Origin of the sequence: Alteromonas sp. KUL42, assembly GCF_006538325.1 — a bacterium.
In the GTDB taxonomy this organism is placed as follows: Bacteria; Pseudomonadota; Gammaproteobacteria; order Enterobacterales; family Alteromonadaceae; genus Alteromonas.
Genome location: NZ_BJKK01000027.1, coordinates 1 through 42234, shown reverse-complemented (window position 1 = coordinate 42234; position 42234 = coordinate 1). Strand labels below are relative to the sequence as shown.

At 40.7% G+C, this 42234-nt stretch carries 34 protein-coding genes and 4 tRNA genes; 19 read left to right on the top strand and 19 right to left on the bottom strand.

Features of this window, described 5'->3' with window-relative positions; translation table 11 throughout:
• Positions 1–325: 325 nt before the first annotated feature.
• From EYR97_RS21055 to EYR97_RS21040, 4 genes are all read left to right on the top strand, one after another.
• Positions 326–1888 carry a methyl-accepting chemotaxis protein gene (locus EYR97_RS21055; protein ID WP_131095721.1) on the top strand — a complete coding sequence of 521 codons (1563 nt, stop codon included), beginning with the start codon at positions 326–328 and terminating at the stop codon, positions 1886–1888.
• Between the two features lie 219 nt (positions 1889–2107).
• On the top strand, positions 2108–2959 hold the full coding sequence (locus EYR97_RS21050) for a hypothetical protein (RefSeq protein WP_131095720.1): 852 nt from the start codon (positions 2108–2110) through the stop codon (positions 2957–2959).
• Positions 2960–3007: 48 nt separating this feature from the next.
• On the top strand, positions 3008–4081 hold the full coding sequence (locus EYR97_RS21045; RefSeq protein WP_131095719.1) for a glycosyltransferase family 2 protein: 1074 nt from the start codon (positions 3008–3010) through the stop codon (positions 4079–4081).
• An 86-nt stretch (positions 4082–4167) separates the two neighbouring features.
• Positions 4168–5784, top strand: coding sequence for a hypothetical protein (locus tag EYR97_RS21040; RefSeq protein ID WP_131095718.1), 1617 nt, complete (start codon positions 4168–4170; stop codon positions 5782–5784).
• A gap of 6 nt (positions 5785–5790) precedes the next feature.
• Here the strand turns inward: EYR97_RS21040 and EYR97_RS21035 are convergent, their stop codons facing one another.
• Positions 5791–6708, bottom strand: coding sequence for a glycosyltransferase (locus tag EYR97_RS21035; protein ID WP_131095717.1), 918 nt, complete (start codon positions 6706–6708; stop codon positions 5791–5793).
• Here EYR97_RS21035 and EYR97_RS21030 point away from each other — a divergent pair.
• Positions 6700–7566 carry a sulfotransferase gene (locus EYR97_RS21030; protein WP_131095716.1) on the top strand — a complete coding sequence of 289 codons (867 nt, stop codon included), beginning with the start codon at positions 6700–6702 and terminating at the stop codon, positions 7564–7566. The two genes, EYR97_RS21035 and EYR97_RS21030, sit on opposite strands and share 9 nt — an antisense overlap.
• 50 nt (positions 7567–7616) lie before the next feature.
• Here EYR97_RS21030 and EYR97_RS21025 read toward each other — a convergent pair whose 3' ends face one another.
• From EYR97_RS21025 to EYR97_RS20940, 18 genes are all read right to left on the bottom strand, one after another.
• Positions 7617–10325, bottom strand: coding sequence for a VCBS repeat-containing protein (locus tag EYR97_RS21025; RefSeq protein WP_131095715.1), 2709 nt, complete (start codon positions 10323–10325; stop codon positions 7617–7619).
• Positions 10326–10889: 564 nt separating this feature from the next.
• Complete coding sequence (locus tag EYR97_RS21020) at positions 10890–13553, bottom strand: VCBS repeat-containing protein (protein ID WP_131095714.1); 2664 nt, start codon at positions 13551–13553, stop codon at positions 10890–10892.
• Positions 13554–13723: 170 nt separating this feature from the next.
• The gene (locus EYR97_RS21015) at positions 13724–14698 is read right to left on the bottom strand and encodes a glycosyltransferase 61 family protein (RefSeq protein ID WP_131095713.1); all 975 of its coding nucleotides are present in this window, start codon (positions 14696–14698) and stop codon (positions 13724–13726) included.
• A gap of 33 nt (positions 14699–14731) precedes the next feature.
• Positions 14732–15082, bottom strand: a complete 351-nt coding sequence (locus EYR97_RS21010) for a rhamnan synthesis F family protein (protein WP_165478126.1) — start codon at positions 15080–15082, stop codon at positions 14732–14734.
• Complete coding sequence (locus tag EYR97_RS21005) at positions 15057–17120, bottom strand: rhamnan synthesis F family protein (RefSeq protein ID WP_131095711.1); 2064 nt, start codon at positions 17118–17120, stop codon at positions 15057–15059. Before EYR97_RS21005 ends, EYR97_RS21010 begins: the two co-directional genes overlap by 26 nt.
• 6 nt (positions 17121–17126) lie before the next feature.
• Positions 17127–18281, bottom strand: coding sequence for a polysaccharide pyruvyl transferase family protein (locus EYR97_RS21000; protein WP_131095710.1), 1155 nt, complete (start codon positions 18279–18281; stop codon positions 17127–17129).
• Positions 18282–19451: a hypothetical protein gene (locus EYR97_RS20995; protein ID WP_131095709.1), complete on the bottom strand. Its 1170-nt coding sequence runs from the start codon at positions 19449–19451 to the stop codon at positions 18282–18284. It abuts the gene before it with no gap.
• 29 nt (positions 19452–19480) lie between these two features.
• Complete coding sequence (locus EYR97_RS20990) at positions 19481–20701, bottom strand: glycosyltransferase family 4 protein (RefSeq protein ID WP_131095708.1); 1221 nt, start codon at positions 20699–20701, stop codon at positions 19481–19483.
• A 4-nt stretch (positions 20702–20705) separates the two neighbouring features.
• Positions 20706–22388, bottom strand: a complete 1683-nt coding sequence (locus tag EYR97_RS20985; protein WP_131095707.1) for a glycosyltransferase family 2 protein — start codon at positions 22386–22388, stop codon at positions 20706–20708.
• Positions 22389–22466: 78 nt separating this feature from the next.
• Positions 22467–23291, bottom strand: a complete 825-nt coding sequence (locus EYR97_RS20980; RefSeq protein ID WP_131095706.1) for a sulfotransferase domain-containing protein — start codon at positions 23289–23291, stop codon at positions 22467–22469.
• 67 nt (positions 23292–23358) lie between these two features.
• Entirely contained in the window at positions 23359–25158 is a 1800-nt protein-coding gene (locus EYR97_RS20975; protein ID WP_131095705.1) for a hypothetical protein, read from the bottom strand.
• Between the two features lie 367 nt (positions 25159–25525).
• Entirely contained in the window at positions 25526–26518 is a 993-nt protein-coding gene (locus tag EYR97_RS20970) for a type II secretion system protein GspK (RefSeq protein ID WP_131095704.1), read from the bottom strand.
• Complete coding sequence (locus tag EYR97_RS20965) at positions 26499–27098, bottom strand: type II secretion system protein (RefSeq protein WP_131095703.1); 600 nt, start codon at positions 27096–27098, stop codon at positions 26499–26501. Before EYR97_RS20965 ends, EYR97_RS20970 begins: the two co-directional genes overlap by 20 nt.
• The gene (locus tag EYR97_RS20960) at positions 27067–27492 is read right to left on the bottom strand and encodes a type II secretion system protein (protein WP_131095702.1); all 426 of its coding nucleotides are present in this window, start codon (positions 27490–27492) and stop codon (positions 27067–27069) included. The genes EYR97_RS20965 and EYR97_RS20960 overlap by 32 nt, the downstream gene beginning before the upstream one ends.
• Positions 27492–27869, bottom strand: coding sequence for a prepilin-type N-terminal cleavage/methylation domain-containing protein (locus EYR97_RS20955; protein WP_131095701.1), 378 nt, complete (start codon positions 27867–27869; stop codon positions 27492–27494). The genes EYR97_RS20960 and EYR97_RS20955 overlap by 1 nt, the downstream gene beginning before the upstream one ends.
• Entirely contained in the window at positions 27859–28266 is a 408-nt protein-coding gene (gene gspG, locus EYR97_RS20950) for a type II secretion system major pseudopilin GspG (RefSeq protein ID WP_131095700.1), read from the bottom strand. The genes EYR97_RS20955 and gspG overlap by 11 nt, the downstream gene beginning before the upstream one ends.
• A gap of 20 nt (positions 28267–28286) precedes the next feature.
• Positions 28287–29477, bottom strand: coding sequence for a type II secretion system F family protein (locus EYR97_RS20945; RefSeq protein WP_131095699.1), 1191 nt, complete (start codon positions 29475–29477; stop codon positions 28287–28289).
• Positions 29474–31201 (bottom strand): GspE/PulE family protein, encoded by a 1728-nt coding sequence (locus EYR97_RS20940; RefSeq protein ID WP_242635151.1) that lies wholly within the window; start codon positions 31199–31201, stop codon positions 29474–29476. Before EYR97_RS20940 ends, EYR97_RS20945 begins: the two co-directional genes overlap by 4 nt.
• Before the next feature lie 104 nt (positions 31202–31305).
• Here EYR97_RS20940 and EYR97_RS20935 point away from each other — a divergent pair, with 104 nt between their 5' ends.
• The 14 genes from EYR97_RS20935 to EYR97_RS20870 all read left to right on the top strand — a co-directional run.
• On the top strand, positions 31306–32250 hold the full coding sequence (locus tag EYR97_RS20935; RefSeq protein ID WP_131095698.1) for a hypothetical protein: 945 nt from the start codon (positions 31306–31308) through the stop codon (positions 32248–32250).
• On the top strand, positions 32243–32815 hold the full coding sequence (locus EYR97_RS20930) for a hypothetical protein (protein WP_131095697.1): 573 nt from the start codon (positions 32243–32245) through the stop codon (positions 32813–32815). Before EYR97_RS20935 ends, EYR97_RS20930 begins: the two co-directional genes overlap by 8 nt.
• Complete coding sequence (locus tag EYR97_RS20925; protein WP_131095696.1) at positions 32816–33277, top strand: hypothetical protein; 462 nt, start codon at positions 32816–32818, stop codon at positions 33275–33277.
• A 44-nt stretch (positions 33278–33321) separates the two neighbouring features.
• On the top strand, positions 33322–35370 hold the full coding sequence (locus EYR97_RS20920) for a type II secretion system protein GspD (RefSeq protein WP_165478124.1): 2049 nt from the start codon (positions 33322–33324) through the stop codon (positions 35368–35370).
• Between the two features lie 169 nt (positions 35371–35539).
• Positions 35540–37249, top strand: coding sequence for a lipopolysaccharide assembly protein LapB (locus EYR97_RS20915; RefSeq protein WP_165478123.1), 1710 nt, complete (start codon positions 35540–35542; stop codon positions 37247–37249).
• A gap of 52 nt (positions 37250–37301) precedes the next feature.
• A complete protein-coding gene (locus EYR97_RS20910; protein ID WP_131095693.1) occupies positions 37302–38579 on the top strand; it encodes a hypothetical protein in 1278 nt (425 codons plus the stop codon).
• Between the two features lie 152 nt (positions 38580–38731).
• Positions 38732–39757 carry a UDP-N-acetylmuramate dehydrogenase gene (gene murB / locus EYR97_RS20905; RefSeq protein WP_131095692.1) on the top strand — a complete coding sequence of 342 codons (1026 nt, stop codon included), beginning with the start codon at positions 38732–38734 and terminating at the stop codon, positions 39755–39757.
• Positions 39754–40740: a bifunctional biotin--[acetyl-CoA-carboxylase] ligase/biotin operon repressor BirA gene (birA, locus tag EYR97_RS20900; protein ID WP_131095691.1), complete on the top strand. Its 987-nt coding sequence runs from the start codon at positions 39754–39756 to the stop codon at positions 40738–40740. Before murB ends, birA begins: the two co-directional genes overlap by 4 nt.
• 79 nt (positions 40741–40819) lie before the next feature.
• Positions 40820–41566: a type III pantothenate kinase gene (locus EYR97_RS20895; RefSeq protein ID WP_131095690.1), complete on the top strand. Its 747-nt coding sequence runs from the start codon at positions 40820–40822 to the stop codon at positions 41564–41566.
• A gap of 121 nt (positions 41567–41687) precedes the next feature.
• Positions 41688–41763, top strand: a tRNA-Thr gene (locus EYR97_RS20890).
• A gap of 7 nt (positions 41764–41770) precedes the next feature.
• Positions 41771–41855 (top strand) — tRNA-Tyr (locus EYR97_RS20885).
• A 33-nt stretch (positions 41856–41888) separates the two neighbouring features.
• Positions 41889–41963, top strand: a tRNA-Gly gene (locus EYR97_RS20880).
• A 7-nt stretch (positions 41964–41970) separates the two neighbouring features.
• Positions 41971–42046 (top strand) — tRNA-Thr (locus tag EYR97_RS20875).
• Positions 42047–42114: 68 nt separating this feature from the next.
• Positions 42115–42234 (top strand): GTP-binding protein (locus EYR97_RS20870; RefSeq protein ID WP_242635065.1); only part of this gene is annotated, 120 nt, incomplete at its 3' end.

Here is a 42234-nt window from a genome sequence, read left to right as displayed (position 1 = left end):
GCCCCTGTCTGACGACAGGGGCTTTTTTACTGTGTTTAAAGAAAATAAAGCAGCAAAGCATACAAATCAAACTAATAAATAAATCACAGACGGTAATAGCAAAACTCATCCGTAGTTGCCTATTTTTTTTGGCGACTGATTTTCGTTAAGATTAGAGCGTGTTGACCTTTGCCGCAAAAACGTACCGCAAAGGTCAACAGGCTCTACACATAAATTTATTAAGATACAAAAAATTTTCCCACTAAGATTACTACTATTCGCGTATAGCAAAATTGCGAAAATCACACTACAGTTTTAAATGTGTAAAAATAATGTGAATTATAAAATGATAAAGTGTCTTTTTCTCGGATTGTTTGCTGGTGTTTTTGCTGGCTTTTTAGCTTTTTTTTCAATAAACCCATTGGTAATTGGTTCTGTATCTTTCATTTTGATTAGTTCAGTAAGTTATTTCGTTTTCAGTCGTGAAACGACACCAATAATCGCAGCTAATAATGAAGTACCTCAAAAACTTAACTCACCCACATCAGCGAATAATATAAGTAAAGCTTCAAGTCATATTGCAATTGGTGGCGCATCTATTTCATTTTTTCTCGAACAGCTTTCAAAAGCATTTAACGAACAAGTATCAAACATCGGTGAGATGTCGAGTCGCCTACAGCAATTGGAAGGGAATAGCACTCAATTAGATAGCCTAGCAAAGAGCGCTACTGTTACTATGAATGAGTCTGATGAAAAAACGCAACTGGGAAGTAAGTCTGTAAAAGAAGTGCTCAAACAACAGCAGCAGTTAGTAAAGAATATCGGTGCTTCTTCAGAGGCTTTGAGTGTGCTTAAAGCACGTGCTGAAGGAATAAGTAATATAACCAACACCATTAATCAGTTGGCTGACCAAACCAACATGTTGGCATTGAACGCTGCAATAGAAGCAGCTCGTGCGGGTGATCAAGGACGTGGCTTTGCGGTGGTTGCTGATGAAGTACGCGAACTTGCTAAGAAAACGACTGATGCTACATCGGGTATTGAGAATCTACTGCAGGAAATGAACAACAGTAGCGCAAAAGCTGTATCAACGATGGAAGCCGTACTCACTTCAAGTGAGGGGATGAATACATTATTGATTGAAAGTGAAGATGCTATTAATCAATCAAGCACTTTGTCTACTCACGCTAGAGAAGCAATGAACGAAATGCATTCTATGGTTGAGCACTATACCGAACACAGCACGGGTATGAGCTCAAACGTACTACAGTTACATACAACCACATCAAAACTTGAAGCTGATCTCTCTGATGTTTCTAAGCAAGCCTTTGCTTTAAGTGAACAGGCCGAAGATATATTTCGTCTTCTACAAGATTTTAATGTTCAAGATAGAAATAGCCATGTGAGAGATATTGCTATAACGACAGCAAATCGAATAGGCGAGCTTTTTTCCAAAGCGATCGAAAAAGGTGATATTAAAGAGTCGGCTCTGTTTAACTTCACATATAAGCCAATCTCAAATACGAACCCTCAAAAACATTCTAGTGAATTTGATACCTTTACTGATAAGCACTTACCTGCGATACAAGAACCAATTTTGGATAATAACGATTTTATAATTTATGCGGGAGCGGTAGATAGAAATGGGTACTTCCCTACACATAATAAGAAGTTTAGCCAGCCTTTAACCGGAAACTACGAAACGGACTTAGCAAATAACCGCACGAAGCGTATTTTCAGTGATCATACAGGGGCAAGGTGCGGAAAAAGCACTCAGTCATTCTTGTTGCAAACATATAAGAGAGATACTGGAGAGATAATGCATGACCTTTCTGCGCCGATCTATGTGAACGGAAAGCATTGGGGTGGGTTTCGCATTGGTTATAAAGCTGATATCAATAAAGTGTAATTTCAACTTAACTAGAGCATGTTAAGCTTTTTTCATGCTCCCCAGCAGAGTTGGGGACAAAAACGAACAAAGGTAAACAGGCCCTAGAGTAGTGAATTATATATGGTGTGAACCCCCGCACGGCTTTTTATGTACATGTTTACTCAAGGGTTAAGACGGTGCTATTTTTAAATGTTACAATCTGTCACTTTGTAGGTAATTAAAAAAGCAAAGGTATTCGTGTCTAAAAGGGTTATTTTTCACATTGGTCATGGTAAGACCGGAACTTCTGCGATACAGAAGTTTATGGTTAATGCCTGTAAAGATAACCGCAACTTTGCGTATGCGAAAACTGCTAGGGCCCCAGATGGTGGTCATCATACTCTCTATAGTGCTAATCACGACACGTACGATTTACTGCTTCAAGAAATCACCCAATGTAACGTAAGTAATTTTGTTATCAGTTCAGAAACTGGCCTACCGAATATGCGCCATTTTTCGCAACAAAATGATTATAAATTTCAGTTTTTTAGCGAACTTGCACAGACGTTCAATGTATACGTCATTTACTACGTGAGAAATCATTTCGACATACTTGAATCGGCATTTCTTCAGTACATAGAGGATAGTGATAAATCGTTTTATCGAGATCTCTGTTCGGGTGATAACGAGATAATTGAGTTGGCAAGGCATCGCTTTACTGAGCGTTACTTCAACCCTGGTATTGATGCAAAAGATTGGATAAACAACGCTCCTACTAGACAGTTTGATTATTTCTCAAACATCAATGATTTTTGGGAGCCGCTGTTGGGTCGTGATAACATAATTACCAAGGTTTATAATAAAGATTCATTGCTTTCTCGAGATATTGTTACTGACTTTTTGTCTTTGCTTTCCTTTGAATTAGATTTGGGAGCGAGAGAAAAAATAGAGAACAACATCACCCCTGCCTTTCTTAAACTACCTAGGCATTTCATTTATGACGCCAGCACAATAGAAAAAGTAAAATATACTTTTGCCGAAAGTGCAGTGAAATATGCTAAGAGATACCTCAATACTCATGATGCGAAACTCCTTACAAAAGGATTTTAGTAATTACTCTGTGACCAGTAGTAGAGAGTATTATTTAGTGATAAATACATGACCAAATTTTCTCCACTAATGATGAGTCGTAGTCTTCGGCTTTTAAAACATCTATATCGTGATTTCGTATATACAACAAAGCGAAAAAGGAACATCGAAAAAATAAAGTTAGTTGCAGTCGCACGCAACGAAGCTGCATATTTACCGGAATGGATCTTTCATCATTTGTATTTTGGTTTCTGTGAGATAGACATCTATTTTAATCAGTGCTCAGATAACACGGAAGAGCTTATTCCTTTGCTGAAAGGGTTGCCTGTCAATTTTTACAACGCTGATGAAGCATTTGAGAGGCCGTCAAACTCACCGCAAATTGAAATATATAAGAAGTCGTTAGCTAGTTCTGGAAAAGATTGTGATGCTGTAATGTTTCTAGATATTGACGAGTTTTGGGTTCCTGTAGATTTAGACGATTCGATTATCAAAGTCTGCAACAGTTTGCCTAAGTTTGATACTTTGTCATTTCAGTGGAAGAACAAAGTGGAGAAACAAACAGAGTTCTCTCGAGCGTTAGAATCGACAATATGTGTTGAATTGAAAGAGCAAGTGAAAACCCTAGTCAGATCTCATTTGAAAATAGCTAAGATGAATCCTCACAACTGCTTAGATGACGATTTATTACAACGCTTTGCAGACGGTTCATTGTTTGAAAGTAAAGGCAGCGAGCGCTCACGTACATGTATACGTGAAAGCAATGAGCGCGCTTTTATATTACATCGAATGAATCGCTCAGAACGAGAGTATATCGCTATGTTAATAAGGGGGCGACCAATAGGTGATAAAGCCACCTCAGTTTTTAAAAATAACCGAACTGGGTTTTTACCTCCTGATAAAACTCAGCGTGTAGCACAGAACAAAGTAAAGTATCAAAAATACGATTACTATATGCGAAAGCGTCTTGAAAGTGTTAGCATGCAGCAGTTTTTGTCTGTAGCGCGGGAGCATGTGCTTTTGCGTTATACAGCGTGCTTAAAGGCTATTTCTCACGCGAACAGCAAAGATAAAGTGCTCTTAAAACGCCTCCTCAAAGGTGTTACGTTAAGTGAAGTTCAACAAATTTTATCTGAAGACTGAATAACAACCTTTGCTCACTGTAAAATTAGCTCGACATATCAGCATAGAAATCCTTTTTCAGCTGATTGATGGAAATAGCGGAATTAATGAAAGAAATGAATGCTAAGTGCTTGATAGCACTTCCGAACTCGGGGGCTTCCAAGCTCGCAAGTTTGTATTCAAACTATAATCGTCAAAGTAATGAATTAACTATTCTGACGCACTCGTCAGCGTTCTTATCTAAGTTCGAAGAGTTTGATACTGAGAATGTCGGTCTCATGTTATCCCACCCCATTACTCGTTTAATAGATTCATATCGTGCATTTAAGGCAACCCCTGATTTTAATCAAACATTTGAGGCGTTCTATGCGGAACCACAGCGTGTCAATTTTTATTCACGTGTCTTGGCAGGGGTAGAGCTCTCATCTCTTGGCTACGTAGCAATAACAGAGGCCTTTTTCAAAGCTGTCTTACTTTTAGAAGGTTGGTGTGGTGGAGAGTATTATAGAATCCCGTATGGCGCATTAATCGACAAGAAAGATACTTTCGAGCTTGATGAGAAAACATTAAACGAGATAAATAGTCTATATCGAGACGATATATTGCTTTATGAACGGGCCAAGCTAATTTTTGAAGAAAAGTGGCATACATACTTGCAAAAAGTTAAATTAGACATTGCCGCATCGAAACAGCTTTATGTTCATCTAGGTCCGCCTAAAACGGGTACATCAGCGCTACAGTTATGGTTGAATCAATCTGTTACAGAATTGAGTGAAAAAGGTATCGACTACCCTAAACATGGTACTGATATTAATGATGTTAGCTCAGGAAATTTTGATCAAATTATCTCTGCTGATACAGATAGAAACCAGTACTTTGATGATCAAAAAGCAAAAAGTATGGTAAGTAGTTTTAACTGTAGTAGTTACAACTTGCTGTTACTATCTTCTGAGCATTTTTTCTATTATTTACCTTGGTTTTTCACTCGCCTTCCTAGCGCTAACTATATTTTTTATGTTCGACACCCGATACCGAGTGTCGAATCAAATTACCACCAAGAAGTAAAGCGGCATGGCCACACTAGCGCTTTTAAGCTACCTCAAAAAATAGATTTCAATCACCTAAAAATAGTTTCGGAAATGGCGATGGAATTTGGGGTTACAATTACTTATCGCTATTTCAGCGAAGCGACATTTGAAGGAGGCACTCTTTATACAGATTTTAGAGCATGTATCCCTCAGTTTATTGATGTGCCTGCGGTCTCTCGCAAATTAAACACACAATTTTCTGCTGGTGCATTAGAGCTTATGAGAAAAGCAAACAGAATCGCTGATCAAGATGCTCTAAAACAATTAGATTTCTTTCTACAAAAGGTTAGTGAAGATAAACCTAATTTTTCGTTGATATCGCCCAATGAGATAGAACGCTTGAAAAGGGAGCTTGAGAGCTCGGTTGAATCAATTGTGTTGAGTAATCCTCAACTCGACATTAATAAGCTGAAGAAGTTACTTGAGAGTTTTAAACCATCTCCATTCTGTAAAGAAGACGATATCTTAATAGATTTTAATAAAGTTCTTAGCTTGTTAAAAAGAGAAAAGCCTCTACTGGCATTAACTTTATACAAGCAAGCTCAAGGTCATGAAAAAAATGATTGGGCAGAAAAACTTAAGCCGTCGAAATTAAGTTTACTGTGGGCAAGGAGTAAGGGCTTCTTTCGCGGGTAAGGATGTTTAGCCGAATTTTGCAGTGTAGTTTCTGACAATGCCGGAGAGAATACGCCTTTCACTCTCAAGAGAATATTGTTTGGCGATGCGTCTACCAACCCACTTCTTTATTAGTAAAGATGGTGAATTCATATTTAGTGCCTGAATTATACTCTCCTTTATCGCTTCTTCAGTATATGTGGGAATAATAAGGTTAGCGCGAGGAGAGTAGTATTCTTTATTGGCAACGCAGTATGGAACGACGGCCATGTCGCTATAAAACATCGATTCTATACCTGGCAGGTAGAATCCCTCTGATTTATTCGGCAGCGACAAGGTAACATGTGATGAAGCCATTCCTTTCAGTGTCTCAATTCTTTCTTCTTTCGTTGTCTGAAGTTTCGTAGAAATACCTTTCTTTATTGCCCATTCATAAATGTCTTGCCCTAAATCTGGTTGCTTATTAGCGAGAATATATAAAGAATGTTGCTTCTTTACTTTTAAGGTGGGAAGTGAAGTTCCAATTTTAACTACATGACAAGGACCATTAGAAAATGGCTCGATAGCTTGTTTAACTGAATTGGACACGCATAGTCGCACGGCTGGTTGAGCTAAAAACTCAAATAGCTGTTCATTTTTATCTCCATGTCTTACATGTTGAATTAAGTTGAAAATAAGAGAGTGCTTAGCGCTACTTGCTAAATAAGGCTGCCAGTCCATTCCTGCTAGAAACGCAATACTTGCTTTTTCTGGTTGGTAATGGGTTTGATACTCCACATTACTGATACCTGAAAATAGATCCTTTTTTGTGCTGGCCTGCCCTTCAAGATAAAGCATGGGAGAAAAGTTCATACTGCAAAAATGATCTAAATAGTCTCTAACTTTTTGATGCCCCCCAGTATATCCGAGGTATTGGCGGTGAAATGATATTGATTTATGGGGCATTTAAATAAAGCTCTTCTTAGAATTGAAATTTGGCGCGATCAAAAACAAAGCTCAATGGCTGTTGAGTACATTTTGAAATCTAGTTGTTATACTAGCAAAAAAAATTGTCATAATTATATGTCCAAGTCTCACTCTCTACTGCCAAATTTGTTTATTTCCGGTGTACAAAAAGCGGGTACGACCGCGTTAGCGTCATTTTTGGAACAACACCCTGATATTTGCTTGGTTAAAAATAAAGAGGCGCATGTCTTTGATGATCCTGCATTACAAAAAGCACAAGACAAGTCTCAATTTGTTCATGAGAAGTATGCAGAAAAATTACAACATTATAGCGGCGAAAAATACATCCTTGATGCAACGCCCATTACAATACTCCATCCTTTATTTGTAGAACAGTGTGCTGACTTTTGTCCTGACGCTTTACATATTGTAATGCTAAGAGATCCTGTAGAAAGAGCACTTTCTCATTACACAATGTCAAAATTGAAGGGTAGAGAAGATTTTTCTCCCATTAAGGCATTCCTTAGCGAGGCCAAGAGGCTCGAAGGCTTTTATGAGGAGTTGCCAAAAAGTGAGTTTAAAAGTAAGTACAGGGATCAGTCTTATTTAATTCGAGGGTTATACAAACGACAGTTGAGAAGTTTGCGTTGTCGTTTTAATGACAGTGCAATTAAGGTACTTGATCAAAGTGAGTTATTGAAGTGTCATCACCAGACATTAAATAACGTTTTTTCATTTTTAGATCTTCCCAAAATTGATGTGCCTGAAAAACGAGTATTTACTTCGCAAGACGATATCCATCTCCCTTTCTGGGTGAAGGTTGCTTTGAAAGTGTACTTTCAAATAGCTGATAGGTAAAAGTAAGGGCATAACTTTAATAATTATGCCCTTACGTGATTTAAGCTCTTTTAATCTATCGATTTAACTTCATCGATTGACCAATTAGCTTTAGGTGCAATTGTCTCTTTAATTAATTGAACACCTGAGTCTATTTCAAACACACCAAATGTGTCGGCTTTACTATTGGTCGCTGACGCAGAAGGGGTCATGTTTAACACAGTTTCTAGAGGTCCAGATACGGGAATATCTGTACTTAAACTTCCAAAGTAAAAACGTGCATAGCTATTGTCACTTGAAAGCTTCGCAATCCAGCCTCCAGAAGTAGGGCGACGAATAGCGATGTCTGCTTTTCCATCACCATCATAATCTGCCACGACTGGAATATCGCCAGCCTCTGAACCAAAGTAAATACGTTCTATAACGTCGTCGCTAGAGTGCTTGATATACCAAAAGCCATTTTCTGGACGACGAATAGCAAAATCGGCCTTCCCATCGCCATCATAATCAGCAGGTACTGCAATATCGGTTGCTTGTGAGCCAAAGAATACGCGATCTATTGTATCTGTAGATGAGTATCTAACGATAAACTGCCCTGCGTCTTTACGGCGTACCGCGATATCTGCTTTGCCATCTCCGTCATAGTCAGCGACAACTGGCACGTCTGAGTCATTAGTGCCAAACGTTTCACGTACAATTTCGCCAGTTGTTGTATATTGAATGAACCATTGCCCAGTAGAAGGACGACGAATAGCAATGTCATCAATACCGTCACCGTCATAATCGGCAATTACTGGAATATCTTCATCTTTTGAGCCAAAGAATATACGACCTATCTGATCATCAGAAGAAGTACGAGATATAAACTGTTTTGCACTTTGGCGGCGAATAGTAAGGTCTGTAGTACCATCACCATCGAAATCACCTGCTAACGGAATATCAGATGCCTGAGAGCCAAAGAACGCACGCATGATAGTGTTGTCTGATGAACGAGCAACAATAAATTGGCCAATGTCAGGGCGTCGAATGACGAGGTCAGAAATGCCATCGCCATCGTAATCGTAGGTGGTACGACTTTGTTTGTTAGCATCTAGTGGAGTCGGATCATCGGCATCCAAAATTCCGTCGTTATCAGAATCGCTATCGTTGGGGTAAGTACCTAAGGTAAATTCTTCAAAGTTCGTTAAGCCGTCACTATCTAAATCTTCGTCTCTGTCAGCACTATTCAAATGATTCAACGAGAAAGACTCTTCATAAAAATCAGGCATGCCATCATTGTCGTCGTCGGTATCGGCGCCATCTTCGATATTGTCGCCATCAATGTCACCTCCAAAGCCGCCATTGGCATATTCTGCTGTGTACTGACTGAGGTCCGTCAACTTAACGTAATTTAACCGCGGAGCGATAAAGTAGCCTCGTTGTCCAAAGCCTTCCTGTTCAACAATACTTCGCTCCAGTACCACACCAATACCATTTTCTGTAAAAGTGATAGGGTCCCAATAGCGCTCTCTGAAGACATAACCCAAGCCCGCATTTAAGCTCATAGTAAGTTTAGCGTTGTTCATATTCCAAGACCAGTTATCTGCACTTGGCAATCTGATACTGTCGTTATCTCTGCCGTCGCCTTCACCTTCAGCACAATTAATACCGCGGTTTATCGAAAAATCATCGCGATTAAATACATAGCCGAAGATACCAAAACAGTCCAGTTGTCCATTATCGTAATAGTTGTAAGCGAATCGGCCGTTGATATACGCAACTTGGGTAAATGGGAAGTGGGAAGCGAGGCCGCGAGCAAACTGTTCAAACGACGGTGTTGCTTTTACAGCAGTGTCGAGAAATACGAAGTTACTATTTGGTGAGTTTACCGTTACTTTTACTGTAAGTAGTTCAGACTTTTCTTCTACAGGCTCGTAAGTTAAAACTGTATTACCGTATACCAACTGAACCTGTGAATCAGTGTAGTGGTACTCTGGCACTAAACCAAATTCAACAGAAGGGGTTGAAGTTCCAAATTCAAAAATATCGTGAGCGACTTCAGGGTAACTCTCAAATTCTTGCGATTGGTTGTAGTACGTAACCCCTGTATAAATAGGAAGTGCCCACTTTCCAGTAAAAAGTTCTCTTACATTAAATTCTGCTGTCGAGAAACCTTTTACATAAATTTCAAAAGCTGGATCGGCGCCCAGAACAGATGTATCTGTATCTACCGTTGGCGTTGTTGAGCCTTGCCATCCGCCTTCGAGGTTATCAATTATGTTTTGATCAATAACTAGTTGTTCTTGATTTTGTAGGGTAATTGAAGTGAGCAAGTTAGTGTTTTGCCCTCGACTTGCAATTTCTGCACTTTTGACGATATAGCGAAGCTCTATCTGTCCCGAAGGAATAAGCCCCTGTTCTGATGCTGCGATAAGTTGGTCAGCTACTAAATCGCCCCACTTTTCTCTGAAACTATCACTCTGAAAGCTAAAGTTCATAAAGGCTATGTTGGTGACATTTTCATTCTCTGGAAAAGTGATGGTTGCGACATCAGCACTCCATACCATATTGCCATTGAGACTCCAGGGACCTCGCGGGTCAACTGACGCAAATGTCCAAGTGTCACCTTCTGCGAATTCGAGTATATAACTTGGGTTTGCATTAAAGCCTTCAGCTTCTTCATAAGTGAAGTAAGCTTGGTCATGTTCTGATAAATAATCTTCAAGGGGGCCGGCAAAAACTGAACTAACTATGGCAGAGGATGCCAATACGCCTGAGAAAAGGCGTTTTATTGTTATCATATGAAAGTCCTTATACATCTCTCATTTTGTATGAGGGATTTGCATCAAGTAATTGAGCAACAACAATCCCTGTTTTTATCTGAGCTAAGAGTAGCAAGTGCCTGAATAATGTTCAATTAGAAAAGATTAATATAGTCCTTACACTTCCTATCGCATAGAAGCTTTTTAAAAATCTGTAGGTAAACTTTTACGTTATTTAGGTGACAACAGCATTGAGATAAGTGACATGTTTGCGCCGTCCATTGCAATGATTAATGAGTTACGAAAGTCTATTATTGTTATGAAGTGCTAGAGCCTGTTTATGTTTGTTCATAACTTGTGTATGAGTCATTTCTTAGTCAGGCAATCGCAAATGTACGCGGTTTGGTGGGCCCAATTAAGTGCATTTGTGGGCAGCATGACTAATAATGGCCATGCCCCAGTGGGGGCCAAAATTGCCCCTCACACAGGTGCTTCAGCCGTTTAAATGGTTAGGTTAAGCTAAAAAAGTCGGAGTTGTCTCAAATCAAAAAATAAGCCGCTTTATCAAGCGGCTTATTAATCTAATACTTATTTAATTAAACTTCATAAATCGGCTTCTGAACTTTCTACTTCCTGCGTTAACCATTGAGCGTTACCGGGAATATGTTCCTTAATTAAAACTTCTTGAACGTCAATATTGAACCCAGAAAGCTGCTCATTTCGGCTAGCGTTTTCACCCGTAGTTGTCATATTCAGCACTACACTAAGTGGCGCTGCCAGTGGGATGTCAGTGCTTTTACTACCGAAAAAGAAACGCATATAGGTATTATCTGCGGAGAGCTTAGCAAACCAATTACCAGAGCTAGGACGACGAATTGCTATATCAGCTTTGCCATCACCATCGTAATCAGCAACCACTGGAATATCATCTTCATTTGAACCAAAGAATGTACGCTCAATTACATCATCACTTGAACGTTTGATAAACCAATATCCGTTGCTAGGGCGGCGAATAGCAATATCGGCTTTACCGTCGCCATCATAGTCGGCCGGAACAGCAATATCGGTTTGTTGAGAGCCGAAGAAAATTCGGTCGATTGTATCTGTTGAGGAGTACTTTATAATGAATTGCCCTGCACGTTGTCGACGTACAGCAATATCGGCTTTACCATCACCATCATAGTCTGCGATTGCTGGTGTATCAGAACTGTCTGTTCCAAACGTTTCACGCACAATCTCACCAGTAGTGCTGTACTTAATAAACCATTGCCCAGTAGAGGGGCGACGAATTGCAACATCATCCAGACCGTCGCCATCGTAATCAGCAACCACTGGAATATCTTCATCTTGAGCGCCAAAGAAGATTCGGTCAATTCTGTCGTCAGACGAAGTTCGAGAGATAAATTGTTTAACAGATGGCCGACGAATAGCGAGGTCAGTAGTACCATCACCGTCGAAATCACCTGCAAGAGGAATGTCAGAGCCTTGTGAACCAAAGAATGAGCGCATTATTGCACCATCAGACGAACGAGCGACAATAAATTGGCCAATTTCAGGTCGACGGATAACAATATCGGAAATGCCATCACCATCATAGTCGTAGGGGGAACGAACTAGTTCATCTCCGTCCAATATACCGTCATTGTCAGAATCATTGTCGTTGGGGTAAGTACCTCTGCTAAATTCATCGAAGTTTGTTAAGCCATCGCCATCTAAGTCTTCGTCTCGGTCAGCACTGTTCAAATGATTAAGTGAGAAAGACTCTTCATAATAGTCAGGCATACCGTCGTTATCATCATCGGTATCTGTGCTATCTTCAATGTTGTCGCCATCATTGTCTCCACCAAAGCCTCCATTGGCGTATGCTTCAGTATATTGGCTGACATCGACCAACTTTATCACGTTAGCCCTTGGTGCTTGCATGTAGCCATTGGGTGGAGCACCTTCAAAGTTTGTAGCATATTCCCAATACTCAAGAATAATAGTGTAGCCTTCTTCATTGGTTTGAATAGGTACCCATGTTTGTTTGTTTACCTCTACATACGGTGTAATATTTTCAAACTCAATGACGCCATCGCTAATAGCCCAATTCCATCCTTCGGTGCCACTAACATAAGGACTATTGTCTATTACATTGGCTTCACCTGAAAGACGGTCATAGCAGGTGGTTTGTGTCATTGTGTTGTCTGCTACAAATTCATACCCACTCATCCATTCACAGGCAATTCTGTCACCGTCAAATCTTTCCTCAATGCCCATACCTACGTGAGGGACCTGCACAAAAGGGAAGCGACTTGACAATCCTCTTACGAACTTTTCTGTGTTATCTGTCATCTTATATGCAGCAGATACAAATTTAAATTTTTCCTCAGGAGTTTCAACTTCAATAAAGAAAACGTACTCATCTTCTTCAATTGTAATTGGTGAGTAGCGCACAGAGGTGTCATTGTATGTAAGCAATATACTGTCTGCAGTACTTTGTATATTTATAGATGTGTTAAAGAGGGGAGAGCTATAATCAGTGTGTGAAAAATCGATAAGTTCATGACTTAGTTCACGATATGCACCTAACCCATACTTTTCGGCTTTGATATATAGCGGCATCAGCCACTTATCAGTAAGGGGGTGTGCGTTCTTGAATGGTTGTATTTCTATTGCATCAACTAATGTTTCGGATTCTTCGTCGGAAAAGTAGGTTGGCTTTGAAACTCGTTCGGGGCCTGGCCAACCACCTTCAAAACCGTCAATAACACTTTGAGGAATGATGAGCTCTGTCTCATAAACCCCCGAGCCTATTAGCTTGCCATCTTTCTCGAATATTTTTGATGAGATATAAAGGGCATTTTCAGTAAGTGAGGTACTTTCTAAAAGCCCTTGCTGATGGCCCTGTTGTAGAAGTTCTGAAATATCTTCTCCCCACTCATCTTCAAACTGTTGAGAGTAAATATCAGGTGATAAGTACGTACTAACAATATTTTGCGAACTATCTACTGTGAGCAAAATTTCATTATTATTCTTACTGACTGCCACTGGGAATTGCTTTTGGAATGTTTCATCAGCGTCATATGCAACATAAATTGTTGCATTATTATCTGAATTAGGAACCAGTACAGATGATGTTTCTTGAGGAAGCCCTGTTACAGGAACTGCGCTTAGTGATACAGGCTTTTCCCCATTGAGTATCTCAAACGCCTCGTCTACCAGCGGACCAGCAAGTGAGTAAGTGGGGGAAATTAAAAGGAGTATAGGAAATAATTTTCTTAGCATAAACATTCCTTGTGTTAGTTTTTTATTGAGCTGTGCTTATACGATTAATTGTTTCTTCTAAAAGGTTCATATCAACATGAAAATTATTAAAACGGTGAGAGCCACTACTTATAGCTCCTACTTCACCACATCTAATCTCATACCAATTGAGGTTTGTTGCATATGCCAAATTATAAAAAAACTCTATCGCCAAACCAATCAGGTGATAGGGAAAGAATAGCTGAGCCCTCTTTGAGAAAAATTAAGTTGCTCATATCACTTCCTAAAGTAGCAACAACAGTTCCAGCGGAACTCCAGCATAATATCTGTTCATCAAGATTTTGGTGATTCTGTGTAAGAGAAAAGTAACCTTTATCTAACAAACACTTTTCAATCACAGCTTGATTTTCAATCGCTCGTTTTCCAACACGCTTTACGAAAAGTTTACTGTTTTCTGTTACTGCAGACTTTAAAACTATACTTCTGAGAGTGTTAAGTGCCCAAGGATGAATAAACGAATTTATCGCATCATATAAAAAGTCGAGAATATAAACAGATTTAAATGAATACGTTACGCTTGGATCTATGGGGACAATCTTATCTCTATTAACGCCGTAAATATCTAAAAGTTTTCCCCTACTAGAGTTGGGACTGCAAAACGCCTGCGGAAGTAGTATTTTCATATCTGGAAAATACTTTTGTGCGAAAAGGATTTTGGGGAAATTTTGAATCAAATGGTGTCCCCATGTACCTCCTCCTTCATTGTGTACGATCAATACAGCTTCCTTGGAGTGTTCAAAAGAAACGTTATCAGCAGACGATTGTAGCTTTTGTCTAGCCCAAGTGAGTATTGATTCGTCAGAAGCCCCTGCCAATCCACCCCTCATTGATGAGTCAGAATAAATATGATTTTTATCAAATGTTAGGAAAGCATCATAAACGTAAACATCGTTTATCTCTCTTAAGTTTATAGCAGGGAATAGAATCTCTGTTGGTAGCGGTGGGCGAGAAAAACTAGGTTTAGCAAATTTATCAACAGTAAAGTCTTGTTTTGACTTATTTGTATACTTATGGTGTACCTCTGCCATGACCTCTATCGGGTTTCCATAACTAGGTTTGTTGTGTTTATTGATTACGGTTAAACAGTTTGTATTTATGTTTTCCAAAAGAATTCCCTTTATTTTCGAGATTGAGTCAGTTTATTTGATAAGAACTTTCAGAGAAGTCATATTGTTGTCAGTGTCGCCTAACAGTCGCTCGATGGCATGCATAATGGTGCCGTCTAATTGTCCCTCTTCTAGGGGGAAAGTATCATAATGCCATCCATAATTTAGAATTTTAGATAGCTTACATGGCCTATACCAAAACATACTGCCCGCCGGGAAGTCGTCTATCTCTTTTGGAAGAGTAATCCCTAACTCGTTTGCTAGTTTTTGTGCAATTTCTTTGTTTTCACCCCAGTTTATATCATGTTTTAGTGCAGGGTGATAAGGAGGGTGAACAATAGTAAGTTCTGGCTTAGTCCTAAACTCCTCTAATAGTTTTTTCAACAGTAGCTTTTGTGCCAGCTAAGCACCACAGTAGTTGCAGCCTCCAACCATATAATGCACTAGCATGGTCAGAGGACTTTGTATGTAACTTTAAGACAACGTCACAATCATCAAGTAACTTGGCCGCATGTATTAACCAAGGTGCAATATCTCTTCCCTTGTTTTCACAAACCTTCACGATGGAACCGTGAGGCAACATTTGCTCTATAACTTTTCTATTTTCTTGTATACAGGTACAAACTAACTTTATTGGTTGAGGAATGTTGGCAACGAAACTCAGAATTTCTGGTACAAGAGCGGGGTAGAAAGCGTGTATATGGACACCAATCCTCGCATTATCCTCACACTGTATCTTACGGTCTTCAATGATTGGCTTGTTATTCGGTGTCTTATTGGGTAGAAACTCTGTGCGTAAAACCGTCTCTGTCCAGTACTCGCTCAAATGATTAAGTATATAATCTAATAAGCATGAACGTGGTTTTTCCCCTAACTGTGTTAAGCCCTCGTATAACCATGTATAAATATTTTTAGCTACGAATGCACTTTTAACAAGGTATTCATCCAGTGCCAAGCCATCTTCTTTATTTGAAGTCATCTTATCAACTACCTGCTGATAATCATTGATAATTGGCAAAAAACCGTCTTTAGCACTGTTTACCTTTTTTGCTTTAATCAATGTTTCACTAAGGCGCTTCTGAGCTGATTTTATCGCAGGTTTTGTATCATCAAGTGCAATTGCTTGGTCAATAAGTCGTTGTGCAGCTTCAAAGTTCCCTTCTAGTGTTTCTACATCAGCTAATCTTGCCAAAAAAGAAGCGTTATTAGGGGCTAACTTTCTTGCTTCCGAATAACAATTTTGGGCAAGGTTAAATAGCTTTTTATGAAGGTATGTATCACCTAAATTCATCCAACGCCAAGGTGCCGGGTGATTGCTAATGGCACGCTGCATGGCGATTTCTGCCACATCAAATTTTTTATGACGTATTGCTAGTTCGAAAAGTGCTTGTAAGTTATTGTTACTCAAATCGTCTCTATTTAAGAGCTGAAACCAATCAAAACTCTCAAACGGCAAGTTATCTGTAGTCTTCAATAACTCAATAGCATCATCAAAGCTATAACGTTTTAAATCGATCTGTACATTGGGGGTTAACTTAGGGGATTCTTTTTCACTAGCAAGTTTAGCCAATATTTCTTTGGATAATTCGCTAGTCGGCAATAGTGATACGCTTTGTTTGTTTTTATCACTACCAAATGCTTTGTATAACTCATCTTCTAGCTGATCACACTCTTTTATAATCTCTGGGCACAGCATTTGAATAGCAGATGCGGGTATTTGCTTTTGCAACAAGCTCGGAGAGAATGATTTGTTTATATCGAATATGGATAGAGGCAAGCTTTTACTGAGTACCGCCTGCTGGAAGGTATTACTGTTTGCCAGTAAGTCCTCCAGTGGAAACAGGAGTGTCTTTTCCGGCATTTTGCTATATTGAGCCAAGATTAGCTTTGCTGACGCTAACCACATTTTCGCAGCTAGGTTTGGCTGCAGCCAGAATATTATATCCTTAGGCAGGCTCGCCATTTTACCTGTAGTGTTTAATAGGAATCTGCTGTGTCGCTTGAGAAGCGAAGATACGCTATATCGCCAACCGCGAAAAACACATAGAAAGAGTATATCGCCACGAAATGCTTCATTCCATGAATCGAAAAAGTAAAGGGCTCTAGGATCTTTGGCTCCAATAAAAGAGTTTTGCTGCTTTACTCTTTGTTCTGCATATTCTTGCTGTTTTGTTTTGAGTAGTGGTGGTGGTTCAATAGTGCTGCTATAAGTGGTTTGCCAATCTAGGCCATGCAGATTTAATAGCTCGTCATGTAGTTCTACAATTGATAAGTCCTCAAAGTGCCCATTTGGGTTTCCAAAGCTGGCCCCCATTAAATTTTCGCCCAAATTCACTCCATTTGAATGGAGGGTTTGAGCTACTAACGAGGTACCGCTTCGATGAAAACCACTAACTAGAAGAAATGGTGACTTTTGTGGCATCAGAGACTACTTGATAAGCGCCTTGAAGTGACGAGACGGTGTTAAGCCATTTTGTAGCACAAAATCGTGGGTTTGATTAGCCAATGCTATTCTATTTTTATCATAAGCATCCCAGTCCCAGTTTTTTACAACCTCTAGCAGTTGGTCTAAAGATGGAGACTTTTGGAATTCGCGAGCGGATATTGTAGGAATATGCATTGTTTCACATAATTCTTTGGTTCTAGAGTCGATATGTAAAACAACAGCAGGAACACCTGCTTGAATGCCTAATTGGCAACCGTGTATTCGGGTGCCCACAACAAAATCTACCTTGCTTATGTCACTGAACCACTGTGGAATAGACACATATGTAGTTGCAAAAAGTTTGAGCCATGTTTTCATTCCATCAGTCTTTAATGATGGGAAAAAACGGCTACGCACCACTTCTATTTCTTCGTCAGTAAGGTCATCATACCATCCTTCCGATAAGCAAATTAAATTCTTAGGGTGCTGGACAATGTATTTTCCCTTGTAGCTATCAAGCAGTGATATTAAAAACTGTTCAGTCTTCACTAAGTTTGCAATAGCGGGGTTACCTGCCGTTACAGCTATGCCATTTACAATAGTTTTGGGAGTAAGTGAACATGCTTTTTCTTTAAGTGTTTGCCCGAGAGTTCTATTTGCACTGAGAAAATGTGATGGGCACCCCAAAGGTATTGCTTTGTCTCCAACGCCCAGCTTTTCAAAAACTTTGTGCGTCAACTTGCCTCTAACTGACACATTGGGAATATCTGAGCTGTTACACAAGTCCATTAACCACTCTTTTGACATTTCTGGAATGGCTTCAAAAGCGGATTCAAAATCTTCATTTAACTGAAATTGTGCACCGAGCCCCATAACGGTTTTGTGTACACTCACACCGTCAAGCTTAGGGCCTGACTTTTTCAAATCTGTATGCCTACCTATGTTGTTTGCCATCGGTATTAATAGGTCGTGTCCGTCAGCGTTAATTTTCTCAGCGGGTGTAGACCATCGCACATCAGTTCCAGCTAACTCTATTAGCGACTCTAAAGCAAAGTTAAACAGTAAGTTTCCTGTATTACTTGATGCAGCCTCATAAAGGGTTTTATATGAGTTTACTAACTTGTTATTTCCTGAGCCTAAGCCCATTAACTTTGCCACTTAATTTGTCCCCTTCGAATTAGCTAGCTGTGCAATTGCATTACTTACAGGCAGATTGTTGTTACTTAAAAAAGTCTGGTAGTTCACTGCATTATTGCATCGAACCATATCGTAGTTATCAGCGTCATTCTGAGTCCACCTACAAGATTTAATAAGATCTTTAGCAGAGAGTGATTCTACTTCAGTATATTTTACGGTTGGTATCCCTGTCGTTACTGACAGTTCTTCGGTACGAGAATCGATACTAATTACTTTACCTGGTACACCCGCTTGAATAGGTAGTGCGACGCCGTGGTAGCGGGGCCCCATAGCTAATGTGAAATGTTTAGAGTAATGCATCCAGTTTTGCGCATCAGCAAAAAGAACGGAATAGCTTTCGAACCATGCTTGAATGTGCTCCCAATCTCCAATTCGGGAATAAACGCTTTCTAATCTTTTAATCTGATCAGGAGTTAGGTCTGTTGTTTCACCCAATGCAAGTTGTACGAGAGCTTTAGGGTGCTGCAAAATGTAATCGCCGTGATAGTCTTCTACAATTTGCGTTAGTGTATTTTCTAGTGAAGCCGAAGGATGCCAAGGGTTACCGGCGGCTGTCATTATTCTGTCGAACTTTGCTCTTTTTTGATGGGCAAGGCAGGCTTGGCCTAGGTTGAGCGCGGTCGAAATAAACTGCGATGGACAACCGAATGGCGAAGAGTCAACACCATAATGTGATAAAACTTCAGATGAAAATAGTCCGCGTGTAATGATATTACTTTCATTTTCATTTGGGCGTAGAGACTTTGTTAGTGCTAAAAATGCTTTGCTACCATCCGGAATTTGAGGAATATTACCGATTTCATCACTTTGCGCCCCTAAACCAATGAATACGGTAGGGAGGTCAAAATGTCTAAGGCGGTCTGCCCATCCAGACAAGTCTACGTGTGCACCAATTTGGTTAGCACAACAAATAACAAGCATATCATAGTACTTATTTACAGCTTGGGGATTGTCACCCCAATACACTATGCCAAACTCGCCGCCAAGTATATTTTTAATTCCTTGAACAAAGGCTACATTTCCTGTGTTGCCACCTGTCGCTTCCATCCACTCTTCAGTGTTAGCCGTAGCCATTTTATTTGCTACAAACTCGTCTATCTTGATTAAGTTGGTAATAACACCAATTTTCATTCTACTTCCTTTATAAAAAGCTGACGGCACTAGTTGCTGTTTAGCTTTTCAATAAACTGTAAGTGTTGCTCTATTGCAGATTGCTGATTGCTTAATTTAGCGTACCAGTAATCGAATACTTCTGGTTCAATAGCGTGCACAATCGCTGCTGCGAGAGATGCGGCGCTGCGCGCTTCAAAGGTCAACCCTGCGATACCTTCGATTTTCTCTTTCATGCCACCAATATTGGAGCCTATTAATGGACGCCCCAAGTGAATAGCTTCTTGGATAACAACTGGAGAGTTCTCCCACCATACAGAGGGAATTACTACCCAATCACATTCAGCCATACGGCTAGGTAGTTGTTCTGATTCGTAGGGACCGCGTAAATCAACACAGTCTTCTACTTCTCCTAACAGCGCTTCAACTTTTTCTTTGAATTCACTGGTCTGGATATCTAAATTGGCACCGTGAACATCTAAGTGAATTTGCTCACGAACATCTTCTGGCAGTAAAGAGAGTGCCTTTAGCAAAATATCCAAGCCTTTGTAAGGATTAACTTGTCCGAAAAAGGCTAGTTTAGTGCGTTTACCTTCACTTGGAAGGGATCTTGGATTCGCCGGTGTTAATGTCGGTAACACATTTTCTATCACGTGCACTTTATCTTCAGGTAGACCCCAATCTATATAGCGCTGAGCGAGAAACTCGCTTGGTGATATGAACTCATCTACATAGGAGAATTGATCGAGTATATAGCTCTTCCTCAGAAAAAAATCCCCAGGTGAATGACTAGGGAAGCATTGATGGCAATCAGAAGGAACCGCTTTAGTACACAGTTTGAGGGTTTCTCTCTTAACCATTTGACCGTTATGCATACACATCGCCATAAACTCATGAAGAGTAAACACAATTTTAGCGTTGGGCAGCGCTTTCCTAACGGCTGGAAAAATCTCAATCCCCATATGGGCATAGTGATGAATATGCACAATGTCAGGTGAGAATTGCTTTAGCAGGTCGTATAAATCTGTAAAAAGAGGCTTCAAATGGCTAGTACTTAGGTTAAACCAATCGGTCATTCCAGTATGAAATAGTACTTCTTCACCACGGCTAGAAAAAGTAGACCCGCCATGTGAAGAGCCATCTGTTCGAGCGACGTAAAGGCAGTGATGCCCTTGCTGTTTTAGCAGTTGATACAGATTCCATGACGCAACTTCTGCTCCGCCTTTGCTGAGTTCAGGGTGTCCATGAGATATAAATGCAATTTTCTTCATGATGTTACAGCTTCCCTTCCAAGTCGCCTAATTTACTTTTCCACTTGTCATTGTACTTTATGGCATTTAGTACAGTTATGTTATGCTTCCAGCGTCCTGGCTTAACCAAGTTCTGCGATTGTCTTTCTAGGTGATACAACTCTACATCTCTGCGAATCATGTTGCGTTTACCCAATTCTTCAATTTTTAAACAAAGATCAGAGTCTTCAAAATCACCTAGAATATACATAGGGTCAAAACCACCAACAGCAATAAAGTCTGACTTTTTAACCATCCAGCAGGCTGCGGTAAGTAAAGTACAGTGTTCTTCGTTCTCAGTGTAAGGGGCAAGTTGGATTGGCCAGCCCTTTTTAGGGTGGTCATTAAATAGCAAACCAGGGTATTCGTTGACGGTCATTGGTGCCATACCATCGTGCTGTATAGTGTTGTCTTCAAACAGTAAACGAGCACCTACTATACCTACTTCAGGCTTGTTACTTGTTTCAAGGAGCTTTTCAACCCATTGCATAGATTTAGGTAATATATCGGAATTGAGAAGTAACAAGTTATCTGCTCTCGCGTACTCAACACCAATATTGTTAGCTTTACCGAAACCAACGTTTTTTCCAAGAATAAGTAAAGAGAATGGGAATGACACTATTTGTGCCATTTCTCTTGCTAATTTCGTTGCTTCGTTCGCTAGTTTTGGGTCGTCTAGAACGTAAATTACTTCAACAGTTTCGGCATTGATGAAGCGCTGGAAGTTAGACAACTGGTAGCGCATAAAGTCAATGCGACCGTAGAGAGGCACAATCATAGATACACTAGGTGAAGCAGCAGCATTACCAAAGTCAAGCCTGCGTACGCTTGGTTTCACATCGCCAGGATACATTTTATCCAGCATTGGGATAAACATATCCGCTTTCGCTAAATGGGATGGACTGTGAGCTTGCCATGCATTAAGCATGCGCTGGGCATTGGTCATTTGATCTGACTTGCCATTGTAAATTTGTGTAGTAGATAGCTTTTCTAATTTGTCTGCATACTCGAACTCAATAGAAAGTTGCTTTACGCTCGGCACTAGCTCAGCGCTGTCTAAAGTAAAAACTAAAATGAAGCCTGCATTGACACTTTCTGCACTGTCGGCGAATGCATTAACAACATCAGACCTGGTATAACGAATAAGGTTAGTGTCTTTAGTAATTGCTTTTTTTATATTTAAATCGAAGGATTTAGTTTTTCCAGCATCTAACAACCACCCTGTTACATAAACATATTCATCAACGTAAATGGCATATTCTAAGGTTCCCTTAACACTGCTCGACGACATTTTGGAAACATCAATTGATGGAACATCGATAGGTTGTATATCACCTTGAAGTGTTAGTGAGGCTTTTAGCTGGTTTCCATCTGTGCAAAGTACAATAAATTGAAATTCACTAATGTCGAGCTCTGTGTCGCATACAAGTTGGAAACCTGTGGCCGGTTTTCCCGTTGCAGACACAACATCACTGCGCTCAATAAAAGTAACATCAGAGGCAAGAGGTTTATTTTCGTTGCTAATTAGGCCTACACGCTGGACTGTACTTGTGGCGTACCAGCCTACAACACAATATCCTGTTGATGTTTTAGCTACACTGTCAATGACATATGGTTTAGGTGCTTCTTTACCCAGAAGTCTTCTTGCGACATTTTTTATTTTGTTCACGCTTATCCCTTTGCTAGCGGCTTAGTGGGTATCGACTTGAACTAGAAATATATCACATACATTAAATTGCAGCTATGTTTAGGCTTCGCAAACTTCTTGTAACCTTTGTTTTATTGAAGCTTCATCGTAGTATTGATTGGATAAAATTTGTATATGGGAAATGACTGAAGTTCTGAGATTATCTAAGGTTTGCTGGTTGTAAACACGTGCAACCTTCTCGATGCTCATAGTTGATTGCCCATCAAATCCAAATGCATTTATAAGTGCGTTTCCGTTACTTTCTACTATATCTTCGTATTTTATTAGTGAGTTGGCATAATTTGAAAATTGTTTTATAAACCAACCATAGATATAAATTTGTCGTTTAAGAACATCTGGCTCTGAATCTAAAGCTACTTTTAATTTATTACAGAACTTTTCTCCGCCAGGAATACGCCCCTTATTTACAGGTAAATCCACATTCATCCATGATAAAAGTACATCTACAGGGTTTCGTATAACAGAAACCACATGAAAGTAATTTACAGCTTCATGTATTAAAGAAGCAAAGAGTGCATTTTGTTTAATCACTAAATTCATGGTGGCTGGTTGTGGGGGAAGGGTAAGTAAACCGCGTTTGGCTTTTAACCGTCGAAGGTTTCCATTCCCACTTTCTTCAATTGGGTTATCTAGTAATAGTGATTGATCACTACCGTGCTCAAAGGCCTCGCCATTAATCAGTTTATTCTCAATAGCATCAATACACTTAATAACTTCTAAGATTGCATTATTGCTTGTTGCACTCAGAAAACTTCCTGGGTTAAGTGGTTCGTGCAGTGCAATAGTGTCTTCAAGTGAATTTAAAATTTTACACGACAGTGTTGTACCAGAGCGAGGAATACCTGTTAGTAAGAATTTTTTCATAAACAATTTTCATTAAAAAAAACCTCGCCGAAGCGAGGTTTTAGACTAGCAATTAAAGCAAGTAACCTTATGGAGTTACGTTATTTGCTTCTGGTAGGAAGTTAGACTTACGAGCCTTAATGCTGTTAGCGTTAAGGTCTTGAATGTCGATAGTACCTTTTTCTGGGTTAACAACAACCGCAGATACACCGATATCTTCGTCTTCACCACCGATGTGTAGCTGAGCAGCAGTACGTGAACGACCAGTGAAGCTAGCGATGATGTCAGCAGTTTGAACTACGATTGACTCACCCGCTGGGATAACACCAGTTGCCATAGCACCCGCAGTTACTACAGTACCGTTCTCTGGAGTGAACTCAAACATGTACTTAGCTGGAGTAGGACCAGTATTAGTTAGGTGGAAACGCTGTTTGTAGTCAGTGAATGTTGACATGAACGGAACGTCTACAGTGATAGAGTCATAGATGATTTCACCCATGGTATCATCGATAGAGTTCGGCATTGCACCCATTGCTTCTTCCCAACCATCATTTGTAGAGATAGCATCAGCAGCATAGTTGTCTGTTAGTGCATCCCATGAAATGTTAGCTGAGTAAGTAGACTCACCGATACGGTTCATCTTGTTACCAGTCATCCAAGGATTCTCAGAACCTACTAGTAGGTTATCAGTTACGTCTGAATCCATACCTGCAACGTCAACACACAGAACGTAATCGTTCGCTTCAAGATCTGCTTGAGAGATAGTGCTGAATACTAGCTGAGACATAGTAGAAGCTGGGTCTGGAAGGATATCCGTACCAACGCTACATGAATCACCCGCAGGACCTGCAGGAGTTGTAGTTACTTCACGCATAGTCCACTCACCGAACGAGAAGTCACCATTGAACTTAACTACTGGGTCTGTACCGATTACGTCAACATTGTTGAACGCACCGCCGTCAAGGTCAGTGAAACCGTTACCAGCAGGAGCTAGAAGGTCAGTATCTACTTCACCTAGGCTAGCAGTTGTAGCAGAAACTGCCGCACCTGCCCAAGTGCCAACACCGTCGAACATACCGTCGTTGTTAGTGTCGTTGCCGCTTTGCTGTTCGTCGTAGTAGTTAGTTTCATCGTGATCAGCAAATTGTGAATTAGCGTGGATGAATACAGTGTACTCAGAATCAACAGATGCGTAAGCATTGTTTGGAATAGTGAAGTCGTTTACAACACCGTTAGTGAAACACATAGCATCGTCTGCACCAGTGTCTTTAAGTGTTTGTGAATCGTCTTCTTTTTGTGCGTCAACAGCATCTTCGAATAAACGGTAACGAGCAGTTGTACAACCGTCAGTCGAAAGGTTGTATTGATCAACTTCAACGTAGAAGCTCAACCAACGTGGAATATCTTCACGACCTGCTGGGTTGTTTTCGAAAGCGTTAACTTCGAATACCACGTAGTTTGCACCTTGACCACCTTCTGAGATTGAAGACTGTGGGTTAGGGATATCGGTAACAGGGTAGTTTTGAACGTCAGTATTGCCTGCGTTTACTGGACGAGCTTGCTCAGCTGCAACAGTATCCCATACTAGGCGAGGTGCAGTTTGGAAAGTTGCGCCGTTACCTAGGTCGATACGGATGTACTTGTTCGTACCTTCCGCAATTGAGAAACCGATGTTCGCTGTAAAGTGAGATGCAGTACCGTTGTCGTTTTCAACGATAGCACGCTCAGAATCCCAAGTAAGCTCAGTTGGGTACTGAACAGCTGTGCTGTCAGGGAAATCACCAGTAGCACCATCAAGGTCAAAAGCGACCTGATTAGGGTTTGCGAATGCGATTCCCTGTGTCATTGCGGCTGTAACTGCTACCGCTAATAGTTTTTTGTTTAACATGTATAACTCCTGCAAGAGTAACTATAGTTTTTGTTTCTTTCGATAACCTTTGATCCCGTAGGTCAGCTCCAGAAACGCCTCCATCATTTAAGTACAGCCCGTGTTAAGCGCGCTGCATTCAAATTTTTTATTTAAAGTTTTATGTTAGCTCATTCCGTCCAGCTAGACCTAACCTAGCAGGTTAAGGTTCAAGCTAGTGTACAACCAATTGCTCATATGTCAATTAACATACTCGCTAATTAACTAAAACAAAACTTTTTTTCAAAGCCTAACACAGCTTTATTATAATTATATTTCACCTAACATTTCGACTTTGAAAGGGACTTGAATGAGTTTAAACAACCGACTGTTTATAGCAGCAGAACTGCTAATTAGCAAAAACAGAAGCTACTTTTAGTGTAAAAGGTTTTTCTAACCCTACACCAAAGTCAACGCTTCGAGTTTCAGTATACCCATCAAACCTAACGGTAATGATCAACGAACTGTTAGCTGCAAAACGATAGAGTAATTCGTTATTTAGATCAAGATCATTCACGATCAAACTCAGATCTTCAATCGAATTAAGCCAGTCCCCCGCAGATCGCTTAATCAAAATTTGCCCAGCTTTATCTGGCCATAACCTTTTTAACAAGGCTGGGGGAACGGCATTGATGTTCAGTGAAGACAGGTACTCAGTGGAACATTCTTGTAATAAAGACGGATATTCAACGGCTAGTTCGCGCCAATGAGGCATTAATGCTAGCTCAGCACAATCTTGGATAAAGTAATTTGTTGGCAAGTCCATCATTGTTACGTGTTGGTAGCTATCACGCTCAGCTCCAGCCGCGCGAGGCGTCGAATCTGCGTCAATATAGTCGTGAAGTGTATCAATATATTTCTGTCGCTGGGATTGTGCAATATTATATCCGTCCAGCCATTGTGTTAACCAGAAATCACTCGCGGTATTTAGAGGAATCAGTCCATTCTCAGACTGTAAAACAAACGATAATTTTGATCTCTCTTTTCCATCTACTGCTTCTGAATATTCGAAACCATCAATGCGTAATTCATCGCCGGTGGTTCGAAAACGCCATTGCCCGTCTGACTGTACTAACTTGTCCGTGTTTTGACCGGTACTTAACCCTGCTGTGGTAAAACGCTGAGTAGCTGCCAAGTAAGTGAGCTCATTAATTTTACTCTGCACTAAAGCTTTTTTAGAGAGCTGTTCTTTTGCTTCATACGCCAATGATATTCGATTACTCATAATAGAACTGGCAGTAGCAATCAGCACTATCATCATGGTCATAACAATAAGCACGGTAAGAAGTATCGCACCACTTTGCCGAGCTAGGGAAGGGGTATTAAATTTCATGGGTACCATTTACTGCGATGCCCGTTGGCATAATAGCTTCTACATCTCTACCAGGTATTCCCAGTAACCACTGTTCATCACCATTGAGTATTTTTATTGCATTTGGCAGTAGTGCTTTATTGGGAGAAAAACTGTCTTCCCAACGCTGTCCGTTTAGATAACTAAATGAAAATTGCCCATTTAGATTAGCTACTTTTACTTTGTCGCCATTATCAATGGAGTAATATAAGCCCTGTATGGCACTATTTTGGCTTTCTATACTCCACTCTACTTTTGTTGGTGTCGCTTTAATGGTGCCCGGTGGATTAATAGTAATAAACGAAACGCGTTGTGACGAACCTGAAAACACTGACTTAAACGGGTGGTAAAGCTGTGCGCCTTTAAAGCTGTCGATGAACCACTTTTTCGGCAGTAAACCTCTATTTACAATAAGCTGTTGGCTATTGAGTTTATCAAAATTACGCCACGTGGTACCTAACCCTTCTACCAGTAGTGTTGTAGTGAGGGACAAAATTACCAATACCACCAACATCTCAACGAGTGTAAAACCATTTATTTTATTGAAGCGTGCCAATGGAATAACCATCATCTCTCCATTGCTTAACAAGTTTTGTATCTACACTCGTTATAAGTCTATCTTCAATCTTAAATTCCATCGCGACATCAAAAAGCGCGACAATCCAAGCTGGAGATTTTCGATGAGCTTCGGAGAGGTTTGAACGAAGCTCTTTCGCTTCCCAATTTACGGTGTACCGTCCAACTTTAAAACTGCCTTCTCTGTTTATCTCAAAATCCATTAACTCAAGTTGATCGTGAGCTTGTTCATAAATTAAAGGAAGCTCAACGGCTGACTCAATCTTCTCGCTTGTTATAACAGCAGTACCAAACCATTCCCATACAAATGCGAATGCCGTTGATAAAATGACTAGAGCAACAAGTGATTCAATTAGCGTAAAGCCAGAATTTCTGCGTTTGGTGTGCATTACATTCTCGTGATTGTACAAAAGGGCGCGTCAACATTATACGAATACACGGTATCTCCTATAGTCGCTGTTATTTGTCCCCCCACACAATATCCGTTTTTGGTTACGGTTATTGGCTTTTCAATCTTAATTTGTGTGTCAGATTCAATCTTAATATCACGTGAGTCAGTAACAATTTGGTTGGTGTTAGCAAAAAGCGCTTTAAGTGGTAACGCAGAAACTGCATTTTGCAACTCAGTGCGCTTTGCATCTGCCTCGCGAGACTCCATCCATTTGAAAATAGCTGGCGACACCACAGAGGAAATTAGCCCAAGTAATACAAGGGTTACTAAAAGCTCAATAAGGGTAAAACCCTTAGGGAACGAATTATGGTACATAACCTACGTCTGCGTTTATGTCATCGCCGCCTGGTTGACCGTCAGCGCCGTAACTATACAGATAGAAACCATGATCAGCTTTTCCATTAATTTCATAGATGTAGTCATTATTCCAAGGGTCTAATGGCACACCTTCTTCTAGATAAGGACCATCCCAATATTGCTTTGCTTCATTAGGTGCAGTGCGCAACCCTTCTAATGATGGTGGATATTGCCCCACATCCAAGCGATAGGTTTGTAGCGCCATTTTAAGCATTTTCACTTGGGTTTCCGCAGTTCTTACTTTTGAGCTATCAACTTTGCCAAAGAATTGTGGGCCTACAAGACCAGCCAAAAGGCCAAGGATAACTAGCACAACAAGTAGTTCTATCATGGTAAAACCACGACTGTGTTTCATATTTCGCACTCTCGCACTCCTTAAATAGCGATATCTGTACTGGCGGTAATGGCTAAAACAATACCTAAAATCATTATTCCTATCATCACACCTACGATGAGAATGGCCACCGGTTCGACCAATGTGAGGACTTGCTTCATTCTACGTTTACAGGCTTCATCATGCAATTTAGCGACAGCACCTAACATAGTTGCTAACTGTCCCGTTTTGTCTCCAACAGCAATTAAATTAAGTGAACTCGGTGGTAACAACGCAGAACGCTCCAAGCTTTCTGTCAGCGTCATACCGGATTGTACATCGTTGACCAAGCCTTTTGCTTTTATTTGCCTAGCTTCGAACATGCTGGATTCAGCGGCCAATGTAAGGGTATTTATAAGACCGACGCGAGCACCTAACATGGCGCTGGATAATGAAGCCCATTTAGCCGCATCTTGCTCGGACAACCATGGCCCAATAACCGGAATACGCAAACTGAAATTGGCGACGAATTTTTTTACTCTGCTGTTTGAAAAGAACATAACAAGCAAAAGTATACATGCCCCGAAACTACCGAATATAACATATGGGTAGTCGTTGGCGTATTTACCCGCGCTTAAAACTAGCCATGCTAATGTAGGGAGTTCTTTGCCACCATCAAGCATGTGAGAGAACTTGGGAACCACTGCGAAAAAGATAATCAACATGGCAATAACGCCTGAAGCAATCAATACCATTGGATAGGTAAGCGCACTTCTAATTTCATTTCTTACCGCTTGGTCGTAGTTCATTTGCTCAGACGCATTACGTAGCGCTACAGCCAATTCACCACTGAGCTCACCAGCACTTACTAAATGTGAGACATATTCAGGAAAGGGCAGTGACGACTGCGCAATAGCTTTTGAAAAAGGTTCACCGCTCTCAATTAAACTAGCGATTTTTTTAAAGCCTCTTGCAAGGCCCGGATGCTCCTTATTTTTCGCAAGGGCTCCCACTGCTTCCAACAAGGTAACGCCAGACTCGGTGAGCGTTGCCAACTCTTGAAGGGGTAAAGTGAGATCTGAGATAGTAACCTTTTTACTCTTTCCTGATTCATCTTTATGCGGCGTAACGCTCAGAGCTTCAATATTTCTGCTTGCTAACGTATTAACAATGTCAACATCAGACACACCTTCTAGTTCGCCAGATACTAATTCCGATGTTTTTACGTTTATCCCTTCATAGGTAAACTTCACGATATATCCTCATCTAACGAACACACGCGCAGCACTTCTTCAACCGTCGTCACGCCTTTTGCAGCTTTTAGCAGGCCATCTTCAAGCAGTGAACGAAAACCAGCGTTTCGCGCTAGCTTTCTCACTTTTGTTACTTCTGCGTTATCAGCTACAGCTTGGCGAATTTCGTTGGTAACGGGTACGAGCTCGTAAATACCTACACGTCCTCGATACCCTTTACCATGGCAAGATTTACAGCCTACTGCTTTTTTCCACTTAACATTGTCGGTATCTATTTTGGCTAGCACACGTTCATCTAGTTCGATATAAGAAGGTGCTGTGGTCTCGACAGCACATTCCTGACACAGTTTTCTAACCAAACGTTGTGCTTGAACGCCCTGAATTGTGGCGGCAGTAAGGTACGGTTCTACACCGATGTCTGCTAAACGAGGAAATACGGAACAGGCGTCGTTAGTATGCAGCGTCGATAATACAAGGTGACCTGTTAATGACGACTGAATGGAGATATCCGCTGTTTCTTTGTCACGAATCTCACCAACCATGATGATATCGGGGTCTTGACGAAGAAATGTTCTTAGGGCTTTTGCAAATGTGTACCCAATGTCTGAACGAGCCTGAACCTGAACAATGCCATCAAGTTGATATTCAACTGGGTCTTCTACTGTAAGAATTTTCTCTTCGCCGGTTTTTATGTCAGCAAGCAAGCCGTATAGCGTAGTAGATTTACCGGAACCAGTTGGCCCTGTAACCAAAATGATCCCATTGCTCAACGAGCCCCACTCTTTGATTAACGCCAAATGATCATCTTCAAAACCAAGTGATGCGAGTTTTAACTCATCTCTTTGCTTGGGGAGTAGACGCATTACAATTGATTCACCGCGCACGTCAGGGGCTGTAGATACACGCACATCAAATTCTTTCTTGCCGGCTCGCGTACTAAACCTTCCGTCTTGGGGAAGGCGTCGCTCGGCAATATCGAGCTGAGAAAGTAGTTTAATTCGCGAAGCAATGGCCGGGAATCGAGAAGAGGGCTGTTGCATAAACTCTGTGAGCTTACCATCAATTCTAAAGCGAACCACCATGTTCTTTTCACCCGCTTCAATATGAATATCCGACGCTTCCGCGAAGATGGCACGTTCGACGATGCTATTAACGAGGTTAATCACGGGGGCTTCTTCAGCAAGTGCTGCTATGTCGGTGTTACTTTTTCCGAACAACTCAGAAACCGCTCTTTCTCTACTAATATCGTCTTCCACCGTTACTGCCATAGCTGGAGTAAGCAGGTGAAGTTGGATGTCATATTCGCTCGCGCTTACAAGTACAACGTTCAGATCACTGGGTTGCTTTAGATAGCCAACATAAAGCTTAAGTGTATTTTCTTTGGATAAAACGGGGAATATATGATGATTGATGCACCAATCTGCATTTAAGTTGAGTTTATCTAAGGTTTGAATAACATCGCTTGCGATAGGGCACAAACTAACTTTGTCGACTAGACTCCAACCAATAATAGAGGATATAACTTCATAAAGTGTGTCATCACCAACAATCCCCATACGAGACACTGCCGCAATACTATTTAGCGATACTTCAGCAGCAGAGTCTTTAATCTGCTGTACTTGTGCGGCCTCTATGTGGCCTTGCTCCGTAAGCGCAGTCATCACACTCGCTTCAATAGAGCCATTCAAACTCGCTTCAATAAACTCAGATATAGAAAGTAACAAAGTCGTTCCTGCGTTGAAAATAAGGATTATATCGAATAATTACATTTAATAAGATACCATCTAGCGGTATGTTAGACGAAAGATTATCTCAGTTACGGAATCCTATGCAAATTGCCTCTTTATTGAACAGTTATCCAGACTGGTTCGATCGCTTTCTAAATTATTTAGAAGTCACATTTTGGCAGGATCAACATCAACCTGACAGTAAGACGCCAGCATTCTATGTGTATAAACCTTACCCTTCAAGTGTTAGCGGTAAACAACTGGAAAGTTGGATAAAACTGCAGGAGAAGGCACTGTCGCCTTATAAAAATGGCAGTAGCTTTTCTATACCCTTGAAAAAAGGCGTGGCAATTTGGACAGCAAAAGATGCCTTTGATGGTATCCCTGAAACCGCTACGCAAAATGCACTTGAGGACGGAACCTGGTATGTAAAAGGGGAGTCTCTTGCCTACCGTCAGGTATGGAAAAATAGTGTGATGCATTCTTGTGAGAGCATTCCAGTTTCAGGTCTTCCTAACGACGTAATTTCAATTAACGATACATCAGTTTCGAATTCGTGGGCACAATCGCGCAAAGTTGATGATTTTATTAAAAGCCCTACTTTTGGATTCGCAATCGTTGGGTTGTTAGCAGGCGTACTTGCGTTGTGGTTAGTAACTGCATTTGTGGTTCAGTCCATTGAAATTAACTCTTTAGACAATAAAATGAGCGCACTGGAGCAGTCGCTAGGCGACACACTTTCGGCAAGAGATGCTTTTCAACGGAACTCTCGGCAATATGAACAGGTCAGAAGTTGGAAAGATGAGCTTGGCCATTTACCTCCTACGTTTGCTAGAGTCGTGTCTGTAGTGCAAGAGCAAACTAAGTGGATTGCAGGCAAGATACGCTGGCAAAGTAAAACGCTCACTATAACGCTGTTTTCAAAGGAGTTAGACATTACAACGTTGGTTAAAAATTTAGAGGACACGGGCTTGTTTGAAAATGTATCTATTCGTCCTCAAGATGGTGCGAATCTATGGACACTGGAGGTTATAGTTCGTGATTGATGTCATAAAGAGAAGTAGCGCGTGGGAGGAATTTTCCGCCAATAAGCGTCTACAGTGGATGGTTGTTGGTATTGCCCTCATTTTAGTAATGAGCATCAGTAAGAGCATGTTTGACTTACTTGACGAGCGTCGCAATGAGGCTTTGAGAACTCATGCGATGCTGGAAAGAATGGTTGAGGCGGCAAGCCACCCAGTATCAGAAAGTGCCTTTCAGAAAGCAGAAACGGCACTGTCAAATTTACTTACAAAAATTCCTTCAGTTGCCACTGCCAGTATCGCAGAAGCAGAGGCGCTATCGGCAGCAACTCAGTTGATTAATACTACTATTGCAAGGCCAAGAGCGCGCATGGTAGGCACTGAAACACTGATTTATGAGGGTGATACATATTGGCAAGTACGCATTAAAGTAGACGGTGGGTTGCATGAATTGAACTTCATTAAGTTGCTTGAATTTTTTGAGGAAGATTATCCGCAAATTCGACTTTATAGTTTTGACTTCCAGCCTGATGCTAAAGGAGTAGTGTCATTGGTTGTTGATTACTTGTATCAACAAGGAAGTGTATAGATGGCAAAATTGTTGTTTCCATTAGGTATTGTTGCTTTAGTAACAATGATATTATCAACCGTTTCTAACTTGCTACCAAATGTAGATGATGTGAATGTCGTTCAGTCGGTCGAAGATACCGTTAGTGAAGATGATAATAAATTCGATTGGAAAGAAGTGCTTGTAGCAATACCAGCATACTTCAAGCCGCCTGAAGAAGTGAAGGCTACCGAAATATCTAAACCCGTTCCCGAACCTGAGCCAAAGAGAATGCCCACAGAAGCAAGTTTTGTGGCAGTGGTAAATTTAGACACGGACCAAGAAGCAGTTGGAGTGTTTTTGGTGCCAGGAAACACACAACCCAAAGCACTTAGAGTGGGAGAAGGGTGGTTGAATCCATGGACGATAAAAGAATTGAAAGCAGATTACGTAATCTGGATAAATGCTGAAAACAATAGCGAAATTGCGCAAGCGCTTTTCTAATTTCTCAAATAATTATGAATATACCCATGCAAATGAATACAACAATGTTTAAGCAGACTACGCTCAGTTTATGTGTGATAGGACTTCTGAGCGGCTGCGCGAGTCTTTCTGAAATAACGACACGCGGCCCAGCAGAAAAGCTGGCAGAGCAAGACAGTAAGACTTACTCAGAACCGTTACGAGCACCAAAGTCAGTTGAAGAGGTTTCCTTACAAGTAACGACGGGAAATGATGACGATGTTTCTACTTCTCTAGAGGTTGTTGCGCCGCCTAAAATACCGATTAAGGACGCTGCTGATCAGGCGGAAGCCGCATTTTTACCAGCGTTAAAAGACACTAATGTTGAGCGTCAAACATACAACAATATGCCTGTGTCGTCTTTTATTAATGAAGTATATGGAAATCAGCTGGGTTTGAATTTTGTTATTCAGCCTTCTATTCGCCAAGTTGCTGATTTAGTAACTTTACGTATTGCAGAGCCAATAAGTCAAAAAGACTTTTATTCACTTGTGACCAAAACACTTCAAAGTTATGGAATAACAACATTTGAAAAAGATGGCACCTTAGTGTTCGATTATTCAATTTCGGTGGCGGGCGGTGTTCCCCTTCTCGCCACAGGAGAGGCACTGCCTGAAATACCATCAAGTAATAGGCCGATTTTTCAAATATACCCGCTTAAATTCGTCAAGCCGGCTCAAGTTCGTGCGACGGTTTTTCAGATGTTTCAAAAGCAAGAGCTTAGTATTACTGAAGATATTCAAAGAAATGCATTGATCTTGCAGGGAAAAATGAACGTTGTAAGTCAAGCTTCTTCTGTAATTAAAGCACTTGATAGACCGTCTTTGGTTGATATGCACAGTGTTATTTTACGTCCTAATGTGAATACTGCAGAAGAGTTGTCTGCGCAGCTTGAGGAAATACTTAGAACTGAAGGCGTGAATATAAGGCGTGGTGATGTAACAGCACCTGTACGTCTTCTGCCGCTTGAGGCCAGTGAGCAACTTATCGTGTTTAGTGCTTCTGAAGAAGTGTTAGATTACATTGTTGATTGGGCAGAAAAGTTAGAGATACAGCGGCAAACCGGCCTCCAAAACGGATTATTTAGCTACCAAGTAAAAAGCACACAGGCCTCGCATATTGTAGAGATCCTCAATCAGTTGACTACCTCACTGACACAAAATGAGGCGATTAATAGCGGTAAGGAAAGAACGAATACAATTAATACTTTTGTAGTCGATGAGCAACTAAATACCGTATTATTCAGTGGTAGTGGTCAAACTTGGGCAACAGCCCTAGAGCTTATCAAAAAGCTGGATAAACCCGCGCCTTCTGTAATGATAGAAGTCATTCTGGCAGAGGTGAGTTTAGAAGAGAGTGATAACTCTGCAATAGAATGGTTTAGAAATAATTCTCTTGGTGCATTTAATGTTTCGGCACAAGCCGGCGGGTTTGGAACTACAGACGGTGCTGGTCTGAGTTTATCTCTTTCACGAGGAACGCAAACTAACGCAGCCATTAACTTTTTGTATACCAATAGCAAAACGAAAATTCGTTCACGTCCTCGCCTAATGGTGAAAAGTGGCCAGCAAGCGTCAATAGATGTGGGTAGTCGAGTACCTATTATTACGTCTAATTCGCAGAGCTCTTCTGCGGCGGGGGCGCCTATCGTGCAGCAGGTTTCATATCTGAATACCGGTGTTCTACTTGATATAAAGCCTACGGTGCACGCTACAGGGTATGTCGATATAGAAATTTCACAAGAGATTAGTGAGGCGACTAACGCGACCAGTGGGGGGATCAACTCGCCCACTATCTCAAACCGCAGTGTTGAAACGGTTCTTACGTTACGCGATGGCGGTTCCGTATTAATTGGCGGATTGATTCGTTCAACTGATGGCGAAGGGGAAACAGGAATTCCATTACTTGGAAAATTGCCTGGTGTGGGTCGATTGTTTAGAGGAAATAACTCAAGTGATAGTCGAACGGAGCTAATGGTTATGATTATACCTTATATTTTAAATTCACCACAGGAAGCTGAAATGATGACAGACGAATTGCAAAAAGCTCGTCTTAAGATCATTGATGAGTATTAGCATTGCGTGTTGCTTTATACTGAATCCATGAAACATGTATTCAGAGTAAAATGCGAACAAGTGATAATCGGGCGAGCCATAGAAATGCTCGCCTTTCCAATTTAGTTATTAAAAAGGTGTAAGTGTGGTAAAGGGAGCAAGTTTTAAAACCTTAATGGTCATAGCCTTAATGGCAATAGTTACAGCAATTGTTTATCAGAATAGTATTGGGGTCCCTTTTTATCTGGACGATTTTGGTAGCATAGTCAACAATCCAAACTTTAAAAATGCGTCCTTTTCAACTCTATTTAGTGACTACCCCTTACGTGTCATAGGCTACTTTTCGTTGTTCCTCGACTTTGAGCAACACAAGCTTTCTGTATCTGGTTACCATTACACAAATGTGTTCATTCACTTTCTCACAGGGCTTGTTGTTTACTTTTTGGTAAGAAAGTTATGTAGTATAAGTAAGTTTGCTGTTAGTTCTGCGGCTGCCAACTACGTTGCAATGATATGCGCACTGGTATTTTTAGTGCATCCACTGCAAACGCAATCTGTAACTTATATTGTTCAACGGTTAGCATCGTTAGTTGCCTTGTTTTATTTAGCAAGTGTGTGCTGTTATTTCTACGCTAGAAGTAGCGAAAGCAATACGTTGAAAGTTGTATTTTCTTTTGGTTGTATGCTTTTTGCAGTATGTGCATTCTTCACTAAACAAAACGCTGTAACGCTACCACTTGTTCTTGTTTTTGCTGAGTTGATCTTCTTTAATCGCAGCGTCGCGAAAAAAATGATTTTAGCTGGCCTTATCGCATTATTAAGTATAGGCCTCCTTTATTTCGTTGTTCCTTCTTCGGTAGGAGGCTATGTTGATAAATTGGACATGCTGACGAGGGAAACTCGCGACATAACACGTATAGACTACTTTCTGGCTCAGCTTTCTATTCTTTGGATTTACGTCGGCAAGTTTTTTTGGCCAGTAGGGCTGCATCTTGAATACGGTAAAACGATTGAAGATTTTAGCCGCTTTACAACGCTGATATCTGCCTTTGCACACATAGTTGTTTTGGCAGCAGCATTTACACTTCGTAAAAAGCTTCCTTTATTGGCCTTTGGTATAGCCTTCTTTTACAGTGCTCACTTTGTAGAATCAGGCATTATACCTATTCGAGACCTCATGTTTGAGCATAGAACTTATCTTCCCAATTTTGGGCTTATCCTTGTTGCTTTGTCCCTTTGCTCTCTTGTATGGAAGCGTTTGAACAAAAGCGACAAAGCAACGGTCCCATTGATGATTTCTGCAATTGTTCTGTTCGCGTTGTCATATATGACATACCAAAGGAATGAACAATGGCTAGACCCTAAAAAGTTTTATGAGAACGAATTAGTTTATTCTCCCAACAATGTTCGGGTATTGCATAATTATGCGGAATATTCAGGGAGAATGGGAGATTTAGATAAATCTGAATCTCTTATCAACCGCATGTACGATGCTGCCGGTGATAAAATAGATGGTGCAATGGTAAACACTCACATCGTATTGCTAATGTCGAGGGGCAAGTTTAGGGATGCAGTTGCACTAGCTGAAAGGCTACTAGAGCAACCAGGTTTAAACCCTCGAACTCGGGTCCATGTACTTTCGAATATTGGTATTGTATACACTTCCTTGGGGCGCTATAAACGCGCCGATGCTTACTTCAGAGAAGCATATGCTCTAGGGGGGATGACTACTAAAGCGCTTTTAGCTTATGCATTTTCATTACATAAAAATGGCTTCCCGATTAAGGCGTTAGAAATGATAGATGAAATAAAAGTACTACGCCCTAACGACAGAAGAGCACTTGAACTCGAAAAGAAAATATTGGCGAAAAACGATGATAAGAGTGAAGTAGAGAAATAATGCTCTGCTTCAATTTTATTGACAACTTACTAAAGTAAAATAAGAGTGCACCGTGCTTTCTAAAATAACCAAGTTTTTAGGTTTCTCTACCTCCCCAAATGTGTTTTTTTCTATTCAAACGGGACAGCAGGGATTTACAGACCAAATGATGCAACTTTCTGCATTCTATAAGTTGGGTAGAGCATGTGGTTTCCCTTTTTATTATATTCCGTTTGAATCAAATAGAAGCCGGCCTCTTGAAAAAGATAGTGTCATATTGGAAAGTGAAACCAAGCATACCAACGTATATGATTTTTTAGGAATAAACACGTTCTTTAAGTCGCAGCATGAAATTTCCTTTGATGACAGCTGTGTTTTTGAAGTAAACCTAAGTGACGCAATATTAGAACTCGAAGGTATTCGAGGTTTTGATGGTTTGGTTGAGTATGTCCAGAAAATTGTGAATCAGAGAGTAAGCTCAACAAACGGTGAGTGTCCTTGGCTTTTTATTCTAAGGTTAGACAGAGCAAAACCTGCACCCGGAAAAGGAAAAAGACAATTTTTTGCTTTAATTAATCGTGCTTCTGAAGCTGAGAAGTTTATTCTTAACTTTAACGAGCTGTACAACAGAGAGCGTCAAATATCACCTATAGATAGTTTGTTTGACTCAACAAAACAAAAAGTGCTTTTTCATATACGGCAAGGGGATACCGCGGTATTAAAAACCCCTTGGGATACTTTTGTTCCAGTTGATATTCGTCGGCCTGATTACTTGGGCGAATCTGCTTCTTTAGAAGAAGTAAAGGGACGATACCACGACAAATTTGTCGACTCGATATTCACACCATCTGATTACTATTTATTTTGGAAGGATTTCGCTACTTCGTGTTTAAAAGGTAGCAAATCCGTACACGTGTTTTCTGATGGCTATAAACGAGCCGTTGATGAAGTAGTGCGAAACGCCCCTAAAATGTCCTTGAGCAATGAACAAATACAAGAGCTTAAAGAGCAACGTGATACGGTAGATAACGAAGCCTTCAGTGAGTTCTTTGAAGACATAGACATATCGTGCCACATAGGTGAAAGTGCACTTTCACTCTATCAACTTATCGACTCTGCGTTAAATGCGGATATCATAATAACATCGGCTCAACAAAGAATGCTTCCTAAGCTAATTGCGAACTACTCGCCAAAAGAGGGGGCCGCAGTTATTGTGTTATATAGAAATGAAGAGCCTGATTATTCGGATGTAATGGCTTCACACAAAAAGCGCTTTATATATGTAAATATAGATACGCCCGATTTTGAATATGTGTCGCAACGGTTAATCGATTTCGGCTTGAAGCTATAGGCCATTAACGGTTAGATAAGGCAACTCTTTTCTTAATTGACGTCATATTCGTAATTTATCGTGGTGGGGTAACCAGATATCTTCAGCTGGCACTTTTAATTGCCCCCCCGTTAACCTACCATTAGCGTCATGTCTCGCTGCTCGTACAATCTATGCCGTCATTACAACACTACAGTACATTCGGACTTAACGCTTCTTGTACTTCTATTTCCTCTTTTTCAGATGTGTCCTCTTTTTTGTCGCTATACCAACCGAATTTGCCTACTTATATTTTAGGTGGTGGTAGCAACTCTATATTTGTTGGTGACTTCGAAGGGGCAGTCCTTGTTAATGAAATAAAAGGCATAACGCATTACGACACTGATACACATCACTTCTTGCGGGTGGGAGCTGGTGAAAATTGGCATGATTTTGTTGCGTTATGCATGCAAAATCAATGGTATGGCCTTGAGAATTTAGCACTTATTCCAGGCTCAGTCGGCGCTTCGCCCATTCAAAATATTGGAGCATACGGTAAAGAAGTGAACGCATTCATTGATACGGTTGAAGTAGTAATGCTAACTAGCGGCGACAAAGTATTACTCTCTAACCAAGACTGCGCTTTTGGTTACCGAGATAGTATCTTCAAACACAAACTTGCTGAAAAAGTCTTAATTACCAATGTTAATTTCAAACTGCCTAAAGACAATGTGTTGGAAGTTAGCTATGGAGAGTTATCCTCTCTGGAGGATGCTACGCCAGAGCGTATTTTTGAAAAAGTTATCGAGGTAAGAAAAAGTAAATTACCTGATCCTTTGGTTCTTGGTAATGCGGGTAGCTTTTTTAAAAATCCTGTAGTGCCACTGTGCACTTTTGAGAAAATCAAAAAGCAATATAATAATGTGCCTCATTTTCTTGTGAATGCGTCTGATGAAGTGGCACAACAAAGTGGCGAACCTACTATGGTGAAGATCCCAGCGGCATGGCTTATCGACCAAGCTGGCTTCAAAGGGAAAGAGTACAATAAAGTACGGTGCCATCCAACGCAGCCATTGGTTCTTACTAATTTAGGTGACGCACGTGGCGAAGATGTCATTGCGCTGGCAAAAGAGATTATTACAAGTATCTCCGCGCTTTTTGCCATAAAACTTGAACCCGAAGTACGTTTAATAGGAAGTGAAGGACTCATTACGCTATGAGACAGGCATCTAAAGCAATAAGAAAACACATACTCGCGTTACTGTCTGATGGTCAGTTCCATTCAGGCGAAACCATTGCACAACAAGTGGGTTTATCGCGCACTGCCGTTGCCGGTCATATATCTCAATTAGCAGACTGGGGGCTAGATGTATTTAAAGTGAAGGGTAAAGGCTACCGTTTAGAGCGAGGATTCCCATTGTTAAGCGCCGACAGTATTAAAAAGCATTTAGGTAATACCAAAAGAGCAATGATTGACGTTGAGTCGGTACTTCCTTCTACCAACACTGAATTGAAAAAGCGAATTGCAAATAGTAGAGAAGACTTGGCCGATGGCGATGTAGTTTTTGCTGAAATACAAACTGCGGGGCGAGGGCGCCATGGTCGTTCTTGGCTAGCGCCTGTTGGTGGTAGCTTAACTTTTTCTATGTACTGGTCTTTTCCAGATGGTTATCAAAGTATGGCTGGCCTTTCTTTATTAGTAGGGCTTGCAGTATGTGACGCACTTAAAGAGTTTGGTGTTGATGACGCTGAACTGAAGTGGCCAAATGACATTTATTTACAAGGTAAGAAGCTTGCGGGTGTACTAATAGAAGTAGAGGGGCAAATTGGTGCAACTGCACACTGCGTTATTGGTATCGGTTTGAATGTGTGCGTTCCTGATAACCAATACGACGTGGGTCAACCTCATAGCGATTTAGCTTCTTACTTGGGAAGCATTCCCGATAGAAATGCGCTAGCAGCTGAAATTATAAAGTCGCTTTGGTCGTATTTACCAAAATTTACCCAGCAAGGATTTGGTCCTTTTGTTCCGTATTGGGAAGCATTGGATTTATATGCCGACAAACGTATAGTTCTACAAATGGGGGACAAGCGTTTTTCTGGTATTGACCGAGGTGTTGATGCCAGCGGGGCATTATTAGTAGAGACCCAAGATGGCATTACGCGATTCCATGGCGGTGAAGTAAGCCTAAGAGGAAACTGATAGCATAGTAATGTCAGTTTTTTACTGGCCTGTTAAAAGCAATAACCTGTAAAACAGTAGTCTTAGCGAAACAAAAAATATGAATAATATCGATGAAAGCCAAGTCATCTTAGTTGATATTGGCAATACCCGAATTAAATATTCGCTTCTCAGTCATGCTGAAGATGAACCAAGCGCATGTGAAGATGCAAAATCGCTTTTCTTTTTTATCGACTCCCAACAAAAAATCTCTCATTTATATATTGCCTCAGTAAGAAATCAGGACTTGGTTGATGAAATATCCACCATGTGTGATGCGAGGAATATTATTTTTGTAGAAAAACAGACTGAGCAGGAAGCATTTGGGATCAAAAATAGTTACGCCAATGTACAAAAAATGGGCGTTGATAGATGGCTGGCAATGATTTGTGCAGCAGAAAAATCAAAAAATGCATTTTTTGTTATGGATGTTGGAACGGCAATCACGGTAGATTTTGTTGTAGATGGTCAACATTTAGGCGGTTGGATCATCCCTGGATTCCAAGTTATGCGAAATGCATTGGTAGCTTCTACCCAAAAAGTATTTGCCAATGATGAAATTCCAACCACTTTTGGGGTAGGTACTGATACAGAAGATTGTGTGGCATCAGGGTGTCATGCTGCCCTATATGGTGTTTATTTGAGCGCTGTTGACTATATATCAAGCAAACGAACTGAATTTGACATAATTTTAGGGGGGGGAGACAAAAAAGTGTTTGCATTCTTAAAATCTGCTGATAACATGCGCCTCGCTCATTTAGTGATGCAGGGTCTTGCCCGCTACGCTCGGTGTGAACTGTTAAAGTAAACGCTGGCGTAAGTTTTTGATTAGTTGAGAAATTGGTCAAAAAAGAAAATTGAAAAATTTTCAAAAAGACTCTTGCAAAGAGTAAAACATTACTCTAGAATGCGCACCCACTTGATGTAGTGCCGACTTAGCTCAGTTGGTAGAGCAACTGACTTGTAATCAGTAGGTCGCCAGTTCGATTCCGGCAGTCGGCACCATCAATCTGGAGGGGTACCCAAGCGGTCAACGGGAGCAGACTGTAAATCTGCCGGCTCAGCCTTCGCAGGTTCGAATCCTGCCCCCTCCACCACTTTCTTATGAGGTGGCCAGAGAATTAGGATTTGCGGGCATCGTATAATGGCTATTACCTCAGCCTTCCAAGCTGATGATGCGGGTTCGATTCCCGCTGCCCGCTCCAAATCAGTGCTGATATAGCTCAGTTGGTAGAGCGCACCCTTGGTAAGGGTGAGGTCGGCAGTTCAAATCTGCCTATCAGCACCAGTATATTTCTCCCCAGCTCATGTAAAATTTCATAAATTTTTTAATGTAACTTTGCTGGGATAATAGAAATGGCAAAAGAAAAGTTTGAACGTACGAAACCCCACGTAAACGTGGGTACAATCGGCCACGTTGACCACGGTAAAACTACCCTAACTGCAGCTATCACTACAGTTCTTTCTAAAACTTAC

Excerpts from the sequence above, each read along its gene's own strand:
- EYR97_RS20925 (WP_131095696.1), top strand. The coding sequence starts at position 32,816 with ATGGCAAAATTGTTGTTTCCATTAGGTATTGTTGCTTTAGTAACAATG.
- EYR97_RS21025 (WP_131095715.1), bottom strand. The coding sequence starts at position 10,325 with ATGATAACAATAAAACGCCTTTTCTCAGGCGTATTGGCATCCTCTGCC.
- EYR97_RS21005 (WP_131095711.1), bottom strand. The coding sequence starts at position 17,120 with ATGCCACAAAAGTCACCATTTCTTCTAGTTAGTGGTTTTCATCGAAGC.
- EYR97_RS20935 (WP_131095698.1), top strand. The coding sequence starts at position 31,306 with ATGCAAATTGCCTCTTTATTGAACAGTTATCCAGACTGGTTCGATCGC.
- EYR97_RS20920 (WP_165478124.1), top strand. The coding sequence starts at position 33,322 with ATGTTTAAGCAGACTACGCTCAGTTTATGTGTGATAGGACTTCTGAGC.
- murB (WP_131095692.1), top strand. The coding sequence starts at position 38,732 with ATGCCGTCATTACAACACTACAGTACATTCGGACTTAACGCTTCTTGT.
- EYR97_RS21040 (WP_131095718.1), top strand. The coding sequence starts at position 4,168 with ATGAAAGAAATGAATGCTAAGTGCTTGATAGCACTTCCGAACTCGGGG.
- EYR97_RS20975 (WP_131095705.1), bottom strand. The coding sequence starts at position 25,158 with ATGTTAAACAAAAAACTATTAGCGGTAGCAGTTACAGCCGCAATGACA.
- EYR97_RS20915 (WP_165478123.1), top strand. The coding sequence starts at position 35,540 with ATGGCAATAGTTACAGCAATTGTTTATCAGAATAGTATTGGGGTCCCT.
- EYR97_RS21045 (WP_131095719.1), top strand. The coding sequence starts at position 3,008 with ATGACCAAATTTTCTCCACTAATGATGAGTCGTAGTCTTCGGCTTTTA.
- EYR97_RS20990 (WP_131095708.1), bottom strand. The coding sequence starts at position 20,701 with ATGAAGAAAATTGCATTTATATCTCATGGACACCCTGAACTCAGCAAA.
- EYR97_RS20970 (WP_131095704.1), bottom strand. The coding sequence starts at position 26,518 with ATGGTACCCATGAAATTTAATACCCCTTCCCTAGCTCGGCAAAGTGGT.
- EYR97_RS21020 (WP_131095714.1), bottom strand. The coding sequence starts at position 13,553 with ATGCTAAGAAAATTATTTCCTATACTCCTTTTAATTTCCCCCACTTAC.
- EYR97_RS21030 (WP_131095716.1), top strand. The coding sequence starts at position 6,700 with ATGGGGCATTTAAATAAAGCTCTTCTTAGAATTGAAATTTGGCGCGAT.
- EYR97_RS20980 (WP_131095706.1), bottom strand. The coding sequence starts at position 23,291 with ATGAAAAAATTCTTACTAACAGGTATTCCTCGCTCTGGTACAACACTG.
- EYR97_RS20965 (WP_131095703.1), bottom strand. The coding sequence starts at position 27,098 with ATGATGGTTATTCCATTGGCACGCTTCAATAAAATAAATGGTTTTACA.
- EYR97_RS20955 (WP_131095701.1), bottom strand. The coding sequence starts at position 27,869 with ATGTACCATAATTCGTTCCCTAAGGGTTTTACCCTTATTGAGCTTTTA.
- EYR97_RS20995 (WP_131095709.1), bottom strand. The coding sequence starts at position 19,451 with ATGAAAATTGGTGTTATTACCAACTTAATCAAGATAGACGAGTTTGTA.
- EYR97_RS21055 (WP_131095721.1), top strand. The coding sequence starts at position 326 with ATGATAAAGTGTCTTTTTCTCGGATTGTTTGCTGGTGTTTTTGCTGGC.
- gspG (WP_131095700.1), bottom strand. The coding sequence starts at position 28,266 with ATGAAACACAGTCGTGGTTTTACCATGATAGAACTACTTGTTGTGCTA.
- birA (WP_131095691.1), top strand. The coding sequence starts at position 39,754 with ATGAGACAGGCATCTAAAGCAATAAGAAAACACATACTCGCGTTACTG.
- EYR97_RS20895 (WP_131095690.1), top strand. The coding sequence starts at position 40,820 with ATGAATAATATCGATGAAAGCCAAGTCATCTTAGTTGATATTGGCAAT.
- EYR97_RS20960 (WP_131095702.1), bottom strand. The coding sequence starts at position 27,492 with ATGCACACCAAACGCAGAAATTCTGGCTTTACGCTAATTGAATCACTT.
- EYR97_RS21035 (WP_131095717.1), bottom strand. The coding sequence starts at position 6,708 with ATGCCCCATAAATCAATATCATTTCACCGCCAATACCTCGGATATACT.